Genomic DNA, 56248 nt, shown 5'->3' with positions numbered 1-56248 from the left:
GATCCGGAGCTGATCCCGTTGTGGACGGCCACCGGCGCCGGCGCCCGGCCCGAGGGCTTCGCCACCACGGTCGGCACCACGTTCACGTTCGTCGCGAAGCCCAGGCCCGGCTGGAGCGGCGTCGTGGTGTGCGAGGTGCTGGAGGTCCGCGAGCCTTCGCTGCTGCGGTACTCGTGGCAGGACGAGAGCGGTGGCGAGGTGACCCAGGTCGCCTACCGGCTCGAACCGCACGGCAGCGGAACTCGCTTCAGCTACGACCACACCGGCTTCACCGGCGCCGGAGGCTTCTTCATGGCCAAGATCCTTGGCATCGTCCGCACCACGATGCTCACCAAGGGCCTGCCCGCAGTGTTGAACGACCTCGACGGCCAAGGCGACCTGCGCCCGGAAAGCCCCCTGAGCGCCAAGCGGCCCTAGCCGGCGCGAGACGGCGGGCAGGCGGTGGCCCGGGGGTCAGTTCGCCTTGCCCGTCCGTCCCGTGCGCGGGGGGCGGCTGCCCGCGCGGTAGGGGGCCGGCCACTCCGCGCCCGGGCCCGCGTAGCCCTGCTCGGCCGCCGCGTGCAGCGTCCAGTGCGGGTCCCACAGGTGCGGCCGCCCCAGCGCGACCAGGTCCGCGCGGCCCGCGAGCAGGAGCGAGTTGACGTCGTCCCAGGAGGAGATGTTCCCGGCGGTGATCACCGCCGTGCCCCGCTCCCGCGCGGCGGTGTTGCGGATCCGGTCCGCGAACGGCGCCTGGTAGCTGCGGCCGAAGGCCGGCGCCTCGTCGGAGACCACCTGCCCGGTGGAGACGCTGATGGCGTCCGCGCCCGCCGCGGCGAACGCCGCGGCCAGCTCGACGCCCTCGTCGGAGCCGTTGCCGCCCGGGTGCCAGTCCGTCGCCGAGATGCGCACCGACAGCGGCCCGTCCCACGCCTCCCGCACCGCCGCCAGCACCTCCAGCGGGTACCGCAACCGCTCGCCGTAGACGTCCGAGCGGCGGTTGGTGAGCGGCGAGAGGAACGAGGAGAGCAGATAGCCGTGCGCGCAGTGCAGCTCCAGCAGGTCGACGCCGGCCCGCGCGGCGCGCGCCGCGGCCGCCGCGAACTCGCGCCGGATCGCGGCCAGTTCGGCGCGCGTCGCGGCGTGCGGCAGCCGGCTCGAACCCGGCCGGTAGGGCAGCGCGCTGGGCGCCACCAGCCGCCAGTTCTCCGCCGGGTTCGGCAGCGGCTCGTCCATGCCCTCCCACATCAGCCGGGTGGAGCCCTTCCGCCCGGAGTGGCCCAGCTGGAGGCCCAGACGGGCCGTGGAGGCGCTGTGGACGAGGTCGGCGATCCGCGCCCAGGCGGCCTCCTGCGCGTCGTTCCAGAGGCCCGCGCAGCCCGGCGTGATGCGGCCGGACGGGGAGACGCACACCATCTCCGTCATCACCAGGCCCGCCCCGCCGAGCGCCCGGGCGCCCAGATGGGCGAGGTGGAAGTCGCCGGGCAGGCCGTCGGCGGCCGAGTACATGTCCATGGCCGAGACCAGCACCCGGTTCTTCAGCTCCAGCCCGGCCAGCCGGAAGGGGCGGAACATCGGCGGGACGTCCGCGCCGATGCCGTCCGCGCAGCCGCGGGCGTGCGCGGCCTCGACGCGGGCGGTGAAGCGCGGGTCGCGCAGCCGCAGGTTGGCATGGGTGATCCGGCGGCTGCGGCACAGCAGGTTGAAGGCGAAGCGCAGCGGCGGCTGGTGGACGTAGAGCGGGAGGTCCTCGAACCACTCCTGGCTGGCCCGGGCGGCGCGCTGGGTGGACTCCACCACCGGGCGGCGCTCCGCCTCGTAGTCGCGCAGCGCCTCGGCGAGGGAGCCCGGGGACCAGTCCTGGCCGGGTGCCCGCAGCCGGTCGGCGAGGGCCGCGGCGTCCTCCAGGGCCAGCTTGGTGCCGGAGCCGATGGAGAAGTGCGCGGTGTGCGCGGCGTCCCCGAGCAGCACCGTCCCGCCGTCGCTCCAGGCGGCGCAGCGGACGGTGCCGAAGGCGGCCCAGCGGTCGGTGTCGCCCTCCACCCGGGCCCCGCGCAGCACCGGGGCGAGCAGTTCGCCCAGCACGGCGCGGGACTTGTCGGCGTCGAGGCCGGCGAGGATGCGGCGGTGCACGTCCTCGCGCATCTCCACCACCAGGGTGGCGGCGGGGCGGGGCGCGCGGCGGTAGGGGTAGGCGTGCACCTGGACGATGCCGTGCGGGGTGCGCAGGATGTGGAACTCGAAGGCGTCCAGCGCGAGTTCGGCGCCGAGCCAGAGGTAGACGCAGCGGCCCCGCGCCACCTCGGGGCGCAGCGCCGCGGCGTGCTCGGCGCGCACCGCGGAGCCGACGCCGTCCGCGGCGACCAGCAGGTCGTGGCCGGCGGCGAGCGCGCCGAGGCCGTCCGGGCGGACCTCGCTGCGGAAGCGCAGCTCGGCGCCGAGGTCGGCGGCGCGGCGCTGCAGCAGCCCGAGCAGCTGATGGCGGCCCAGGGCGGCGAAGCCGTGGCCGTGCGAGGTGAGGACCCGGCCGCGGTGGTGGATGTCGATGGCGTCCCAGCGGACGAAGCGGCGGCTCAGCTCGGTGTGCACGGCGGGGTCGGCGGCGGCGATGCCGTCCAGCGTCTCGTCGGAGAAGACCACCCCGAAGCCGAAGGTGCGCTCCGGCGGGTTGCGCTCCTGGACGGTGACGGCGGGACGGGGGGTGGGCCCGGGGCGGCGGAGCAGGGCGGCGAGATAGAGCCCTCCGGGCCCGCCGCCGACGACCGCCACCCGGGGTGCGGCGGTGCGGCGGCGCCCGGACCGGCTCCGAGGGGCGGGTCCGCGCGGTGCGTCCACGCTGTCGAGCGTATGGCGGCGCCGGAACGGTCGTCAACAGGCCGCTATATGCGGTGGGTTGGGGAACGGGGAGAAGAACGGGGTTCGTCATTGGGGTGGTTGGGCGCGGGCCGGTCCGGGGAGACTGGGCATTGCCAGGCATGCCTGCTTCCGCACGGAGGATGGATCGTGTCGCGTTCCCGCTATCCCGTCAGGCGTCCCTCGCGGCCCAGCCGCGGCGGAGGGAGCACCGGCGGGCACCAGCCCGCGATGCCCGGGGCCCCGCGCAAGGCGAAGGGCGGAGCGAAGGGCCGATGGTCCGGGGATCCCGCACTGCAGGCCCCGGTGCCGGTGCCGTCCGCATGGCGGCTGGTGACCGGGCGCGGCGACGGGATAGCGCTGCAGGCCGAGTTGGCGGAGGAGCAGGCGCGCCGGCGCGAGGCGCGGCGGGGCGCCGGCGGGGCCGACGGGGGCGCGGAGGCGGTGGACACGGTGCGTGCGGGGACGGTGGTGAAGGCGCGCGGGGCGCAGTTCGAGCTCTCCCGGGCGGCGTGGTCGCTGGTGCCGGTCGTCAGCTTCGGGCTGGCGACGCCGGTGCCGTTCCTGCGGCGGGCCTGCGCGCTGGGCGAGCGGCGCGGGACGGGCGCGTTCGCGGGCTATCTGATGACGACGCTGCTCTCCTGGTTCACCATCGCGCTGGCGCCGGAGGAGAGCGACGCGCTGGCGATGGGCTCGCTGCTGCTCTTCGTCTCGACGGTGGTGGGGTCCGTCCACACGTTCCTGACGTTCCGGGAGACCTGGGAGGCGCCGGCGCCGGCGCGGGTCCGCGGGGGCGCGGCGGTGCCGGGGACGGCGGCGGGGTCGAGGCCGGTGTCGGTGGAGGACCGGAACCGCGAGGCGGTGGCGGAGGCGCGGGCGCGGCTGCGGCGGCGGCGGCGGGCGCGGCGGCTGGCGCTGCGGAGGCCCGCGCTGGCGCGGGAGCTGCGGATCGGGCGGGGGTCGCCGGCGTACGACGACGGCGGGCTCGTCGATGTGAACCACGCGGACGCGGACATGCTGGTGCGGCGGGCCGAGCTGACGGCCGCGGAGGCGGCCGCGGTGGTGGCGGCGCGGGAGCGGTTGGGCGGGCGGTTCAGCTCGGTCGCGGAGCTGGCCGTCTACGCGGAGCTCTCCGAGGGGCGGCTGGCGGAGGTGGCGGACCGGCTGCTGTGCGTGGGCGGCTGAGTCGCCGCCGGGGTTCTGCTCTGTTCTGACGTCACGGTCCGATTGGGTCACGCGCGCCCACGCGGCGGAGCCGCATATCGATTGAGCCTCGCGCCCCTGATGCGGTTCTTGTCCACGCTCGGCTCGCGGTCTGTCGTGGTCACTCGCGCAGTTCCTCGCGCCCCTGATGTGGTCGTTGTCCGCGCTCGGCTCGCGGTCTGTCGTGGTCACTCGCGCCCACGCGGCGGAGCCGCATATCGATTGAGCCTCGCGTACCTGGCGGGGCGCGTCTCGGCTAGCTCCTGAGGGCCACCTCGCGGTTGCCGAGGAAGGCGGTGTGGGAGGTGATCACGGGGGGAGTGCGGAGGGCGGGGGTGTTGACGAAGAGGCGGCGGGCCGGGTCCAGGGGGGCGTCGTCCGCGCAGGCCGCGGCGGCGCGGTCGAGGACGGCGGCGAGGTCGCCCTCGACCGCCGCGCCGAGCGGCAGCTCGGTCGCGCCCCAGCCGTCCCAGGGCAGCGCCTCGACCTTGTTGAGCGCCGCGAGGTCCTTCACCACGTCGACCGCGATCTCCAGCGGGCCGGTGATGCGCGCGTCCGGGCCCAGGTCGACTCCGAACCGGTTCGGATCCACCTCGCCCGCGCGGTACGCGCGCCAGACGTCGCCGGCCACCCGGAAGCGGTCGCGCGGGACGTCCATCGCGTCGAAGTCGATCTGCCAGCCCTGGATCGCCTGGGCGTCGCCGAGGCGCCAACCGCGGTCGGCCGTCCAGTACTCGGCGACCCAGTGGTCGGCGCCGAAGCCGTCCGGGGAGAAGTAGTCGGCGAAGCCGACCCGCGCCCGGGCCGGGACGCCGGCGTGCCGCAGGAACGCGCAGAAGAGCACCGTGAAGTCGCGGCAGGTGCCGACGAACCGCTCGGAGGGGGTGCGCTCGGCGGCGAGCGGCGCGGGGTCGCGGTCGGCGAGCAGCGCGAGGATCGCGTCGGCGTAGCGGGTCTCGGCGTCGTGGTGGAGGCGGCGCTCGTCGATGGCGTGGTCGAACATCGCGCCCTCCCCCCGGTGGATGACCAACCCGCGGACGATCAGCGCCAGTTGCCGCGGCTCCGCGGGCAGCGCCGCGAAGAGCGGCGCCCGGTCGCCGGGATCGGAGCAGGCGCTGTGGGAGGCGTAGAAGGCGGCCGCCTCGGGGCTGAGGCGCCGCCGCATGTGCGGCGAGGACGGCGGTGTCGCTGCGTCCGGCATGGGACCCCCTGGATCGCGCATATGTTCGAAAGTCTGCCGATGCCCCTACCGTGGCACGATCGCGTCAGCGTGTCCAGGAGACCCGGGCGCCGCACATCTGGTGACGGTGCGTCAGCCCAGCCGCGCGCCCCCGGACGCGCGGTAGAGGTCCCGCATCAGCGACACCTCGGAGAGGTGGTGGATCGCCTCCCGGTTGAGGTGCAGCACCAGGGTGGCCATCGGCGACTCCGCGTACGGCCCCTCCGCGGGCCCGACCGGGCGGGCCAGGCCCTCCTCGTCCAGCGACTCCACGCCCGAACGCCACCGCCCGTACTGCTCCTTGAGGTAGGCGACGCCCTCCTTCGCCGTCAGCGGGCGCTCCGCGCTCTCCTCGGTGAGCGAACCGTCCCCGAAGTGGTTGGACGCGCGGATGCCGAAGACGCCCACCGCGACGTGCGAGAGCCGCCACGCGATCGTCGTCACCGGCGCGGGCTCGGGCGCGGGCCACTGGAACTCGATCCCCGTCGGGCGGATGCTCCAGCACCCGGGGACGGGCTCCCAGAGGTACTCCTCGTCGGTGAGCTCCTCCAGCGCGGGGGCGTGCGCCAGGTTCCAGATGAAGTCGAACTGCTCGATCAGCTCGTGGTTCCAGTCAACGGCCATGCCCCCATCGTCCTCCGCATCACTGACATCTCCCGGCAGCCACCCGCGGCGGTTCCCCGGCGCCCCCGGCGGGCTCAGCGGTACTTGCGGAAGTCCGGCGGCCGCTTCTCGGCGAAGGCGCGGGCGCCCTCCTGCGACTCCTCGGTCTCGACGAAGACCTCCAGCCCGTCGAAGGCCACATGGGAGAGCCCGGAGAGGTGGTCGCTGTCGGCGTTGAAGGAGTGCTTGAGGAAGCGCAGCGCGGTCGGCGAGAGGTCGGCCATCCGGTGGCACCAGTCCGCCGCGGTGGCCAGCAGCTCCTCCGGCGCCACCACCTGGTTGACCAGGCCCCAGCGCTCGGCGGCGGCCGCGTCGTAGCGGTCCAGCAGGAACCAGATCTGCCGGGCGCGCTTCTCCCCGACGATGCGCGCCAGGTAGGCCGTCCCGAAGCCGGCGTCGAACGAGCCCACCCGGGGGCCGTTCTGGCCGAAGACGGCGTTGGTCGAGGCGAGCGTCAGGTCGCAGAGCACATGGAGGACGTGCCCGCCGCCGATCGCCGCCCCGTTGACCGCGGCCACCACCGGCTTGGGGATGTCGCGGATGATCCGGTGCAGCCGCTCCACCTCGAAGGTGCCCCACTCGGTGGGGCCGTAGCTGCCGGTCTCGGCGCGCTCCTTGACGTCGCCGCCGGCGCAGAACGCCCGCTCGCCGGCGCCGGTGAGGACCACCGCGGCCACCCGGCGGTCGGCCCAGGCGTGCTTGAACGCCGAGATCAGCTCGTCGACGGTGCGCCCGCGGAAGGCGTTCATGCGCTCCGGGCGATCGATGGTGACGAGGGCGTAGGTGTCGTCCTCGACGCTGTAGCGGATGTCGGTGAAGTCCTCTGGAACGATGCCGGGCATGACGCCGATGTTGACTCCGCGTCAGGATGTTGGCAAGGTCCCGCGCGTGACCGCTCCGCTCGGCGGGAATGAGGACCACGTGGACATCAACCGCATCAACCCGGAGGAACTGGCCCCGGCGGTCGGCTTCTCGCACGCGGTGGTCGCCTCCGGGACGCCCGGGGCGTGCCCGGTCTTCGTCGCCGGCCAGACGGGGACGGACGCCCGCGGCGTGATCGTCGGCGCGGGCATCGTCGAGCAGTTCGCCCGCGCGCTGGACAACCTGCTGGTCGCGCTGCGCGCGGCCGGCGCCGAGCCGGACGCGCTGACCAGCCTGACGGTCTACCTCACCTCCATCGCCGAGTACCGCGCGCACGCCGCCGAGATCGGCAAGGTGTGGCGCGACCGGTGCGGCCGGGCGTACCCGGCGATGGCGGTGGTCGAGGTGGCCCGCCTGTGGGACCCGGCCGCGAAGGTCGAGCTCCAGGGCGCGGCGGTGCGCTGAACGCCCCTGCGGGGCAGGGGCGCGGGGAGCGGCGCGAGCGTGCGCCACCGGGCCGGCAGCCGCCGAGCGGCCTCAGCCGAGACGGCGGTGCAGCGTCGGCCGCAGCATCACCGGTTCCGCGCGGGTCGCGGTGACGCGCACCCGGAGGCGGTCCGCCGTCACCGGCTCGGCCAGCGGCAGGATGCGGGCGTGGCCGACGGTGGTGGCCGACGCGACCTCCGTCCACGGGGCGTCGTCCCCGCTCCGCGCCTCCACCACGCAGGACTCCACCCGCTGGCCCTCCGCCAGGTCCTCCGCGAGCCGCACCCGGTCGAAGGCGACGGCCTCCGGCAGCCGCAGCTCGGCGCTGTCCCACTGCCCCTCCGCGCCCAGGTCCGTGCCGTAGACGCGGGTCCGCAGCGCGCCGAACGCCGCGCACTCCGCGGCGTCCTCCTCGGCGATCCGGCCGTCCGCCGCGGGCGGGACGTTGAGCAGCAGCAGCGAGTTGCGGCCCACCGACTTCTCGTAGAGGTCCAGCAGCTCGGCGGCCGACTTGGGCTTCTCGGACGGGTGGTGGAACCAGCCCGGCCGGATGGAGACGTCCGACTCGGCGGGGAACCAGCGCAGCCAGCTCACCCGCGGATCGGCGAGCTTCTCGCGGGAGGCGAGGTCGGCCCGGTCGGCGTAGTCGGGCAGCAGCCACTCGCCGTGGAAGGCGTCCGGGCGGTCGGTGGCCGGCACGGTGCTCCACTCGGTCTCCCGGGCGATGCCGTCCTCGTTGCCGACCCAGCGCACGCCGTCCGGACCGCCGAAGATCACCGCGTCCGGGGCGAGCGCGCGGATGACGGTGAACCAGGCGGTGAAGTCGTAGGGCTGCTCGATGCCGTGCTCGCGCCAGGGGTTCGCGCCGTCCAGCCAGAACTCGTCGAACGGCCCGTACTGGGTGAGGATCTCGTAGACCTGGTTGAGGTAGAAGGCGTTGTAGTCGTCCAGCTCGAAGGTGAAGGACGGCAGTTCGCCGCTCGCCACCCGCTCGGCGCGGTCGTCGCCCTCGACGAGGGTGGGGAGGGTGACGGTGCGCTTGGCGCTGCCGTTGCCGTACCGGCCGCGGCCGCCCGGGGCGCGTCCGGCGTCCGCGAGGGTGGACTCCTCGCCGCTGTGCCGGGGGCCCTCGCCGCCCGCGACGCGGGCCTGCAGCGCGGCGCTGTGCGCGGCGTGCCAGGCGTGCGGCAGCTCGGCGCCGTCGGCGGGGGAGAGGTAGACGCCGGCGCGCAGGCCGGCCGCGCGGGCGGTGTCGGTGTAGGCGCGGACCAGGTCGGCGCCGGCCGGGGCGCCGCTGCGGGCGATGGTGTGGTCGGTGTACCGGGACGGCCAGAGGCAGAAGCCGTCGTGGTGCTTGGCGGTGAGCATGGCCTGGGCGGCGCCCATGCTGCGGTGGACGTCCATCCACTGCTCGACGTCGAGGACGGGCGGGGCGAAGGTGGCCGGGTCCTCGCAGCCGGAGCCCCACTCGCGGTCGGTGAGGGTGTTCATGCCGAGGTGGGTGAAGACCGTCACCTCGCGTGCCTGCCAGGCGAGTTGCGCGGGGCTCGGCCGGAGCGTCGCCGCGGCGGCGGCGCGGTCGTCGGCGGATTCGCCGGCAGCGACGGGAAGTTGGGTCGGCATGGGCGGGCCCCCAAGGAAGGTCGGACGTATACCAGTGCGAGCATCCTCGCTTATCGGGCGTTCTCGGGGAAGGCTTTCCCTGGTGCGATGATCCATAGGATGCTTCGGGCCCCTCTGGCTCACTCGCCCAGCCTCACACGCCCCTGCTCACTCGCCCCGGTCGCCGCGCCCCTGGAGGAGCGCCGCCATCGCGTGCGTCCGGGCCGCCGCCTCCCACGCCTGCCGCAGCGCGCGGAAGCGGGCCGCCGCGTGTTCGGCGGGGAAGCCCGCCGGGAGCAGCTCCACCGGGATCCCCGGGTCCAGGTACGGCAGCCGGCGCCACGCCGTCACCAGGCGGGCGTAGCGGACGAAGGCCGCCGCGCCGTCCGCCACGCGGCCCGGCGCCGCCGGGAACTCGGCCAGGAACGCCTGGTACGCCGCGCGCACCGCCGCCAGGTCCCACCAGCGGCCGACCGCCTCCGCCGGGTCGCCGCCCTCCCCCGTCAGCGGCCCCTGCGCCCGGAACAGCTCCACATAGCCGTCCAGCCCGCGCCGCCGCAGCGCCGCGGCCGCCTCCTCGCGCAGCCCGGCCGGCGCCACCCACACCCCCGGCGCCACCGTCCCGAAGCCCAGCCGGCCCAGCAGCGCCCGCAGTTCGTGGCGGCGCCGCCGCTCCCGCTCGGGGACGGAGAAGACCGCCAGCACCCAGCCGTCCGCCACCGCCGAGCGCCGCGGCGCGAAGATCCGCCGGTCCCCCTCGCCGAGCACCTCCCGCGCCTCGCCCGACAGCGCGTAGCCGGCCGCGCCGCCCGCCGTCCGGACGGGTTCCAGCAGGCCCGCCCGCTTCAGCCGGGAGACCGCCGAGCGCACCGCCTGCTCGTCGACGCCCGCGTCCCCGCACAGCGCCACCAGCCCCGCCACCGGAAGGCTGCCCCCCGCATCGCGGGCGTAGAGCCCGCAGATCGTGAGCAGCAGCCGACGCGGTGTCAACGGCCGTATCAGGCCCGCGGATTCCGGATATGTCGCCGTCTTGACTGCGGTCATCCTCGGAGCATACTGACCGAAACCGCACGGGTCGCCACCCCTGACCCCGCGAGCGACCCGGCTCCGAGCCCCGACATCGGCTCCGAGAGATCCGAGAGAGGCGCGGCCATGATCCTGTCCACGTCCGCCCATGTCGACACGTTCTGCCGGGACAGCCTCCCGCTCCAGGAGCAGTGGCCGACCTTCACCTTTCCGCTGCCCGAGCTGCGCTACCCCGCACGGCTGAACTGCGCGGCCGAGCTGCTGGACGGCGCCATCGCGCGCTACGGCCCCTCCCGGGTCTGCCTGCGCGCGCCCGGACGGCGCCCCTGGACGTACGGGGAGCTGCGCCGCCGCACCGACCGCATCGCCCATGTCCTCGTCGACGAGCTGCACCTGGTGCCCGGCAACCGGGTCCTGCTGCGCGGCCCCAACTCGCCCTGGACGGTCGCCTGCTGGCTCGCCGTGCTGCGGGCCGGCTGCGTCGCCGTCACCACCATGCCGCTGCTGCGCGAGCCCGAGCTGACCGAGCTGATCGACCGCACGGCGCCGTCCGTCGCGCTCTGCGACGCCCGGCTGGCCGCGCCGATGATCCGGGCGGCGGAGGGCAGCGGCACCCGGGTCGTCACCTTCGGCGCGGACGACCCCGGCGACCTGACGTCCCGCTGCGCCCGCCGGGCCCGCTACGACCTGCCGTTCCACCCGGTGCAGACGGCCGCCGACGATGTCGCGCTGCTGGCGCCGACGTCCGGCACCACCGGGCGTCCGAAGATCACCATGCACTTCCACCGCGATGTGCTGGCCAACGCCGACACCTTCGCCCGCCATGTGCTGCGGCCGCGCGGCGACGACCTGTTCATCGGCAGCCCGCCGATCGGGTTCACCTTCGGCCTCGGCGGCCTGGTGGTCTTCCCGATGCGGGTCGGGGCGTCGGTGCTGCTGCTGGAGCGCGGCTCCCCGGACGAACTGGCTGACGCGATAGCCGAGTCGGGGGCGACCGTGCTGTTCACCGCCCCCACCGGCTACCGGGCGATGCTCGCCGAGGGCCGCAGCGAGCGGCTGGCCACGCTGCGCCGCGCGGTCTCGGCGGGGGAGCCGCTGCCGGCGGCGGTCTGGCACGCCTTCCACGAGGCCACCGGGGTGCGGATCATCGACGGCATCGGGGCCACCGAGATGCTGCACATCTTCGTCTCGGCCGGCGACGGCGACATCCGGCCGGGCACCACCGGCCGCGCGGTGCCGGGGTACACGGCGGCGGTGCTCGACGAGGAGGGGCGCCGCGCGCCGGACGGCACCCCCGGGCGGCTCGCCGTCATCGGCCCGACCGGCTGCCGCTATCTGCGGGACCCGCGGCAGCGGGAGTACGTCCGCGGCGGCTGGAACGTCACCGGGGACACCTATGTCCGCGACCGGGACGGCTACTTCCACTACCGGGCCCGCAGCGACGACATGATCATCTCGGCGGGCTACAACATCGCCGGCCCCGAGGTCGAGCAGGTCCTGCTCGGTCACCCGGACGTCCTGGACTGCGGCGTCGTCGGCGCGCCCGACCCGCTGCGCGGACGGGTCGTCGCCGCCTACGTCGTGGCCCGCGCCGAGCGGCTCGGCGACGCCGCCTCGGCGGACCTGCTGCGCAAGGAGCTCCAGGAGTTCGTCAAGCAGTCCATCGCCCCCTACAAGTACCCCCGGCGCCTGGAGTTCGTCCCCGCCCTCCCCCGCTCCTCCACGGGCAAGCTGCAGCGCTACCGGCTGCGCGAACAGGCGGAGGAGGCGGACCGGTAGACCGGATCCCGGCGCGCGGCCCCACCGGCAGCGGCTACCGTTCGCGGGGTGATCCCCACTCGCACACTGCAGCGCGCCGGCGAGCTCCTCGGCAGCGCCGTCGCGGACGCCACCGCGCTGTCGACGCCGACCGGACGGGCGCTGGTGGCGCGGCTGGCGCTGGAGGACGGGCGGTCGGCGATCCTCAAGTGCGCGTTCCGGCCCGGGGAGTCCGCGCCCTCCGCGGAGCGCGCGGACTGGTTCCGCCGCGAGACCGCCGCGCTCGCCTTCCTCGACGGGCGGGCGCCGGTCGCCCGCCTGCTCGCCTCGGACGCGGCGCTCGGCCTCGCGCTCATCGAGGACTTCGGCCCGACCCGCAACCTGGCGCACGTCCTGCTCTCCGCGGACCGCGCCGGCGCCGAGCGCGCCCTCGCCGGCTACACCGACGCCCTCGCCGACCTCCACCTGGCCACCTTCGACCGGATCGGCGACTGGAGCGACCCGGTGGAGCCTCTGACGGTCACGCTCGCCGACGGCCCGGCCGGCGACCTGGCGCGCGCCGCGGCCGCCCTGCTCGGCACCGACGAGGCGGCGGCCGCCCCGGACCAGTCCGCCGTCGCCCGGATCGACGAGCGCGCCGTCCGCGACCCCGGCCCGTACCGGGCGTTCAGCCTCGGCGACATGTGCCCGGACAACAACGTGGTGGCCGAGGACGGCACCGTCCGGTTCTTCGACGCCGAGGGCGCCGCCGCCCGCCACGCCCTGCTCGACCTCGCCTACCTGGGCACCACCATGCCCAGCTGCTGGTGCGTCAGGCGGCTGCCGGCGTCCCTCGGCGCCGGGCTGGTCAACCGCTACCGCGCGCGGTTGCACGCGGCCGGCCGCGCCACCCCGGACTTCGACGCGCACTACCGCGCCTGCCGGGCGTTCTGGGCGCTGCTGGCGCTCTCCTGGGACCTTCCGACCGCCCTCGACGCCGAACGCGGCGCCGCCCACCATCCCATGGACGACTACGACTTCGAGCTGCCCTCCCGGCGCGAGCGCGTCCTGCTGCGGCTGACGGAGCTGGCGGACGCCGCCTCCGCGCAGCCCGAGCTGGCCCCGCTCGGCCCCTGGGCGAAGTCCCTGGCGTCCGCCGCCCGCCGCGCCTGGCGCCCCCTGCGCCTGCTCCCCCTCTACCCGGCGTTCGGCTGACCCCGGCGCTACGCCTTGCCGAGCAGCTCGTCGTACGCCTCCGCGGAGCTGTCCCGCAGGAACCCGCTGCAGCGGTCGGCCTCCTCGGCGTCGCCGATCGCCGCCGAGGCGCGCGCCAGCGCGCCCAGCGCGCGCAGGAAGCCGCGGTTCTGCTCGTGGCTCCACGGCACCGGCCCGTGCCCCTTCCAGCCGTTCCGCCGCAGCGCGTCCAGCCCGCGGTGGTAGCCGGTCCGCGCGTACGCGTACGCCGCCACGTCCCGGGAGGGCTCGCCGTCGTCGAGCGCCAGCTCGGCCAGCACGGCCCAGGGCAGCGAGTCCGCGGGGTGGTCGGCCGCCACCCGCGAGGGGTCCGCGCCGGAGGCGAGCGCCTCGCGCGGGGCGGGGTTGTCGGGAAGCAGGGTCGGCGCGGGCTCGCCGAGCAGGTTCTGGTGCGCAGTCATGGAGACCATGATGCCGCCCCGGGGCGCGTCGCCCCGAAGCGGCATCACCTCGGCCGTGCCGGCCGCCGCGGCTCCTACTTCTGCCGGGTGCCCGCCGAGCGCAGGTCCTCGCAGGCCCGCACGACGCGGCTGGACATGTTCTCCTCGGCCTTCTTGCCCCACACCCGCGGGTCGTAGGCCTTCTTGTTGCCGACCTCGCCGTCGACCTTCAGCACGCCGTCGTAGTTCTCGAACATGTGCCCGGCGACGGGGCGGGTGAAGGCGTACTGGGTGTCCGTGTCGAGGTTCATCTTCACCACGCCGTTGTCCAGCGCGGTGCGGATCTCGTCGATCGTCGAGCCGGAGCCGCCGTGGAAGACGAAGTCGAACGGGTTGGCCTTGCCGTACTTCGCGCCGACCGCCTGCTGGAGCTCCTTGAGCAGCTCGGGGCGGAGCACCACGTTGCCCGGCTTGTAGACGCCGTGCACATTGCCGAAGGACGCGGCCAGCAGGTAGCGGCCCTTGTCGCCCAGGCCGACCGCCTCGGCGGTGCGCATCGCGTCGTCGACCGTGGTGTAGAGCGAGTCGTTGATGTCGTGGGAGACGCCGTCCTCCTCGCCGCCGGTCGGCGTGATCTCCATCTCCAGGATGATGTGCGCCTTGACGGCCTCGGCGAGCAGCTCCTGGGCGATCGCCAGATTGTCGGCGAGCGTCTCGGCGGAGCCGTCCCACATGTGGGACTGGAACAGCGGGTTCTGCCCCTTGGAGACGCGCTCCTGAGAGATCTTCAGCAGCGGGCGGACGTAGGCGTCCAGCTTCGGCTTCGGGCAGTGGTCGGTGTGCAGCGCGACGGTGACGTCGTACTTCGCGGCCACCACGTGGGCGAACTCGGCGAGCGCCACCGCACCGGTGACCATGTCCTTCACGCCCTGGCCGGACGCGTACTCGGCGCCGCCGGTGGAGATCTGGATGATGCCGTCGCTCTCGGCCTCCTGGAAGCCCCGCAGCACGGCATTGAGCGTCTGGGAGGACGTCACGTTGATCGCCGGGTAGGCGAACTTGCCGGCCTTCGCCCGGTCCAGCATCTCGGCGTAGACCTCGGGGGTTGCGATGGGCATTGCGACTCGCTCCTCTGTGCGGCGATGGAGGTGTAGGGAGCAGAGCGGGGGTCTGCTTCGGGTGCATTCTCCCAGACGGCCGAATCCCCGCCTATCCGGCCGAGGCCCCGAGAGGTACGGGGCCCGCGGCCGCCCGGCCGTCAGCCCAGACCGAGGTCCGCGGCCGAGTACGCCTGGTAGTAGGGCAGTCCGGCCTTCTCGATCGCGGGCGCGGCGCCGCGCTCGACGATCACCGCGACGCCGACCACCTCGGCGCCGGCCTCGCGCAGCGCCTCCACGGCGGTGAGCACCGAGCCGCCGGTGGTGGAGGTGTCCTCGACGGCCAGCACCCGCCGGCCGGCGACGTCCGGGCCCTCGATGCGGCGCTGCAGGCCGTGCGCCTTGCCGGCCTTGCGGACGACGAAGGCGTCCAGGGCGCGGCCGCGCCGGGCGGCGGCGTGCAGCATCGCGGCGGCCACCGGGTCGGCGCCCAGCGTCAGGCCGCCGACGGCGTCGTAGTCCAGGTCGGCGGTGAGGTCCAGCATGACCTCGCCGACCAGCGGGGCGGCCTCCCCGTCCAGGGTGATGCGGCGCAGGTCGACGTAGTAGTCGGCCTCGATGCCCGACGAGAGGGTGACCTTGCCGTGCACCACGGCCTTGCTGGTGATCTGCGCAAGCAGCGCGTCCCGGGGTGAAGTGCTCATGGCTGACGAGACTACGCGAGAGCGCGCGGGGGCTAGGAAAGGGACGTCCACGCCCAGGTCATCGTCGCCTCCAGCGGATCCACCGGGGTGACGGTGCGCGGCTCAGTGTTGATGCCGTTCGGCGGGCCGGTCTGCGGCTCGACGGCGAGGGCGTCCTCCTGCTCGTCGTAGACGACGACGGAGTCGCACTCCGGGCTGGTGATCCGCAGCTTCAGCGCGCCGGGCCAGGTGAGCAGCGCGTCCACGCCGCCGGGCATCCCGAAGCAGTCGTCCCAGGGGCCGGGGAGCGGCGCGATCCGCTTGCCGGTGGGCAGGTGGTCCTCGCCGCGCTCCCACTGGAACTCGGGGCTGAAGTCGAGCCGGGCGGGCTCGCCGATCGGGGTGCCGTCCGGGCGGTGAAGCTGCCTCAGGAACCAGGGGTGCCAGCCGAGCTGGGCGGGGAAGGACTCGCCGGTGGCCTCCAGCATCAGGTTGACGCGCAGCGCCTCCTCGCTGAGCTCGAACTCCTGGCTGACGACGCCGGGGAAGGGCCACGGGTCGGTGAGGCGCATGCCGAAGGAGGTGGGGCCGGTGCGGTACCACGGGTGGTCGGTGGCGGTGCCGTGGATGGCGTTGGGGCCGCTGGTGCGGGGCAGCTGGTAGGTGTCGCCGCCGCTGCGGAAGACGCCGTCGCGGACCCGTCCCACCCAGGGGACCATCGGGAACGCGCCGTACTGGTGGAGGCTGCGGCCGGTGGTGCGGACGATGTCAACGCCTCCGACGGTGAGGCCGCCGATGCGGCAGCCGTCCCCGGGAAGGACCGTCAGCACGGCGTCACCTGCGGTGAAGGTGACAGGCGCCCCCGACGGCGCAGGATTCGACGTCATGCGCCTCACCCTACGACCCGTCACCCACCTGCGGCGACCGCACCAACCGCGCCGGACCGCCGCGGCGACCCCTACGGACGCCGGGCCCGGATGAGCTTGTACACCAGCACGCCCGCCGCCCCCGCGGCCACCGCCGCGCCCGCGACCAACCGCCAGTCCCGCCGGGGCGCCAGCGGAACCGGCACCGGAACCGGCGCGTAGCGCCCCCGCGGGGGTGCGTGGTCGACCTCCTCCGCGCTCCGCCCCACCATCGTGCGTCGCCGCGCCGGCCCGCCCCAGCTGTCCCCGACCCCCGGGGCGCCGGAGGAGTCGTGCCCGAACTCCGCGCCGCGCGCGTCCGCCTCGCCGGTGCGGAAGAACTCCTCGGACGGGAACGGCAGATCGAGGTCGTCGTCCTCCGGGACGCCCAGCCCCTCGCCGTCCACCCCGTCCAGACCGTCCACCCCGTCCACGCCCCCCACCTCGTCCGCGTCCTCCAGCGACGCGTCCTCGTCGTCCTCGCCCTCGTCGAACGGCGAGAACCCGAACTCCGCCTCCAGGCCCGCCGGGCTGTCCGGGACCTCGATGAACGGCGGCCCCTCCTCGTCCAGCGCGTCCGCGAAGCCCTCCAGCTCGTCGGCCATCTGCCCGTCCGGGACGCCCTCGCCGGCGCCGCCCCCGGAGCCGGTGCCCGCGTCGCCGCGGGCCCGCTCCGCCTCGGACTCCTCCTCGGCCAGATCCTCGACCAGCGCCCGGACGAAACGGTCCAGCAGCCGGTGGCCCGCGGCCGCCAGCGCCTCCCGCCCGTTCTCCGCCAGCCGGCCGCGCGCCTTCACCGAGCCGAGCACGGTGACGCCCGTCGCCCAGCCGGCGTCCTCCGCCGGGGCGAGCCTGACCTGGAGCGTCAGCTTCGCGGAGCCGTCCCCGCGGGCCTCGGTGGCCTCGCCGACGACGGCCAGCGTCTCCTCCTCGACGTCGCCGGCGCCGCCCCGCTCGGGGCTGACCCGGAGCGCGCCGCGGTAGGTGATCGAGGTGCCGCCGATCCGCAGCCGCAGCCGTCCGCGCAGCTCGGCCGGGGCGCCGGCGCGGTGCGCGGGCGCCGTCGAGGGCACGGAACCGGCGGGCTCGGCGGCGTCCGCCGCGTCGGCATCCGGAAGGTAGCCCGGGACGCAGCGGGCCAGCCGGTCCGCGTCCAGCAGCGCGGACCACACCCGCCGCACCGGGAACGGCACGATCACCTGGTGCTCCATTCTGGCGAGCCTACTCGCCGCCGGGCGTTGATCCGAGGGCTTCGTGCCGATCGGGGAACGGCACGGCCACCGGTTTTGCCCGGGTTTCGTCCATGAGTGGACAAGCCCCCGCGGCATCCCCCTTAATGTGCCGACCGCACCGAGACGGTCGGACGCCCCGAGCGCTCCGGCGGTCGACGGTGCGGACCACTGGAGCGCGGGGCGCCTCCACCCCCTCAATCCCCTCCATGGGGGCGCCTCGCTCCGGGGGCCTACCCCGCCCCCGAACCCCGCCGCCCGCCGACCTCCCCCGTGTCGGCGGGCGGCGTTCGCATGCCCGCGGATATGCGGCAGGATGTTCCTCGAACCAAGGGAGAGGACACACGGTGAGCATTGACCCGGCGGGCCTGCCGAACTTCGGGGCTGAGCCGTCCCCGAACGACGGGGGGCCCGAGACCGAGATCCAGATGGTGCGGCCCGACCAGGACCTCATCAAGCAGCTGCTCGACCAGCTGGAGCTGAAGTACGGCGTCGACGAGGACGGCGACCTCGTCGCCCCCTACGAGGGCTTCCGCGTCGTCTACATGTTCCGGGGCGAGCAGGGCGAGCTGTTCATGCTGCGCACCTACTACGACCGGGAGTTCCCGATCGAGGAGCGCCCCACGGTGCTGGACGCGCTGGACCAGTGGAACCGCGACACCCTCTGGCCCAAGGCGTACACGCACACCCGCGAGGACGGGAAGGTCTTCCTGGCGACGGAGTACCAGCTGGTCACCGTCAACCAGGTCAACCTCGACTTCTTCGTCTCCAACCTGGCCAGCTGGATGGACGCCTCCATCCGGTTCGACGGCTGGATCGCCGAGCGCCTCGGCCTGGAGCAGCAGGCCTCGGAGGGCGAGGGCGGCAAGGGCGGCGACGACGCCGAGGGCGACGCGCCTCAGGGCGCGTAGGGCCACACCAGCACGAGGTGCCCGCCGAACCAGGCGGAGCCCAGCACCAGGGGGACGAGCATCGCCGCGGCGGTGCTCGTCCGCATGCGGGCCAGCGCCCGCGCCACCGGCAGCAGCAGCGGGAACGCCGGGATCAGGAAGCGGGCCTTGGACGTGTAGAACCCGGCACCGCCGTAGGTGATCAGCAGCAGCACCCCGCTGTAGACGAGCAGCGGCAGCGGCTGGCGGCGCAGCACGCAGACCACGAAGAGCGCGGCGGCGGCCACCAGCACCAGCGTCACCACGTAGTACATCAGCGGCTTCGAGGTGATCAGCACCATCTTGGCGGCGTGCAGCGCGCCCCGGCCGCCGTCCCAGGTGGAGCCGTAGGCCCGCTGGACGGCGAAGTACCCGCCCGGCGAGCCGAGCCTGACGCCCACCCAGGCGAGGTAGCCGAGCCAGCCGAGCGGGGCGAGGGCGGCCGCGGCGACGATCCGCCAGGTGCGGGCCGCGCGGCGGCCGTTCGACCCCGGCCGCTCCCCGTCCGGGCCCTGCCCCCGCGGCCGTCCGCGGTCCCGTCCCCGCTCCCGGACCAGCGCCGTTCCGGCCGCGACGACCACGGCGGCGGCGATGGCCGCGCCGGTCGGCCGCGTCAGCCCGGCGAGCAGCGACAGCGCCCCGGCGGTGAGCCGGCGGCCGCGCAGCACGGCGTAGAGCGACCAGGCGGCCAGCGCGGTGAACGGCGCCTCGGTGTACGCCATGTTCTCCACCACCGCCATCGGCAGCGAGGCCCAGAGCACCACCAGCACCAGACCGGTTCGCGGGCCGTGCAGCAGGCGGCCGATCAGGTAGAGCGCCCAGGCGGCGACGAGTCCGCCGAGCATCGCCAGGACCACCCCGGAGACACCGAGCGGCAGACCGGTGAGCCCGGTCAGCAGCTTCATGCCGAGCGGCAGCAGCGGAAAGAAGGCGAGGTTGCAGTCGCGCCGGCCGTGGTGGTCGGGCGGCGGGATGGCGTGGGCGTAGCCGTGCGCGGCGATGCCGCGGTACCAGACCGAGTCCCAGTCGCCGCCGAGCAGTTGGCCGGCGGCGGGGGCGCCCTTGAGGTGGGCCCAGGCGGCGAGGACGGCGATGCCGAAGAACCGCAGCGCCAGATAGGTGGTCAGCGCGGGTGCGGCGACCAGGAGTTCGGCGCGGAGGCGGTCGCGCAGCCGCGCGGCCCTTCCGAGGACGGGGGCGGGTCCGCCGGTCGGCCGGCGGTCGGGCCGCGCCGGGCCGGGGGCGGCGGCGCGGGCGGGATCTGCGACGGGCACGCTGACGATTATTCACAGAGATGTCCTGATATCAGCCATCTTTCCCCCTTTCGAAGGACCCTGGCCCCCCGTTCGATTGCCGCACCCGCCCTACTGCTCCCGGCCCGCACGCATGGACAGGGAGCGCATTTGGGTAAAACCCCCTCGGAAGCGGCACCGCCGTGCTTTTCTCTTTCAGGCGCCACCATCCCCCGACCACACCTTTTACCTCTCGGGCGCGCGTCCGCACACGGGCGCGCTCCCGCTCACAGCCATGCCCGCTCACAGCCATGCCCGCACGCACGACCCACGGGGAGCACCTGCCGATGATGGCGACGCTGACCACCGCCTACAGCGACACCCGCGCCGAGGACCTGACCTGGTGCCTCGGCCAGGACCCGCTTCCGGCCCTGGCCGTCCTCGACCTCGACCTCGCCGACACCACCGTCCAGCTCCGCCTGCTCGGCGCGTCCCACCAGGTGCTGGTGGACGGCCCGGCGGGGCGCTGCTCGGAGACGGTCGCCTGCCTGCCCGGCGCCAAGTCGCCGCTCCCCGCGCTGGTCGCGGAGCGCGCGGACGGCTGGGAGTACGAGTTCTCCGCGCTGGTGGAGCGGCCGACGGAGGCGGGGTTCGCGGCCCGCGCCCAGGAGCTGGTGGCGCTCGCCCGCGAGCATCCCAGCGCCCTGGTGGGGACGTTCCCCGGCCATCCGCACGCCTTCACCGCGCTGCTGGTGGAGGCCGAACCGGGCACCGCGGCGCTCCGCTGGCGCACCTGGCACGCCTACCCGCAGGAGGCCCGCCTGGTCTGCACCCGCACCCGGATGTTCCCCGCCCTCGTCATGGCGGCCTGACGTGGCCGCGGCCCGGCACCGGGGTTCGGGGCGGCACCGCCCGCACCGACAGGCGCAGAAACGTCACTCCGGCGCGGGCCCCGTCGAGCCCCGCACGATGAGCCGCATCGGCGCCGCCTCGACATCGCCCACGTCCGCCCCGTCCACCCGGTCCAGCAGCAGCCGCGCCGCCAGCCCCCCGTAGGCGGCGACATCGCGGCCCAGCGCGGTGAGCGGCGGATGCACCAGCCCGCAGAGCGTGGAGTCGTCCCAGGCCACCAGCGACACCCGGCCCGGCACCGGGACCCGCATCTCCTGCGTCACGGCCGCGCCCGCCACCGCCATCACGTCGTTGTCGTAGACGATCGCCGTCGGCGCCGCGCGGCGGATCAGCAGCGCGCGCGTCGCCCGGGCGCCCTCCTCGCCGGAGTAGTCGGCGTGCAGCACCGCCGGCCCCTCCGCGGCGTCGCCCTCCAGCCCATCCAGCCCCAACTCCGCGCTGCGGCGCCGGAACTCGGCGACCCGGGTGGCGGTGTGCGCCAGCTCCGGCAGCCCGGCGACGTAGGCGATCCGCCGGTGGCCGAGCGAGTACAGGTAGTCCAGGCACTCCCGCACCGGCGCGGTGTTGTCCGACCACGCCGCGGTGACGCCGCCGGTGCCCTCGGGGCCGCCGACCACCACCGCGGGCAGGTCCAGCGACTCGACCAGCGCGATCCGGCTGTCGTCCTCGCGCAGGTCGCACAGGAAGACGCCGTCCACCCGGCGCGCCGCCCACCAGGCGCGCAGCGTCCGCTGCTCGGCGTCCTCGCCCTCCACCACCTGGAGCAGCAGCCCGGTGCCGCGGTCGGCGAGCGCCGCCTCGATGCCGGAGATCAGCTGCATGTAGAACGGCTCCGCGCCGAGCGTGCGGGCGGGCCGGTCGAGCAGCAGGCCGAGGGTGTCGGTGCGGGTGCCGGAGAGCGCGCGGGCGGCCGAACTCGGCTGCCAGCCCGCCGACTCGGCGGCGTTCAGCACCCGGGCGCGGGTGGCGGCGGCGACTCCGGAGCGGCCGTTGAGGGCCGCCGAGGCGGTGGCCTTGGACACGCCCGCGGCGCGGGCGATGTCGTCGATGGTGGTGCGACGTGCCGGGCTCATACGCCAAGTCAACCCATGAACCGGTTCGGAAGCAACTACCGGCCCGCACCTCCCTCGCTTGAAGCCATGCCACAGCACCGCACCAACAGCGGTTTCCGTACGGCCTCTTGACGTCCGAACCGGTTCGGATATTCACTTCGGTCGTCCCGCCGCACCGCTGCCGAGGGGGCCGCATCGTCATGTCCGCACCACCGGGTCGCCATCGGACCCCGCTCCACCGCCGCATCTGGCGGGAGCGCTGGATGTACGCCCTGATCCTCCCGGGGCTGCTGTACTTCGTCGTCTTCCGCTACGTCCCGCTGCTGGGCAACATCGCCGCATTCCAGCAGTACTCGCCCTACTTGGGCTTCGGCGGAAGCCCCTGGTCGGGGCTGTCGAACTTCACGGCGATGCTGCACGACCCCGAGGTGCTGACCGCCACCAGGAACACCGTGGTGATCAGCTTCCTGCAGATCGCCTTCGCCTTCCCGGCGCCGGTGGCACTCGCGCTGCTGCTCAACAGCGTGATGAGCGGGCGTGTGAAGCGGTTCGTACAGAGCGTCGTCTATCTGCCGCACTTCATCAGCTGGGTGATCGTGGTCGCCGTCTGGCAGCAGGTGCTCGGCGGGGACGGGCTGCTCTCGCACGTGATCGGCGACCCCGGCTTCAACCTGATGGGCGATCCGTCCTGGTTCAAGGCCCTGATCACCCTCCAGGTGATCTGGAAGGACACGGGCTGGAACACCATCATCTTCCTGGCCGTGATCACCCGGATCGACGCCTCGCTCTACGAGTCGGCGGCGATGGACGGGGCCGGCCCCTGGCGCCGCACCTGGCACGTCACCCTGCCCGCGATGCGCGGCATCTTCGTGCTGCTGCTGATCCTCCGGCTGGGCAGCGTGCTGACCGTCGGGTTCGAGCAGATCCTCCTCCAGCAGAACGCGGTCGGCTCCGACACCGCCGAGGTGCTGGACACCTTCACCTACTTCCGGGGCGTGGTCGCCGGCGACTGGGGCATCGCCACCGCCGCCGGCCTGATCAAGGGCGTCATCGGAACGCTGCTGGTGGTCGGCGCCAACAAGCTGTCCAAGCGGATGGGAAGCGAGGGAGCGTTCTGATGGCCCGCACGCATGCCGAGACCCGGCCGCCGTGGATGGAGAAGCCCCGGAGGACCACCACCGGGCTGAAGGCCCTGCTGCTGGTGCTCGTGGTCGTGATGGTGGCCTACCCGCTGGTCTACATCCTGGCCGTGAGCCTGTCGGCCAGCGGCGCCCCGGTCGGAGACGGGCTGGTGCTCTGGCCCGGCAGGATCTCCTTCGACGCCTACCGCACCGTGCTCAACGGCGGGATCGTCACCCGGGCCCTGCTGATCTCCATCGGCGTCACTGTGGTCGGCACCCTCATCGCGATGGTGTTCACCGTGGCGATGGCCTACGGGCTCACCCGCACCAAGGACGTGCCCGGCTCCCGCTTCATCCTCTACCTGGTCCTCGGCACCATGCTCTTCGGCGCCGGCATCATCCCCAACTTCCTGCTGGTCAAGTCGCTGGGGATGGTCAACACCTACTGGTCGCTGATGATCCCGGGCGCCATCAGCGCCTTCAACCTGGTGGTCGTCCGCAACTTCTTCATGGAGATCCCCAAGGAGCTGTACGACGCGGCGCGCATCGACGGCGCCGGCGAGCTGCAGATCCTCTGGCGCGTGGTGCTGCCGCTCTCCAAGGCCGTGCTCGCGGTGATCTCGCTCTTCTACGCGGTCGCGCTGTGGAGCGACTTCTTCAACGCCCTGCTGTACCTGAACGACACCAGCAAGTGGCCGATCCAGCTGGTGATGCGCCAGTACGTGCTGGAGGGGACGTCGCTAGGGGGCCTGTCCCACAACCCCAACGCCCCGCAGCCGCCGAGCCACTCCGTCCAGATGGCCGTCACCGTGCTGGCCACCATTCCGATCCTGATCGTCTACCCGTTCCTGCAGCGCTACTTCACCCGAGGTGTGCTGGTCGGAGCGGTGAAGGGATGAGAGCGATGCAGAACAGACGCACCTTCCTGCGCGGCTCGGCGGCGGTCGCCGCGGCCGCCGGCGCCGCCCCGCTCCTCTCCGCCTGCGGCAGCGGTACCGGCGGCGGCGGGGCCAAGGACGCCGCGAACCGCACCTTCAGGGCGCCGGCCAGGACGGCCGCCCCGCGGGTCGCCGGCGCCGAGCCGGGCAACGCCCCCGGCGTGCCGACGGTGATGACGGCCTACCCCGACCAGCCCTTCAGGTCCGTGGCGAACAAGCCCGGCAAGGGCGGCGACGTCGGCATCTTCCAGCTGGTGTGGGGCGCCCCGCCGTCCGGCAAGGGCAACCTGTGGCTGGAGCAGCTCAACCAGCGGCTGGGGGTGACGCTCAAGCAGACCCTCGTCCCGTCCGACTCGTTCGGCGACAAGACCCAGACCACCGTCGCGGCCGGCAGCCTGCCCGACCTCTTCTACATCAACAACGATGTGTCGATGGCCCCGGCGGTGCTGCGCTCGGTCGCCCAGGGGGCGTTCACCGAGCTCAGCGAGTTCCTCGGCGGCGACGCCGTCAAGGAGTTCCCCAACCTGGCCCGCCTGGAGACCTACACCTGGAAGAACTCCTCGGTGCAGAACGGGATCTACGGCGTCCCGCGCGGCACCCCGCTGATCAACAAGATCCGCTACTACCGCAGCGACTGGCTCAAGGCGGCGGGCATGTCCGAGCCCAGGACGCTGGACGAGCTGTTCGCCATGCTCACCGGCTTCACCAGGGCGAGCCTGCCGAACCACAAGGGCGGCAGCCCCTACGCCATGGTCGACTGGTGCGACGACGTCTTCCAGTCCGTCTTCGGGGTGCCCAACAAGTGGCGGGAGAGCGGCGGCAAGCTCACCCACTACATCGAGACGGACGCGTTCGAGGCGTGCCTCGCCTTCCAGCGCAAGCTGTGGAAGGCCGGCGCGTACCACCCCAACACCCCGACGCTCAGCGTCACCCAGCAGGGCGACCTGTTCAACCAGGGCCGGGTCGGGCTCTACGGCAACGGCATCATGAGCGTGGTGTCCCCGCAGGGCAGCATCGACCAGCTGGTGAAGGCCTTCCCCAAGGCCGGGATGGCCCCGCTGATCCCGCCGGGCCACAGCGGCGGCAACCCGCAGATCCAGCAGGAGCCCGGGTTCTTCGGGATGTTCGGCATCCCCTCCTCGGTGAGCCGGAACGGCAGGAACAAGGCCAGGGTCAAGGAGCTGCTGGGCATCCTCGACTACATGGCCGCGCCGTTCGGCAGCGAGGAGTACCTCTTCATGGAGTACGGGATTGAGGGCAAGAACTACACCATGAAGGGCGGGCAGATCACGCCGAACGCGACCCCGCCGGCGAACGTCACGATGATCAACTACCTGGACCAGCCGGAGAACGCCACCGCGTACTTCCCCGGCGAGGTGGAGCGGGCCCGGGAGGTGCAGAAGGTGATCGAGAAGGCCACCCCGATCTCCATCGCCAACCCGACGACGGGGCTCTACTCCGGCCTGGCGATCTCCAAGATGCCGTCGCTGGACCAGATGGCGACGGACGCCAAGATCGGCATGATCACCGGCCGCGAGCCGATGTCGAAGCTGAAGGAGCTGCGCGCGAACTGGAAGTCCCAGGGCGGCGAGCAGGTCCGCGCCGAGTACGAGAGGGCTCTCGCCAAGACGAAGTAGCCCCACCCCGGCACCCCGCCCGCCCAGGCTTTGCCTGGGCGGGCGGGGTGCCGGGGCGAAGGGGCGGCGACACGTCACCGCACCGGCCGGACGGTCAACTCCCTCGCAAGGTCGTCCTCGTCAAGACCGTCGTCGCTGGACGGCAGGTACTCCATGACGTCCACCTCCACGGCGTCGCCGTCCCGCACCTCGCCCGAGAGGATCTCGCGGGCCAACCGGTCCCCGATCTCCTTCTGCACCAGCCTCCGCAGCGGCCGCGCCCCGTACGCCGCGTCCGCGCCCCCCGTCTCCGCGAGGAACGCCCGCGCGCCGTCCGACAGCCGCAGCGTCAGCCGCCGCTCCTTCAGCCGCTGCTGGAGGGCCGCCACCTGGATGTCGACGATCTTCCGCAGCGCCTCGCCGCCCAGCGGCTCGAAGACGATCACCTCGTCGAGCCGGTTGTAGAACTCCGGCTTGAGGCTGCCGCGGACCACCTCCATGATCTTCTTCCGGGCGACCGCCATGTCCTCGGTCGCCTTCCCGGTGGTGGAGTCGATCAGATACTGCGATCCCAGGTTCGACGTCAGGATCAGGATGGTGTTCCGGAAGTCGACGGTGCGGCCCTGGCCGTCCGTCAGCCGGCCGTCGTCCAGCACCTGCAGCAGCACGTCGAAGACCTCGGGGTGCGCCTTCTCCACCTCGTCCAGCAGCACCACGCTGTACGGGCGGCGGCGGACCGCCTCCGTCAGCTGGCCGCCCTGGTCGTAGCCGACGTAGCCGGGGGGCGCGCCCACCAGCCGGGCCACCGAGTGCTTCTCGCCGTACTCGCTCATGTCGATGCGGACCATGGCGTGCTCGTCGTCGAAAAGGAAGTCGGCGAGCGTCTTGGCCAGCTCGGTCTTGCCGACGCCCGTCGGGCCCAGGAAGAGGAACGAACCGATCGGCCGGTCGGGGTCGTTGATGCCCGCCCGGGAGCGCCGCACCGCGTCGGAGACCGCGGAGACCGCCGCGTCCTGGCCGATCAGCCGGGTGCCGATGGCCTCCTCCATGCGCAGCAGCTTCGCCGACTCGCCCTCCAGCAGCCGGCCGGCCGGGATGCCCGTCCAGGCGGAGACCACATCGGCCACATCGTCCGGGCCGACCTGCTCCTTGACCATGGACGGCGTCGCGGTCCCCGACTCCGAGGCCTTCTCGCTCTCCGCGGTGGCGTCCGCGAGCTCCTTCTCGGCCCGCGGGATCTCGCCGTACTGCAGCCGGGACGCCGCCTCGAAGTCGCCGTCCCGCTGCGCGCGCTCGGCCTCGCCGCGCAACTCGTCCAGCTTCTCCTTGAGCTCACCGACCCGGTTCAGGCCGGCCTTCTCCTGCTGCCAGCGCGCCTTGAGGCCGTTCAGCTCCTCCTGGCGGTTGGCCAGGTCGCGCCGGATCTTCTCCAGCCGCAGCGCGTCGGCCTCGTTGGACTCCGCGTCGCGCTCGACGGCCAGCTCCTCCATGTGGAGGCGGTCGACCTGGCGCTGCAGCTCGTCGATCTCGACGGGGCTGGAGTCGATCTCCATCCGCAGCCGGGAGGCGGACTCGTCGATCAGGTCGATCGCCTTGTCCGGGAGGAAGCGCGAGGTGATGTAGCGGTTGGACAGCGTTGCCGCCGCGACCAGCGCGGAGTCCGCGATCTGCACCTTGTGGTGCGCCTCGTAGCGGCCCTTGAGCCCGCGCAGGATGCCCACCGTGTCCTCGACCGACGGCTCGCCGACGAAGACCTGCTGGAAGCGGCGCTCCAGCGCGGCGTCCTTCTCGATGCGCTCGCGGTACTCGTCGAGCGTGGTGGCGCCGACCATCCGCAGCTCGCCGCGGGCCAGCATCGGCTTGAGCATGTTGCCCGCGTCCATCGACGAGTCGCCGCCGGCGCCCGCGCCGACAACGGTGTGCAGCTCGTCGATGAAGGTGATGACCTGGCCGTCGGAGTCCTTGATGTCGGAGAGCACGGCCTTCAGCCGCTCCTCGAACTCGCCGCGGTACTTCGCCCCGGCGACCATCGCGCCCAGGTCGAGGGCGACCAGCCGCTTGTCGCGCAGCGACTCGGGGACGTCGCCGGCGACGATGCGCCGGGCGAGGCCCTCGACCACGGCGGTCTTGCCGACACCGGGCTCGCCGATCAGCACCGGGTTGTTCTTGGTGCGTCGGGAGAGCACCTGGACGACGCGCCGGATCTCGGCGTCCCGCCCGATGACCGGGTCGAGCCGGCCGGCGCGGGCCGCCTCGGTGAGGTCGGTGCCGTACTTCTCCAGCGCCTTGAAGGTCGACTCGGGCTCCGGCGAGGTGACCCGGGAGCTGCCGCGCACCTGGGCGAAGGCGTCGAGCAGCGCCTTGGGCGTGGCACCCTGCTTCTTCAGCAGGTCGGCGGCCGCGCCGCCCTTGTCGGCGAGCGCGACCAGCAGGTGCTCGGTGGAGACGTACTCGTCCTTCAGCGCCGCCGCGCGCTTGCCGGCCTCGGCCAGCACGTCCATGGTGTCGCGGCCCAACTGGGGCGCGGCGACGGTGGAACCCTGCGCGCTGGGCAGCGAGGCGAGCAGCCGGTCCGCCTGGTTGCGGAGCTCTCCGGTGTCGGCGCCGACGGCCTCCAGCAGCGGGCCGACCGTGCTCTCCGGCTGCTCCAGCAGGGCGAGCAGCATGTGGACGGGCCGCACGTCCGGGTGGCCGGCGCCCGAGGCGCGCCGGATCGCCGAGGACAGGGCTTCTTGGGACTTGGTGGTGAGCTTGTTCGCGTCCACGGGTGTGGGCTGCCTCCCCTTCTGGATACCGGCTGACTAAGTTGAGTCTAACGCGCTCAACTTTGCTGCGGTAGTACCTTCGGGCAGCCTCCGGGGCAGCGCCGCGTCCCTTAGGGGCGGCCCCGTGTTGATCCCTTGTTGCCGTGTCACGCCGGGGCCCCGGCCCTAGACTTGGCACCGCCCGGGGCCGCACGCACGGGCCGGAACCGACCGACGAATCACAGCACTCAAGGGGGATCCGCGTGGCACGCGCAGTCGGCATCGATCTGGGCACCACCTACTCGGCGGTGGCGGTCACCGACCGCCTCGGCACACCCGAGATCCTCCGCAACCGCGAGGGCGAGAACATCACCCCCAGTGTGGTGCTCTTCCAGGGCGGCAGCGTGGTGGTCGGCACCCAGGCCAAGCGCTCCGCGGCCACCGCGCCCGAGCACGTGGTGCAGTTCGTCAAGCGCCGGATCGGCGAGCCCGGCGTGGTCTACAGCGCCGACGACGGCACCGACTACCGCGCCGAGGAGATCTCCGCGCTCATCCTCAAGCGCCTCAAGGAGGACGCCGAGCTGGTCCTCGGCGAGGAGGTCGACCGCGCGGTCATCACCGTCCCCGCCTACTTCGACGACGCCCGCCGCGTCGCGACCAGGGACGCCGGACGGATCGCCGGCCTCGAGGTGCTCCGCGTCATCAACGAGCCCACCGCCGCCGCCCTCGCCTACGGCCTGGACGCCGAGCCCGGCGAGTCGCCCGGCACCATCCTCGTCTTCGACCTCGGCGGCGGCACCTTCGACGTCACCGTGATGCGCATCGAGGACGGCGAGTTCGAGGTGCTGGCCACCGACGGCGACCGCAACCTCGGCGGCTACGACTGGGACAACGCCCTGATGTCCCACCTCAACACCCAGTTCATGGAGGCCGGCGGCCCCGACCTGCTGGAGGACGACCGGGCCACCGCCGAGCTGCGCGACAAGGCCGAGATCGCCAAGCGCACCCTCTCGCTCGCCCCGCAGGCCGTCGTCGCGCTCTCCGCCGACGGCCACCACGAGCAGCTCCGCATCACCCGCGAGACCTTCGAGCAGATCACCAAGCACCTCCTCGACCAGTGCGAGATCCTCGCCGAGTCGGTGGTGCGGGTCGGCGCCGGCCTCGACTGGTCCGGCATCGACAAGGTGCTGCTGGTCGGCGGCTCCACCCGGATGCCGATGGTCGTCGACCTGGTCGCCCGGCTCTCCGGCAAGGAGTCCGAGCGGGGCGTCGAGCAGGACGAGGTGGTGGCGCTCGGCGCCGCCCTGGTCGCCCTCGACGAGGAGGTGCGCGGCAAGGAGGCCGAGCGCAAGGCCACCGCGCAGGCCGCCCAGGCGGCCCCAGGCGCCGACGACACCCCGACGCTGACGGGCACTCAGGACGTCAGCTCCAACGCCGACGCCTCCGACACCCTCGACCTGCCGCAGACCCCCGTCCCGCTGACCAAGGCCGCACCCGGCAGCGGCCTCGCCCGCCTCACCGGCGGCAAGGTCACCGGCTTCAAGGACGTCACCTCGCAGGCCCTCGGCGTGGTCGCCACCGACGAGGAGGACCACACCCGCGAGTACAACGTGGTCGTCATCCCCAAGAACACCACGCTGCCGGCGAAGAAGAGCGAGACCCTCAACACCCTCTACGACAACCAGACCCGGCTGCGGGTCCAGGTCACCGAGGGCGAGGACGACGACCTGGAGTACGTGGCCATCCTCGGCGAGTCCACCCTGGAGATCCCGCCGCACCCCAAGGGCGCCCCGCTGGACATCACCTACTCCTACGACCTGGACGGCATCGTCCACGTCGAGGTGCGGGACGTCACCGAGGACCGCTTCCTCGGCGAGTTCGAGATCGAGCGGACGGCCAACCTGGCGGACGAGGAGATCGGCGACGCCATCGGCCGCGTCTCCCGCACCGAGGCCCTCTGAGCGCGGATCCGACGGGACGTCACCGGCCATGACCACTCCGGACGGAGACCACTACAGCCTGCTGGGCATCCCGGCCGACGCGGACGAGGCCACCGTCCGCGCCGCCACCGCCCACCAGCTGCGCCGCTGGACCTCCCGCGCCTCCACCAGCCCCGATCTGGAGGCGCGGCAGCGCGCCGAATCCCGCGTGGCCGCGCTCAACCGCGCCAAGCGGGAGCTGCTCGACCCCGACCTGCGCGCCGCCTACGACCGCCGGCTCGCCGCCGGCACCACCGCGGCCCAGACCGGCGAGCGGCGGGCGGCCACCGCCACGCCCCCGCCGCGCAGCCGGCCGCGGCAGCGCTCGGGCCCCGGGCAGCCGGTGCAGTCCGGTCCGTCCGGCGCCAACTCGCCGTGGCTGGAGCGCGCCTGGGCCTCGGTGGAGAAGAAGAGCTTCGACGACGCGATGTACGAGGCGCGCAAGGCCACCTCCGAGACGCCGCGCAGCGCCTCGGCGTGGCTGCTGCTGGGCTGGCTGCGCTGGCAGCGCCGCGACCTGGACGGCGCCGCGGCGGCGTACCGCACCTCGATACGGCTCGCGCCGGGCGACCCGCGCCCGCACATGGAGCTGGGCGACGTGCACCGCTGGCGCGGCGCGCTCGCCGCGGCGCGCGCGGAGTACGCCAAGGCCGCCGAACTGGGCCCGGAGACCGCGCTGTACCGCGAGGCGGTGCACGAGGCCGAGGTGGACATCGACCGCCGGACGCGCTCCGCGGCGCTGGAGGAGCAGGGCCGCCACCAGGAGGCGCTGGACATCTGCTTCGCCCTGATCGACCGCTGCTACGGCGACGGCGAGCTGCACAACCGCATCGGGCGGTGCATGTCGGTGGTGGCCAACGGCTTCCGGCACTACCCGTCGGACGGCTCGCTGCCCTACATCCCCAGCCGGGACGCGGCCGCCGAGGTGAAGCAGTGGGCGAGCGCCGCGCTCTCCTACGAACTGACCGACGAACGCCTCGTCAAGAAGCTCCGCGAGGACATCCACTTCGCGGACATGATCATCGACCGCCGAGCGGAGCCGCGCAGATGACCACAGTGCCCGAGGGCCACCCCGAGCCCCAGCCCGACGCCCAGCCCGAGGCCCACGACCCGTTCGCCGTGGTCGCCGACGCGCTGGACGGCGTCCGCGCCGAGCTGGCCGAGACCAACGACCGGATCGGCCGCCGGCTGCTGGCCGACCGGGAGCGGCGGGCGGGCGTCGACGCGCTGCAGTCCGAGCTCTCCCGCACCCGCGACATGGCCGAGGGCCGCGTGCTCCAGCCGCTCCTGTACGACCTGGTGCTGCTGCTGGACCGGGTGGAGCGGGAGCCGGCGACGCCGTTCACGGAGTCGGTGCGCATCGAGCTGCTCACCCTGCTGGAGAAGTACGGGCTGCGGCGCCTCAGCGAGGAGGACGGGCCGTTCGACCCGTCCCAGCACGAGGCCGTCGCCACGGTCCCCGCGGAGTCGCCGGAGCAGGCGGGCACGGTAGCAGAGACCTTCCGACCTGGGTACGCAATTGACTCCAGGATCATCCGACCGCGTCAAGTAAGCGTCTACACTGCTGAGAAGGCCCCATAACCTCTGGCGGTATGGCAACCACCATGGACGAACTCGAGCGACGCGTCGAACTCATCGAGATCCGGCTCTCGGCGGATCAGCTGCTGCTGCACCGCGCGGTCCGAGCCCTCCAGGACGACACCCGTGTCATCAAGTCGGACGTCGTCGACATTAAGTCGGACGTCGTCGGCATCAAGGCAGTCCAAGCAGAGCACTCCGCAAAACTTGACCACCTCAACACCGCCGTAGGCCAACTCAACACCGCGGTCGGCGCGATCATGCGCCATCTGGGCATCGACGGGGCCGAGCCCCAGCAGTAACCACCGGCCGCGGGGCCGCCGCTCAGCGGCGGCCCTGGCGCCAGACCACGACGGCGCTGGACTGCCGCACCTGACGGACCGGCAGCAGATTGCCGTCGCCCAGCGGGGACGACGTCGGCTGCGGCGCCACGGGACGCGCCCGCATCCCCGCCGCCGCCGCGGCGGCGTCCATCGTCGCCTCCAGCTCCGCGACCCGCGCACGCAGCGCCGCGACCTGGTTCTCCAGCTCGATGATCCGCTTGATGCCGGCGAGGTTGACGCCGTCCTCCTGCGACAGCTGCTGCACCTGCCGCAGCTGCGCGATGTCCCGCGCCGAGTACCGGCGGCCGCGCCCGGCCGCCCGATCCGGCGAGACCAGCCCGAGCCGGTCGTACTGACGCAGCGTCTGCGGATGCAGCCCGCTCAACTGCGCCGCCACCGAGATCACATACACCGGTGCGTCCTCGTCGAGCGGGAAGCCCGCGCCTCCACTGCCCGGTTGCCTGCCCGCCATCGCCGTCACACTCCCTTCACGGCCTCGAACAGCTGTGCCCTGGGGTCTTCGTCGGCGACGGCGCTGCGGTAGTCCTCCAGCGCCTCCCGGGCCTTCTTCGTCAGGTTCGCCGGGACCTGCACCTCCACGGTGACCAGCAGGTCTCCGCGGCTGCCGTCCTTGCGCGTGGCGCCCTTGCCGCGGGCGCGCAGCGTGCGGCCGTTGGCGATGCCCGGCGGCAGCTTCAGCGTCACCGGCGGGCCGCCCAGCGTCGGCACCTTGATCTGCGCCCCGAAGACGGCCTCCGTGAAGGAGACCGGCACCGTCACGGTCAGGTTGTCGCCCTTGCGTCCGAACACCGGATGCTTCCCCACATGGACGGTGACATAGAGATCGCCGGCCGGACCGCCGCGCTCGCCCGGCGCGCCCCGGCCCTTGAGCCGGATGCGCTGCCCGTCGGAGACGCCCGGCGGGATCCGCACCTGCATGCTGCGCGCGCTGGTGGCGCGGCCGGAGCCCTTGCACACCTCGCACGGGTCGTCGACCAGCAGGCCGCGGCCCTTGCACTCGCGGCACGGCTCGGAGAAGGCGAAGCCGCCCTGGCTGCGGGATGTCTGGCCGGTGCCCACGCAGTTGGGGCAGACCCGCGGCGTGGTGCCGGCCTTGGCGCCGGTGCCCGCGCAGGTCTTGCACGCCTCCTGGCTGGTCATCCGGAGCGGGACGGTGGCGCCGTCGACCGACTCGGTGAACTTCAGCGTCACCTCGGTCTCGATGTCGGCACCGCGCCGGGCCTGGGTGCGGTTGCCGGTGCCGCCGCCGCGGCCGAAGAGGCCGCCGAACACATCGCCGAGGCCGCCGCCGAAGCCGCCGCCCGAGCCCTGTGTCCCGCCGCCGCCACCCGTGCCGGTGTTGCCGCCGCCGAAGAGGTCGCCGAGGTCGAAGGAGAAGCCGCCCCCGGGGCTGCCGGCGCCCGCGCCCGTCCGGCCGCGCATGCCGCCGCCGAAGAGCGCCCGCGCCTCGTCGTACTCCTTGCGGCGCTTGGGGTCGGACAGGACGTCGTTCGCCTCGGAGATCTCCTTGAAGCGCTCCTCGGCCTTCGCGTTGCCCTTGTTGGCGTCCGGGTGGAACTCGCGCGCGAGCTTCCGGAAGGCCTTCTTGATCTCCGCGGTGGTGGCGTCCTTCGGCACACCGAGGACCTTGTAGTAGTCCTTCTCCAGGTAATCCTTGGTGCTCACCGTCGGCCCTCCTCCCCGAACCCGTCACTTGCGACAGTACGGCAACGCCGGGCCGAGCGGAGCGGACGCGGCGTCACCGCGTCCTCTCCGCCCGCCCGTCGCCCGCCACCGCCCTTCCAAGGAAGCGCTTCGCGCCCTCTTGACAGTTCGCCGCTGCTCGGCGGACACGCCCTCAAGGCGTCAGTCTCCGTTCTCGTCCGACGGCTTGTCGGCGTCCTTGCCGTTCGCCTTCGTCTCCTCGGCCTCGGCCGGCTCGGCCGCCTCCTCGGACTCCGACTTCTCGGCGCCCGGCTGCGGTTCGGCGACCGCGACCCGGGCCGGGCGCAGCACCCGCTCACCCAGCCGGTAGCCGGGCTGCAGGATCTGCACACAGGTGGTCTCCTCGACGTCGGCCGAGTAGCTGTGCATCAGCGCCTCGTGGATCGTCGGGTCGAAGGGCTCGCCCTCCTCGCCGAACTTCTCCAGGCCCAGCTTGGCGGCCGTGGCCTCCGTCGACTCGCCCACCGACTTGAAGCCGCCGACGAGCTCGTTGTGCTCGCGGGCGCGGCCGATGTCGTCCAGGATCGGCAGCAGGTCGGAGAGGACCGCGGCGACCGCGACCTCCTTGACCGTCTGGCGGTCCCGCTCCACGCGCTTGCGGTAGTTCTGGTACTCCGCCTGCAGACGCTGCAGGTCGCCGGTGCGCTCGGCCAGCTGCTTGCGCAGCCTCTCGGCCTCCTGCTCCAGCTCCGCCACCCGGCGCTTCGACGCCTTGCCCTTGTCGTCCGCTCCGGGGGCCTCCCCCGCCCCCGCCTTGCCGGCGGAAGCGGAGGAGCCGTTGCCGGTGCCGTCCTTCGGGGCGTCCGGCTCGGAGGGGACGCCCTGCGTCTCCTCCGTCACCGGGCCTCACCGTCCTTCTTGTCCTCGTCGACGATCTCGGCGTCCACGACGTCGTCCTCGGCGGCGGAGGACTTGGCGTCCGCGTCGGCGGCACCCTCGGCACCGGCCGCGCCGTCCTCCGAGGAGGCCTGCGACGACTGGGCGTTGGCGTAGAGCGCGGAGCCCAGCTTCTGGCTGGCGGCGGCGAGCTTCTCGGAGGACTCGCGGATGGCCGCGGTGTCCTCGGCCTTCAGCTTCTCCTTCAGCTCGGCGACGGCCTCGTCCACCTCGGACTTGGCGTCGGCCGGGACCTTGTCCTCGTTGTCCTTGATGAACTTCTCGGTCGTGTAGACGAGCTGCTCGGCCTGGTTGCGGACCTCGGCGGCCTCGCGGCGCTTGTGGTCCTCCTCCGCGTACTGCTCGGCCTCGCGCATCATCCGCTCGATGTCGTCCTTCGGCAGCGCGGAGCCGCCGGTGACGGTCATCCGCTGCTCCTTGCCGGTGCCGAGGTCCTTGGCGGAGACGTGCATGATGCCGTTGGCGTCGATGTCGAAGGTGACCTCGATCTGCGGGACGCCGCGGGGCGCCGGCGGCAGACCGGTCAGCTCGAACATGCCGAGCTTCTTGTTGTAGGCCGCGATCTCGCGCTCGCCCTGGAAGACCTGGATCTGCACGGACGGCTGGTTGTCGTCGGCCGTGGTGAAGATCTCCGAACGCTTGGTCGGGATCGTGGTGTTGCGCTCGATCAGCTTCGTCATGATGCCGCCCTTGGTCTCGATGCCCAGGGACAGCGGGGTGACGTCGAGCAGCAGGACGTCCTTGACCTCGCCCTTGAGGACGCCGGCCTGGAGGGCGGCGCCGACGGCGACGACCTCGTCCGGGTTGACGCCCTTGTTGGGCTCCTTGCCGCCGGTGAGCTCGCGGACCAGCTCGCCCACGGCCGGCATCCGGGTGGAGCCGCCGACCAGCACGATGTGGTTGATGTCGCCGAGCTGGATGCCGGCGTCCTTGATCACATTGTGGAACGGCGTCTTGCAGCGCTCCAGCAGGTCGTTGGTGAGCTGCTGGAACTGGGCCCGCGTCAGCTTCTCGTCGAGGTGCAGGGGGCCCTCGGCGGAGGCGGTGATGTAGGGCAGGTTGATCGAGGTCTCGGAGGACGAGGACAGCTCGATCTTGGCCTTCTCGGCGGCCTCGCGGAGCCGCTGGAGCGCCATCTTGTCCTTGGACAGGTCGACGCCGTGGCCGTTCTGGAACTGCTTGACCAGGTGGTCGACGACCCGCTGGTCCCAGTCGTCGCCGCCGAGGTGGTTGTCGCCGGAGGTCGCCTTGACCTCGACCACGCCGTCGCCGATCTCCAGCAGGGACACGTCGAACGTGCCGCCGCCGAGGTCGAACACCAGGATGGTCTGGTCCTCCTTGTCCATGCCGTAGGCAAGGGCGGCGGAGGTGGGCTCGTTGACGATGCGCAGCACGTTGAGGCCCGCGATCTCGCCGGCCTCCTTGGTGGCCTGGCGCTCCGAGTCGTTGAAGTAGGCGGGGACGGTGATGACCGCGTCCGTCACCTTCTCGCCGAGGAAGGACTCGGCGTCCCTCTTCAGCTTCTGCAGGATGAACGCGGAGATCTGCTGCGGCGAGAACTTCTTGCCGTCGATCTCGATGTTCCAGTCCGTGCCCATGTGCCGCTTGACGGAGCGGATCGTCCGCTCGACGTTCGTCACGGCCTGCCGCTTGGCCACCTCGCCGACGAGGACCTCGGCGTTCTTGGCGAAGGCGACGACGGACGGGGTCGTCCTGGCGCCCTCGGCGTTGGCGATGACGGTGGGCTCGCCACCCTCGAGCACACTGACGACGGAGTTCGTCGTCCCCAGGTCGATGCCGACCGCACGTGCCATCGTGATTCCTCCGGAACAGTCATTGAGAAGTTGAGCAGTACGGACTCAAGGATGCGTCCCGCTGGAGCCGGAGTCAAGAGACCTGAGTCGGTGCGGCTCAACCTCGGGGTCGCCTCCGGGTCGACCCGGGGTCACCGCGGCGTCGCTCTCCGGGTTCGGCCACCCGGTCGAACCCGGGCCTTCACGGCTAAGTTACCGACCGGTATGCTTCAGCCGACCGGCACGTCCCCGTAGGTTGCGTACCCGAACCTCCGCGCACCCCCTTGGAGCCACCCCGATGCAGCTCGCCGCCATCGTCGTGAGCATCGTCGTCACGGTCGTGGGCATCGCCCTCGCCCTGCGCGCGGTCGCCCACATCGTCCGGTACACCCTGACCGGCCGCCGGGATCCCACCCGGCTGGGCGACTGGAAGGACCGCGGCATCACCCTGGCCCGCGAGTTCCTGGGGCACACCCGGATGCTCAAGTGGAACGTGATGGGCGTCGCGCACTGGTTCGTGGCGGTCGGCTTCTTCACCCTCTTCCTCACCATCGTCAACGCCTTCGGCCAGCTGTTCGTCGCCGACTGGGCGCTGCCGATCATCGGGCACTGGATCGTCTACAACCTCTACGTCGAGGTCATCGGGCTGCTCACCACGCTCGGCATCCTGGTGCTGATGGCGATCCGGCTGATGGACCTGCCGTCCCGGCCCGGCCGCAAGTCGCGCTTCGCGGGGTCGGTGGCCTGGCAGGCCTTCTACGTCGAGTACACGATCCTCGGCATCGGGATCTGCATCCTGCTGCTGCGCGGGCTGGAGGGCGCCCTCGCCGGGCTGCACCACTACGACGCCGACTACCTGATCACCTACCCGCTGGTCGCGGCGTTCCGCGGGCTGTCGGTGGGCACCCTGCAGAACCTCGTCTACCTGGTCGCCGCGCTGAAGATCTGCATCTCCTTCGCCTGGGCGATCACCATCGGCCTCAACCCCAACATGGGCGTGGCCTGGCACCGCTTCTCGGCGTTCTTCAACATCTTCTTCAAGCGCAACCCGCGCGGCGAGGTGGCGCTGGGGGCGCTGCAGCCGATCCGCGGCGAGGACGGCGCGCCGATCGACTTCGAGACGGTCTTCGACGACAGCGACGACGAGGACGCGGCCGAGCCGGTGCTTGGCGTCTCCAAGGTCGAGGAGTTCTCCTGGAAGGGCCTGCTGGACTTCGCGACCTGCACCGAGTGCGGCCGATGCCAGTCGCAGTGCCCGGCGTGGAACACCGGCAAGCCGCTCTCCCCGAAGCTGATGGTGATGACGCTGCGGGACCACGCGTTCGCCAAGGCGCCCTATCTGATGGCGGGTGAGGACAAGAGCGGGGTCGCGGCGGGCGCGGTCGCGGAGGCCGAGCGGCCGCTGATCGGCACGGCGGAGGAGAACGGGGTGCTCGACCCCGACCTGCTGTGGTCCTGCACCACCTGCGGCGCCTGCGTCGAGCAGTGCCCCGTCGACATCGAGCACGTCGACCACATCATCGACATGCGCCGCTACCAGGTGATGATCGAGACCTCGTTCCCGTCCGAGGCGGGCACGATGCTCAAGAACCTGGAGAACAAGGGCAACCCGTGGGGCCTGGCGAAGAAGGCCCGCGTCGCCTGGACCAAGGAGGTCGACTTCGAGGTCCCGGTGCTGGGCGAGACCGCCGACCCCGCGGAGACCGAGTACCTGTACTGGGTGGGCTGCGCCGGCGCCCTGGAGGACCGGGCGAAGAAGACCACCAAGGCCTTCGCCGAGCTGCTGGACATGGCCGGCGTGAAGTGGGCGATCCTCGGCAAGGAGGAGTCCTGCACCGGCGACTCGGCGCGCCGGCTGGGCAACGAGTTCCTCTTCCAGATGCTGGGCCAGCAGAACGTCGAGGCGCTCAACGCGGCGATGGAGGACATGCCCAAGAAGAAGATCGTGGCGACCTGCCCGCACTGCTTCAACACCATCGCCAACGAGTACCCGCAGCTCGGCGGGAACTACGAGGTCGTCCACCACACCCAGCTGCTGCAGCACCTGGTGGACGAGGGGCGGCTGACGCCGGTCACCCCGGTGGAGGGCCTGATCACCTATCACGACCCCTGCTACCTGGGCCGGCACAACAAGGTCTACACCCCGCCGCGCGAGATCATCGCCAAGGTCCCGGGGCTGCGCAGCGAGGAGATGCACCGCCACAAGGAGCGGGGCTTCTGCTGCGGCGCGGGCGGCGCGCGGATGTGGATGGAGGAGCGGATCGGCAAGCGCATCAACCACGAGCGGGTCGACGAGGCGCTCTCCCTCAACCCGGACATCGTCTCCACCGCCTGCCCGTTCTGCCTGGTGATGCTCTCGGACTCGGTGAACTCCCGGCCGGAGGGCGAGGTCAAGCCGGACCTGAAGGTGGTGGACGTGGCCCAGCTGCTGCTGGACTCGGTCAGGGCCGACGAGCCGGAGCCCGAGCCGGAGCCGGCCGACGCCTGACGCCGACGCCTGGCGCCTGAGGCCCGACGCCTTCTAGTGCCCCGCGCCGCTGCCGGGCGGGTCGACGGCGGTGCGGGCGGGGGAGTCGCGGTGCAGGGCCTCGGGCCAGGCGGCGCCTTCCCCGCCGGTGAGCACCGCCGGATCGCGGTAGCTGTCGCGCACCTCGGCGGGGCTGTTGTCCTCGGAGAGCGCCTGGCCCCACACCGACCAGAGCACCCAGGGGCTGCGGTCGAGGGCGGCGACGGCGGACGTCACCGGAAGGTGAAACGATTCCGCCAGCATCCGGGGCTTCCGGTACCGGCCCAGGGCGTCGTACTGGACGCTCGTGTAGGGGGCGCCGTCCAGCGGGCGGCCCGGCGTCTCCAGGTAGTCGTCCACCGCGACCAGGTCGACGTAGCGCGAACCCGGGTAGTAGGGGCGGGGGTCGACGGCGTGGCCGGAGCCCCAGGCGATCGGGGACCAGACGAAGATCAGGTTGTGCAGGCCCCGGGTGCCGACCAGGTAGTCGTACATGATCGTCCACAGCTCGCGGTACTGCGCCGGGGTCGCCGAGGACCACCAGAAGGCATGGCAGCCCGGCTGGTTCATCTCGTGGTACGGCCGCAGCAGCACCGGCACGTCGTAGGCCGCGTAGTACTGCAGGTGGTCGGCGAGGTAGCGAAGGTCCGTCAGCAGCGCCCGGTACTCGGGGGTGTTGCCGCGCCAGTCGACCACCCGACCCATCCAGGACGGGTCGGTGCGGGCCGGGGAGTCGGTGCAGTGGGTGGTGGCGTAGGACTTCACCGGGGCGCCCGGGTAGGGCTCGTGGAAGGACATCCCGACCAGGCCGGCGGGCCGGCCGCCGTTGGCGAAGTCGGAGCGGTCCGCGGCGGGCGCGGCGGCCGGGGCGCCGGGGCAGGTCGGGTCCGCGGCGGCGGGGCCGGACGCGTAGGAGCCGTCCGGCTTGCGCGGGTAGCCCTTCCAGACGGCCATCAGCAGATCGGTGGCGTCGTCGGTGTAGCCCCAGTGGTCCCGGCAGGACGGCCAGGCCGCGTCGTACCAGCGGCCGCCGCCCGCCCCCCAGCCGGTGTCGCCGTAGCCGGGGCCGAGGTCGGTCTCGACGAAGCCGGGCAGCCGTCCGCCGCTCAACTCGGCGGCGCGGCGGTAGTAGTGGCCGGGCCGGCGGTCGCCCTTGGCGGCGTCCCCGTACTCCGGGTTGTAGCGCTCGTTCTGCGCCTCGACGTGCTGGCCGAGGACGGTGCGCGAGGCGCGGCCGGCGCGGGCGGCGTTCTCCTCTCCGGCCAGCATCCGGTAGACGGCGCGGGCGTTGGGGGTGGCCCGCGGGTCGCGGGCGGCCAGGTCGGTGGCGACGGCCGGCAGCTTCGGGCGGCCGCGGCCGCCGCCGTAGGGGTCGGCGAGGCCGACCGCGGAGACCACGAACGCCAGTGCGGCGACGAGGCCGAGGACGGAGAGCACGAGACCGCGCAGCGGCCCGCGCAACCACGGGAGCGGGCCCCCGCCGCCCGCCGTGGACCACCCCGTCGGAAGGTGCAGCATCCCCCGTCGCATCCGTCGCTCCCCTGGTTATCGCCGCACCGGCACCGGATTGTTAGCTTCCGACCCCTTCATCGGGGCGACCCGTCCCCTAAGACCGCATACAGTAGTGCGAGTCGCATGACGGGCGGGCATTGCTGAGAGTGCCGTGACACGACAGGGGGTTGGCAATGAGCGGGGGCTTCCGGACGGCGGCGCGCTCCGAGGCCGAGGAGGGCGGCGGCCGGCTCTGGACCGTCATCGCCGTCCTGGCACTGGTGTTCGGGGCGGTGAACCTCGCCTGGGCCGTGCACAGCGCGTTCTGGTCCGTCGGCTCGATCGGCGACTACCTCAAGGCGATCTTCTACTACGGCGGTCCCACCAAGGACGACGCGGACACCGGCAGCCTCATCTCCGGCGTGCTCTACGCCGTGCTGGGCGTCCTGACGCTCCGTCGCAACGCGGCCGGGATGATGCGCGGCGCGCTCCTCGCGCTCTCCGTCTTCCTCGGCTACAACATGGTGCGCAGCCTGACGGGCGCGCTCTTCGACCCCGCCCAGAAGACGTACTTCACCGGCACCACCGAGGGCGAGCTGAAGCTCACCACCACGGTGCTGGGGGTGCTGATCTCGCTGGCGCTGATCGTGCTGCTCGGCTTCCTGATGCGCGGCGTCGGCCGCAGCGCGGACGCCGGCACCGGCGCCGCGGCGCCGGCCGCGCCCTGGGGCGGGGTGCCGAACGCCGGGTTCCCGGGCCAGGGTTCGCCCGCGCAGCCCCCGGCGACGGCGATGACGCAGCCCGGCGCGCCCGAGCTGACGACCGTGCCGCAGCCGCAGCAGCCCCCGTTCGGCGCGCCCGCGGCGGCGCCGGCCGCCGCCGACCCGTACGCGGCGCAGCCCTCGCTGGGCGGCGGCTCGCTGGGGGCCCCGGCCACCGAGCGCGTCCAGCCGTCCCAGCCCTCGCAGCCCTCGCACCTGCCCGCGGCGCCGGCGCAGCCCGTTCCGCCGGCGACGCCCCAGCAGCCCCAGCAGCCGGTCGCCCCGGCCGCGTTCGGCGCCGAGGCCCCGGTGCAGTCGGCCGCGTCCGCGCCGCAGGCTCCGGTGGCGCCGGGGCCGCAGACCGGGCCGGAGTTCAACTGGGGCCCGCCCACCGAGTCGGTCTCCGGCTCCGGCGCCGACGGCACCCTCGGCTCGATGGAGCTGCCCGTCCCCGCGCAGGCCGCGCCGCAGGTGAGCGCCTCCCGACCGGTCGAGCGCCAGCCCGGTGACGACCCGCGCGCCGCGCTGCTGCAGCCCGGCGACCGCCGTCCGGACGCCGCCGCGGCGGCCGCCGCCCAGCGGTCCAGCGGGGGCGCCTCCGACACCAGCACGTTCATGTTCCCGCGGCCGAACGACGCCGAGCCGGCCGCTCCCGGGCAGCCCCCGGCCGCCGCTCCGGCTCCGGCCCCTGCCCCTGCCCCTGCTCCGGCCGCATCGCCGGTCCCGGAGCAGGCCCCGGCCCCCGAGGCCGAGCGCTCCGGCCCGACGCCGCCCGAGATCCGCGCGCTGCTCGCCCCCTTCGGCGCCACGGACAACGCCCCGCAGGCGCCGCCCGAGGACACCCCGCGCGGTGCCGGCGACGCCGGCTCGGCCGAGTCGTCCGCCTCCTCCGCCTCCTCCGGCGGCACCACCGCCTGGAACATCGCCGCCCCGGCCACGGCCTCCGCGCCGGCCGCGCCGCAGGTGGAGCGCCAGGACACCACCACCAGCTACCGGTTGGCCGCCCCGGAGGAGCCCCCGGCGGACGAGCCGCGGGACACCCCGCCGGCCGGCTGGGCGGAGCGGTCCGGCGAGGCGCCCGCCGCCTCCGAAGCACCCGCCGCACCCGCCGCGCCCGCCGCGCCGCAGGTCGAGCGGCAGGACACCACCACCAGCTACCGGCTCGCGGCGCCCGAGGACGCGCGCCCCGCCGACGCCGCAGGAGCCCCCGGGCGGTCCCCGGAGGACTCCGAGGAGAAGCCCAACTAACCGCCAGCGAACCGGACCCGACCGCTGATGCCCGCAGTCCCCTCCGGGGTCGCCGACCAGTCGCCCTCACCGCGCCGCCCCGATGCGGCCGGCCAGGGCGGCCGGGGGCGCCACGCCCGAGACGCCGACACCCTCGCCGAACCGCAGCCCCCGATACCCGGGCCGCGCCCGGTGGCCGGAGGGTCCCTCGCCCATCCGCTGGGCTCGGCGCACCGCGCGCCATGGCGCCCCAGGGTCTTCCCCTTCCTCCTCTTCTACGCGCTGATCGTCGCCGTCTGCGGCTACGTCTACCGCCCCGACGAGACCGTGCAGGGCTGGATCCTGACGATCGTGTGGTCGATGCCCGCCGTCGGCATCGCCGTCGGGGTGCAGGGCATCTTCCTCTCCCGGCTGCGGGCCCGGCAGCTCGACCGGCTGCCGCTGCCCGAGCCCGCCACCGCGGAGACCCTGCTGGTCGTGGTGCCGACCATCGGCCGCGACGACACCTACCCGGCGCTCGCCCGCTCCGTCCGCTCCTATGTGGCGCACCTGCCCGAGTGGTTCCGCGGCGGCTTCCGGGTGGACATCGTTACCGAGGAGGGCTGCTCGGCCGGCGCGAAGATCGACGAACTCGCCGCCGAGGACCCGCGGATCCGCGTCGTCACCGTCCCCAAGCGGTACGTCACCCCGCGCGGCACCCGCTTCAAGGCGCGCGCCAACCACTACGCCCATGAGCTGCGCCGCGCCGAGGGCGAGGCCCGCGACGACGTGTGGGTGCTGCACATGGACGACGACACCGGCGTCGGCCGCGACACCGCGATCGCCCTCGCCCAGTTCCTTCAGGCCCAGCGGAGCGCCAAGTCGTTCCGTCAGAAGCACCTCGCCCAGGGCATCCTGTGCTACCCGCGGGAGTACGCGCACAGCCGCTTCACCTGGTTCGCGGACGCGGTGCGCCCCGCCGACGACATCTCCCGCTTCCGGGCGCTCACCGGGCTCGGCACTCCGCTCGCCGGGCTGCACGGCGAGCTGCTGGTGATCCGCGCCTCCGTGGAGGCCGAGATCGGCTGGGACTTCGGGCCGCGCTGCATCGTCGAGGACGCCCAGCTCGCCCTGCACTTCTGCCGCCGCTACCCGGGCCGCTCCGACTGGTTCGCGGGCCGCTCGTACGGCGCCTCCCCCGCCACCGTCCCGGACTTCGTGCGGCAGCGCGCCCGCTGGGCGCAGGGCCTGCTGCGGCTCTCGCTGACCCGCTCGGTGCCGCTCAAGCAGCGCGCCTTCCTCGCCGTCAACGTGCTGGCCTGGGTGCTCAGCCCGTTCCAGCACATCAGCATCGTGCTGCTGGTCGCCTGGCTCACCGGCCACATGAACACCGCGCCGGTGACCGCCTCGGTGATCCTGGTGTGGGGCCTGAACTTCGCCTACACCCTGTGGATGTACTGGGAGGGCCTGCGGATCAACGCCCAGGCCAGCGTCCGGGGCTGGGGGATGCGGCGCTGGTGGGAGCCGCCGCTGGTGCTGCTGGGCATACCGGTGTTCGCGATGCTGGAGGGCTGGGGGACGGCCCTCGGCCTCTTCCGCTTCGTCTTCCTCGGCCGCCGCCGCACCGAGTTCACCGTGATCGCGAAGCCGGCGTGAGGGGCGGTATTTCCGGATGAAGCGCCTGCTGCTGGTGCCCCTGGTGCTGCTGCTGATCATCGTCGGGGTGCCGCTGGCCTTCGGCAACGATCCGCTGGCGAGCGTCCTGCCGAACCGGATCGCGGAGAAGAAGGCCGCCGCGGCGGCCGCCCTGGAGGCGCGCGACCCGTCCGCCGCCCCCATCAAGGTGACCAAGCCGCCGGCGAAGGCCCCGGAGCGCTGGAAGCCGGGCGAGCCGCAGTGGGGCGTCCACATCTACTGGGCGGCGCAGCGCGGCGAGACCGACGAGATCGTCCGGGCCCGGGCCCGCCGCCTCTTCCGCTACATCATCGGCCTCGGCGCCAACTCGGTCGCCGTCTCCTTCCCCTTCTACTCGGTGGACGGCCGGTTCGGCGACACGGTGGGCACGAGGTCGACGCGCACCCCGTCGCTGAAGCACCTGGAGATCATGATCGACGAGGCGCGGCGCAGCCGGCTGCGCGTCACCCTCCGCCCGCTGATGGACGAGAAGAACCTGGGCCAGGGCAACTGGCGCGGCAACATCCAGCCGTCCGACCGCGACGCCTGGTTCGCCTCCTACAAGAAGCTGCTCGGCCCCTACCTGGACATGGCCCAGTCCAACGGCGTCCAGACGTTCGTGATCGGCACCGAGCTGAACTCGCTGGAGGGCAACCGCAACTGGAAGCCGCTGATCGCCTGGGCGCGCACCCACTTCCGGCGCGAGATGGCGTACGCCGCCAACTGGGACAACTTCGTCTACTCGAAGATGTCCGCCCCGGTCGGCGAGGTGAACCGGCTCGGCGTGGACGCCTACTTCCCGCTGAAGAACCTGGGGGACGACGCCACCGTCCAGCAGATCGCGGACGGCTGGGAGACCTGGCTGCGCAAGGAGAAGGGCCGCAACGGCGACCTGAGCCGGATCCTGCTCTACGAGGCGGGCATCGTCGCGCAGCACAACGCCTACCACGCGCCCGGCGACTTCTACACGCGCCGGTTCTACGACGAGATGGTGCAGGCCAAGTGGTACGCCGGCGTCTGCCGGGCGGTGAAGGCGGAGAACCTGGCCGGGGTCTACTGGTGGGGCATCGAGTTCCGCTCCGACCCGTCGGCGGTGGTACCGCGGCAGGACACCCGGTTCGGGATCATCAACCGGAAGCACACCGAGGCGGCGATCCGCTCCTGCTTCGGGGCGCCGACGCCCACGGCGACGCCCAGGCCGACGCCGTCGCCGACCGCGTCGCCCTCGGTGAAGCCGTCGCCGTCGCCGACGCCCTCCGCCACTCCCGCCCCGTCGATGTCGATCACCCCTACGGCTGTCTCCAAGGGTTTCCCCTGATCTCTCGTCACAGAACTGCCGCAAAGGGACGTTGCGGACACTGAAGTCCTTCCGGCGCCCGCCGCTCCGGGTACCGTCGGAGAGTGGGAGGACCGATGCGAGACCGGAGTGGGCGCCGCGGGCGCCGAGCGCAGCAGGTGCAGCAGGTGCCCGGCATGGAGTCGGGCCGCACCGTGCCGTACGAGCCCGGCTACGACGGGCCCGCCGGCTACGGGGCGCCGCACCAGCAGCCGCAGCCGCAGCAGTACGCGCAGTACCCGCAGGGCTACGACCCCGGGTACCAGGGCCCTGGCGGTCAGCAGCACCAGCAGGGTTACCCCCAGGAGTACGACCGGCAGTACCCGCAGGGCTACGACAGCGGCTACGACCAGGGCTACCCGCAGCAGGGCTACGACCAGGACCATCCGCAGCAGGACTACCCGCAGCAGGGCGGCGAGCGCCTCGGCGACACCAACGTCGCCACCTACCGCGCCGGCCAGTCGCATGCCCCCGCCGGCCCCCGGCTGCACTGGAAGGAGCTGCTCACCGGCATCTTCCTCCGCCCCTCCGAGACCTTCGACCGGATGCGCGACCACCGGGTGTGGGGCCCGGCGCTGATCGTCTCCGCGCTCTACGGCATGCTCGCGGTGATCGGCTTCGGCGATTCCCGCGACCAGATCTTCAGCTCCACCTTCGGCACCATCGTGTCGCTGCTGCTCTCTGGCGCCGTCGCCTTCGTCATCGGCGGGCTGATGCTGGGCGGAGTGACGCACGGGCTCGCCCGCCAGATGGGCGGCGACGGCCTGCTCGCCCCCACCATGGGCATGTCGATGCTGGTCGGCTGGCTGACGGACGCGCCGCGCCTGATCCTGGCGCTCTTCCTCTCGGCCTCCAACGGGGTCGCCCAGGTGGTCGGCTGGGCGACCTGGCTGCTCTGCGCGGTGCTGCTCACCAAGATGCTCAGCAAGTCGCACGACCTGCCGTGGGGCAAGGCGCTCGGCGCCGCGTCCATCCAACTGCTGGTGCTGCTCGTGCTGGTGAAGCTGCCGACGCTGTCCTGAGCCGAGCCGGCGGGGCGGCGGCTGTTACCGTCGCCCCATGTCCATGCTCGAGGTCGCGCGGTCCACTCAGGTCACCTTCCCCTCCGGAGCCGTCGAAGGGCGCTCGGTGCTGCTGGGCACCGCCGCGGCGCCGGGCCTGCCGGACGGCGCGGTCGGCGCGCTGGTCGCCGAGACCCCCTTCCACCCCCTCGACCACACCTGGCCCGACCAGCCGGGCGACGCGGGAACCCTGGCCGGGCTGCCCGTCGACGACTGCCTGACCGGCGCCGTCGGAGTCGACGGCGCGCTGCTGGTGGGCGCCGGGATCCCGGCCAAGCGCGGCGAGGAGGGCTGGCACTGGGTCGCCGTGCACGTCCTGGCGGAGGCCGACGCGGCCCGCCTTCCGGCCCCCGGCACCGAGGTCGAGCTGCGCGTGGACGGCGCCCGCCGGGCCGCCCTCTCCGCCGCGCACACCGGCTGCCACCTGCTCGCCTTCGCCCTCAACGGGGTGCTCGCGGAGGCCGGCCGCTGGCGCAAGGAGGCCCGCCCCGACGCGCTGGGCAACCCCGACTTCGACGGCTTGGCGATGCAGTCCTCGCGGATGGACGAGCAGGCCAGCACGGACGTCTACCGCCTCGGCAAGTCGCTGCGGAAGAAGGGCTTCAGCACGGACGGCCTCGCCGAGGCGCTGCCGGAGCTGGAGGCCGCGGTCAACACCCGCCTCGCCGCGTGGCTGGCGACCGGCGCCCCCGTCGCCGTCGAGACCGACGGCCCGGACCTCACCGCCCTCCGCCGCTGGACGTGCCCGCTCCCGGGCGGCACCGCGTCCGTCCTGTGCGGGGGGACCCACCTCGCGTCGCTCACCGAGCTGGCGGGCCTGGCGACCCGCCTCACCCTCTCCGACGACGCCACCGAACTCACCGCGGTCACCACCCCGACCGCCGCGCCTACTCCCGCTCCCGCTCCCCCTCCCACCCGCGCCTGACGCTCAGCAGGCCGCGTCCGCCCCGTCGATCCGGCCGGCGCCGCCGTCCACCAGGGCGGCGAGGGCGACGAGCGTCTGCTCGGGTGTCAGCGCGGAGTTGTCCAACCGCGCCGAGCCGGGGTGCGGCCGCCCCTCCAGCCGCCGCACCTCGGCCGCCAGCGCGTCCGCCTGGCGGTCGGGCTGCCCCGCGCACCGCGCGACGACGGCCTCCGCCGTCGGGGCCAGCGACACATGGTGCACGGCCGCGACCGGGCTCATCCGGGCGACGAACGGCGCGGTGTCGACGGGGTCGAAGAGGCTGTTGCCGCAGATGAGGACGGTCGGCCAGCCGTGCGCGAAGAGCGAGGCGGCGAGCTGCGCGGCCTGCTCCAGCACCATCGCGTTACGATCGTCGTCGTAGGTCAACTCCCAGCGGGCGTCGACGTTGAAGTACAGCTGATCGGTGTCGATCGCCGCCGCGGGATGCCCCCAGGCGGCCGCCATCGCCGAGTGCCCGAGCCGGCACACCGTCGTCTTCCCGGCCCCCGCCGGCCCGGACAGCAGCACCACCCGCCACGGCACCCGCCCGGCGTCACCCGCGCCTCCTGCGCCTCCTGCGCCTCCCGCGTCACCCATGCGAACCATGCGCGCCATGATCGCCCCCCGGGCCACCCCGGATCCAGCCTCAGGCGTCGAGGACCTGGCCCTCGCGCTTGGTGACAGGAGGCAAAGTAGACCAAGGGAAGTTGATCCACTTGTCGGTGCGCTTCCAGACGTACTCGCACTTGACGAGGGAGTTCGGCTTCTCGTAGATCACCGCGGTGCGGACGTCCGCGACATGGTCCTTGACGAAGTCCTTGACCAGTTCGAGCGTCTTGCCGGTGTCGGCGACGTCGTCGGCGATGAGGATCTTCTTCTCGGAGAAGTCGATCGCGTTGGGCACCGGCGGGAGCATCACCGGCATGTCGAGCGTGGAGCCGATGCCGTCGTAGAACTCCACGTTCATGGTGTGCAGGTTCTTCACGTCCAGCGCGTAGCCCAGCGCGCCGGCGACGAAGAGGCCGCCGCGGACGATGGAGAGGATGATGTCCGGCTCGTAGCCGTCCTCGTGGATGGCCTGGGCGAGGCTGCGGGACGCCTCACCGAAGATCTGCCAGGTGAGGGTCTCGCGCTCGTCGGGGGTGGTCATCCTCGGTCGTCCTTCGCGGTGGTGCCGGGGTGCCGGTTGCGCTCGTACTGGGAGGCGACCGGGCCGCGCTGGTTGGTGTACTTGGAGTTCAGCCCGGGGTGCCCGTACGGGCGTTCGGCGGGCTGGTCGAGCATCTGGAAGGAGAGCTGGCCGATCCGCATGCCCGGCCACAGCTTGATGGGCAGGGTGGCGACGTTGGACAGCTCCAGCGTGATCTGGCCGCGCGGCCACCCCGGGTCGACGAACCCGGCGGTGGCGTGGATCAGCAGGCCGAGGCGGCCGAGCGAGCTCTTGCCCTCGACGCGGGCCACCATGTCGTCCGGCAGCCCGATCTCCTCGAGCGTGGTGCCCAGGACGAACTCGCCCGGGTGCAGCACGAACGCCTGACCCTCGCCGTCGACCTGGACCATCTCCATCAGGTCGCGGGGGCGGTCGTAGGGGTCGATGACGGAGGTCGCGTGGTTCCGGAAGACCAGGAACTGCGCGCCCAGCCGGACGTCGACGCTGGCGGGCTGGATCTGCTCGTCGTTGAGCGGGTCGATGACGAGCCGGCCTTCGGCGAGCATCTTGCGGATCGTGCCGTCGGAGAGGATCACCTGCACGAGGTTACGGCCACCCGGTGGCCGCGTCCCAATCCGGGGCGCATGCCACGGGGTGGCGTCGCACTTCGGTCGTGCTTCCGCTGTGCCTCTGACGCGCGTCGGTCGCGCGTCAGTCGCGTTTGTCGCGCGTCAGCTGACGTCGTCCTCGACGTGCCGGCGTTCGGCGAGCCGCCGCTCGGCGCGGCTGAGGACAGACGGGTCCTGCGGTACGGAGCTGCGCAGCCGTCCGCAGCAGGGACATCGCACGAGCCGTCCGGGGCCCAGCCGTCCCCCGCTGCCGAGACTCTGCAGCGGGAACGATCCGACGCTGAACAGGTGCCCTGCGGCACATCGGACGATGGTGCGCTCCTCCATCGATCCCCTTCCCCGAATACGCGCCGTCCGAGCCCGGGGGCTGCCGAATCGCCCCTTACCTTCGGGAGGTTGACCCTCCCGCGGAGGACGGCAGATCCACACAATACGGGATCATTCGGGCGCGATACAGCGCGCCGCACCGGGTTTTTGCCAAGCCTGTGAAGAGCCGGCGCACCGGTCGCATGGGGATCGCCAGGAACCCTACGCCCGCCCCCGCACCCCCCGCCACAGCCCTCGCCGCGCACACCCGCGGGACCCTTCTCACACCCCCGGACGCGCGAACGGCCGTGCACGCGGCACGGCCGATGGGGTAGAGTGAGCAACGACCGGGCACACCTGACGCCCCGTCATGCGGATGTAGTTTAATGGTAGAACATGAGCTTCCCAAGCTCAGAGCGCGGGTTCGATTCCCGTCATCCGCTCCACCGAGAAGCCCCGGGCCGGCGGCCTGGGGCTTCTTCGCGGTCCAGACCAATCCAAGGACCGCGCACCAGATCCGCACCGGATCGCGAGCCGCCGCGCCAGTGGACTCGCGGAACTGATCGACATCCGCGAGGAACTGGAGCGCGGTGACCTGCCCTCGCTTGCCATCGCCCGCCTCTCCGACGATGGCGCCGGTACGCGCGAGGACACCGCCGGCACCGGCGCGGTCCCACGTCCCGGCTTCCCCGCCGATCTCACCAGGGCCCAGCAGGCGCTCGCAGCCTTCCTTCGAGTCATGGTGTGTCGTCGGAGGCGGCTTGGCCCCCGCAACCGACTGCGTCGGACGTCGCCGCGTCCGACGGTTGCTCACCGGCACCGCAGTCGGCCGCGCTCTCCGGTCAGGGCCAGGCTCGCAGCAGATCGTCGGGGGTGAGGACGGGCAGGGCGTCGAGGGAGGAGCCGTTGCGGGAGACGGCGAGCAGCGGGGTGTCGCCGGAGGCGCCCGGCAGCTGGTCGCGGTGGGTGCGCAGGCGGGAGAGATCGCGCGCGTCGAACGGCTTGTTCTCCAGCCACTTGATGGAGCCGACCGCGGTGATCTGTTTGGCGATCGGCGCGCGATCGGCGCCGACGATGTCGATCTCGGGGTCGTTGGTGCGGGTCCAGTAGCCGCCGACGGCACGGGTGCCCTCGGGAAGGCGGTCGTCAGCCAAGCGCCACAGGGCCTCGCGAATCACCGGCTCGATGGCGCGGCCCCGCCAAGTGGCCCACTGGGTGCGGATATCGGCCAGGACCCGGTCGCCGCGCCCGCGTTCGACAGCGGAAATGCCGGGACCGATGAAGGAGAGCCAGAACCGCAGATACGGGTCCTCGACTCGGTAGCGGGTCTCCCGGCTGGGCCGGGTGGACAACGGCAGCTCGGCGGCCACCATCCGGCGGGCGGTCAGCAGTTCCAGGGAACGCTTGAGCGAGCCGGGGTTGAGGTCTCCGGCGGCGCGGCCGATCAGCGTGAAGGTGCGCTCGCCATGACCGATCGCGGACAACACGGTGCGGGCCTGGGCATCGGTGGGGAACTCGGCCGCCAGCGCCCGTTCCCCACTGACCAGCAGGGCGGAGGTGGGTCGCCGCAGCGCGGTTGCCAGGTAGTCCCACAGCCCGGTCCCGGTCGGCCATTCCTCCAGGATCAGCGGCAGCCCGCCGGTGACCAGGTAGGCATCGAAGGCATCGGCGGCCGGCAGATCCAGCATGGCCGCGACGTCGGCGGGGCTGAGCGGCGGGATGCTCATCTCGGTGCCGCGCTGGTAAAAGGGGCGGCCGTAGGTGTTGAGCTGCTCCATCATCGCCAGGTCGGATCCGACCAGGATCAGCAGTACGGGCAGCTTGGACAGGCGTCGGTCGAACGCCTTCTGCAGGGCCCCCTCAAAGCTGGGGTCCTCGCGCACGAGGTAGGGCATCTCGTCCAGGACCACCACGCTGGGCCGGTCGGCAGGGAGGGCGGTCGCCAGCATGGACAAGGCGGCGTCCCAGGTCTGGGGGACGGCGAAGCCGGCGAACCGCGACGCGTCGGGAAGGCTGGACGCCGCCAGCTCCTGGGCGAAGCTCGCAAGGTCCGCCTCACGGGATCCGCCGACGGCGGTGAAGAACAGGTGCGGCAACTCGGCTCGCTCCAGGAACTCTTCGACGAGGCGGGACTTGCCGACCCGGCGGCGCCCGCGCACCAGCAGCGCCCGACCGGGCCGACCGCTGCGGCCGCCGGAGGGTACCTGCCCGGCGATGGCGTCGAGCTCCGCGAGCTCTGCCTTACGCCCGATGAATCCGTCCATGCCGACCCCTCCGATACGCGGACCTGACTTGCATCAATGATAGTTTCTCCAATGCAAGTCTCTCGGGGGATCGTGGGTCGATTCACCCGGATGGGGACGTGCCACGTCACCGCCGACAAGCACGGGCAGGGGTGTCGGCAGGAAGGACTCGGGGGAAGAAGAAGCGCAGGGCTTTCACGGGGACGGTGGGCCAGGGAGCGGCCTGGGCGCCCCAAGCTCAGAGCGCGGGTTCGATTCCCGTCATCTGCTCCGCGACAGACCAGACCCCACGCCGGATCCACCCGCCCGCGACTCATCGAGCTGGCCGCCGAGAACGACGCTGGGTTCGACCTGCGGATGTTCGCCGACGCTCTCGCGCGCATCCAGCGCTGCACCGACAAGCAGTTCGCGGCCTACGGCATCGATCCGGCGCGGGCCAACGCGATCCGGACACGCTTCGCGGGCTGGCGGGAGGAGCTGGAGACGGCCGCGGGCGGGGCTCGTCGGCGACTTCCCGAGCGGAGTGTGCAACAAACTCACCACAAGCCCTGGTACGTGACGCTCAGTCACGGCGACGTGCGGGTGGCCCGTCGTGGATCCTGCCCAGCACGGCCCTGGAGAAGCCGCTGTGCCGGTCGGTACGGGCAACTGGCGTGGTGGTGCGCCCCCTTGATCACGTGGACGCGGCCAGGGGCAGACGGGCGGCTGGGGCGGCTTCGGGGTGACGGTAAGCACCTGCCGCGACGGCTGCGCGCAGCTCCGCCGCGGGTGTCAGGGCGCGAGGGCGGTGCGGAGGTAGTCGAGGATCTCGGCGCGGGCCGGGACGGCCTGCGGGACGAGGCCGGGGAGGGTGAGGAAGGCGTGCGGGGCGTCGGGGTACTCGGTGAGGCGGACGGGGGTGCCGGCGGCGCGGAGGCGCTCGGCGTAGCGACGGCCGTGGTCGGCGAGGGCGTCGCGGGTCGGGACGACGAGCAGCGCGGGGGCGAGTCCGCCGAGGTCGTCGGCGTGCAGCGGGGAGTACGCGCGGGCGTCGACGCCCGGCGGGACGGCGAGCCGCAGCAAGAGTCGGAGCACGGGCAGCGCGGGGCTGGGCTGGTAGGCGTACTCGGCGACTGACGGGTGGTCGGTCATCGCCTCGGTGAGGTCGACGGCCGGGTTGACGAGCACCTGCGCCCGCAGGCGCACCCCGGCGTCCCGGGCGCGGAGCGCGGAGATCGCGCTGAGCAGCCCGCCGAAGCTCTCGCCGACGACGGCGACCCGCTCGGGGTCGATGTCCCAGTCGTCGGCGTGGTCCAGCAGGTGGCGGAGCGTGTCCCAGGCGTCGTCGGCGGCGTCGCCGACGGGGTGGTCGGGGGCGGCGAGGCGGTGCTCGACGGAGACCACGACCGCGGGGAGCTGCGCGGCGAGGTGGCTGTTGGGCCAGTCGCACTGCGCGGCGGTGCCGACGAACCCGCCGCCGTGGACATGGACGACCAGGGGGAGGCGGGCCCGCCGGTCGTCGGCGTCGCCTCCGCCATCGGCTCCGTCATCGGCCGGACGGTAGACGCGGACCGGGAGGTCGCGTCCGGGGAGGGCGAGGTGCTGCCACGCGATCGCGGCGCCCGGATCGGGCTCGCCGAGGACCTCGCGGGCGCCGGCGGAGGCCCGGAAGCGGTTCTCCGCCTCGCGGTAGGTGGCGAGCTCCTCGTCGGTGATCGTCTCGAAGTCGGGTGCGGTGGGCCTCAGTTGGATGTCTGCGTTCATGCGTCCTCATTATGCACGCACTGCGTGCAACAGCAAGTGCAATGCCGTGGGCGTCGGGTAGGCTGAGCGCGACGAGAGGGGCGAGATGGCAGGCCGAAGGCGCTGGTCGAGCGAGGAGATCCTGGACACGGCGGCCGAGTTGCTGCGCACGGACGACGCCGAGTCGTTCAGCGTCCGCAAGCTCGCCGCGGCACTGGGAACGGACTCCTCCAGCCTCTACCGCCACTTCCGCAACAAGACGGAGCTGCTGCGCGCCGTCGCCGACCGGATCCTGCTGGCGGCGATGGACGGCTACCGCCCCGAGGGCGACTGGCGGCAGCGCCTCACCGCCACCGCGCGGCGGGTGCGCGAGGCGTTCGGCCAGCACCCGCAGCTCGCCGCGGTCTGGGGGCGGTACGCCTCGGGCGGCGCGGGCTCACGGATCGTCATGGAGGAGGTGCTGCAGGCGCTCTCCGCCTCGGGGCTGCCCGAGGAGGAGGTCCCGGAGCGCTACCACCGGCTGGTCGTGCTGCTCGCCGCGCTGATCGCCGCGGACGCCGGCATCGGGACGCTCACCGGCGAGGAGTACGAGCAGGGCATGGAGCAGTTCCGCGTCGCCGTGCTGGGCGCCGACCCCGAGCGCTTTCCCGCCCTCGCCCGCCACGCCCGCGCCGTCCGCCCGCTCGGCGTGGACCGCGCCGCCGCCTTCGAGGACATCCTCGCCGCCCACCTCGCCCGCATCGAGGCCGACCTCCCGGCGCGGTGACGCCCATGACGCTCCGGAGGCCGGTCGTCGAGCGGATCGCCGCGGCCACCCTGAGGGACGGCGGCGTCACCGCCGACCTCCGCACCGGCGCGCTGCTGCCGCCGGTGGACGCCTGGTACCTGCCGCGCCGCCCCGACCGGACGCGGATCGTCCCGGGGGACGACTTCTTGGCCGGGGCCGTCGCGGACTTCCTCGCCGCGGAGGCTCCGCTGCTCGGGGAGGAGGCAGCGGCGTGCGGCGAAGAGCCGGCGGCGTTCGGTGAGGAGCCAGGGGCGTGCGGCGGGGAGCCGGCGCCGCACGGCGGGGCTCGGCTCTGGCTGGGGACCTGGCTCAACCCGGCGACCGGCCGCTGCTACCTGGACATCGTCACGCGCGCCGCGACCGCTGCGGAGGCGGTGGCGCTCGCCCGCCGGTACGGGGCCGTCCACGGCCGCCCGATCGTCGCCGTCTGCAATCCGGCGCGCGGGCTGACCGTGGCGGTGGCGGACGGCGCGCCCATCGGCGTCAGCGGGCCTCGGCGGCCGCCTTCTCCAGGGCGTTGAGGGCGGCCCGGATGGAGGGGCGGCGGTCGCCGTCCTCGCGCCAGACGGCGTAGACATGACGGCGCATCACGGGCCGGACGGGAAGCACCGCGACGCCCTCCGGCATCGGATCGCGCCCCAGCCGCGGCGCGACGGCGACGCCGAGCCCGGCTGCCACCAGCACGAACTGCGTGTGGTGCTCCTCGGCGGCGTGCGACAGCTTGGGCTCGACGCCCTGGCCGCGGAGCGTGAAGAGCAGCCAGTCGCGGCAGAAGCCGCCCTCCGTCCAGCAGATCCACTCCTCGTCGGCGAGGTCGCCCAGGCCGATCGCCTCCGTCCGCTCGGGATCGGCGAGCCGGTGGCCGACCGGGACGAGCGCGTCGACCGGGTCGTCCAGCAGCGGCTTCTTGGCGAGGCCGGCCGGGATCGGCAGCGGGCGGTTGTACCAGTCGAGGACGACCGCCAGGTCGGTGTCGCCGCGGGCGACGTGCCGCACCGCGGCCTCCGGCTCGACCTCGCTCAGCCGCGGGCGCAGCCCGGGGTGCTCGGCGCGCAGTGCGACGAGCGCGGCGGGCATCAGCCCGCGCGCGGCGGTGGGGAAAGCGCTGATGTGCAGGTCGCCGACGGCGGCGCCGCGGTGCGCCTCCAGGTCGGCATAGGCGAGCTCCAGCTGGGACAGGACGCGGGAGGCGTGCCCGGCGAGCAGCCGTCCCGCGTCGGTGAGGCGGATGCCGCGGCCCTGGCGGACGACCAGCCGCTGGCCGCACTCCCGCTCCAGCTTGGCCATCTGCTGCGAGACGGCGGAGGTGGTGACGTGCAGTCCGGCGGCGGCGCCGCTGACCGAGCCGTGGCGCTCGACGGCGGCGAGGATGCGGAGGCGCTCCACATTGAACATGTAAGAGATGCTACAGAGTTCCTTGCATGAGATCTCGGTTGTCCTAAAGCATGGTCGGCCCTCACAGTTGAGGGCATGACACGCCTGCCGAACTCCTCCCCGTCCCCGCGACGACTGCAGCTGCTGGACTGGCGGGTGCGGTTCGCGGTCCTCTGCCTCGTCTGGGGCTGCAGCTTCCTCTTCATCAAGCTCGGCACCGATGCCTTCGCCCCGCTGCAGGTCACGCTGGGCCGGATGCTCTTCGGCACGGCCGTGCTGCTGGTGGTGCTGGCGGTGAAGCGCGACCGGCTGCCGCGCGACGCCAAGGCCTGGGGCCACCTCGCGGTGGCGGCGTTCTTCCTCAACGCGCTGCCGTTCTCGCTCTTCGCCTACGCCGAGCAGTCCATCCCGTCGGCGCTGGCGGGGATCTGCAACGCCACCACGCCGCTCTTCGGGATGCTGCTGTCGCTGGTGGCGCTCCGCGAGGACCGTCCGGACCGGCGCCGGGTCGTCGGCCTGGGGCTGGGCTTCGCCGGGGTGCTGGTGGTGCTGGGCGTGTGGGACGGGCTGGCGGGACGGGGCCTGGGCGCGGGCGTCGGGATGGCTCTCGCGGCGGCCGCCAGCTACGCGGTGGGATGGGCGTACGTGCGGCGGACGCTGGGCGGGCGGAGCGAGTCGGACCTGTCCATGACGAGCGCTCAGCTGCTGCTGGGCACCGTCCAGGTGGCGGTCGCGGCGGCGCTGGTGACGCAGGCGCCGACGTCCTTCCCGGCGGTGCCGCTGCTGGCGATCGCGGCGCTGGGGGCGCTGGGCACGGGGACGGCGTTCCTGATCCAGTACGGGCTGGTGGCGGAGGTCGGGCCGACCACGGCGACGATGGTGACCTACTTCGTGCCGATCATCTCGACGGCGGCCGGGGTGCTGGTGCTGGGCGAGCGGATCGGCTGGAACACCCCGGTGGGGGCGGCGGTCATCCTGGTCGGCGCGGCGCTGACCCGGCCGCGGTCGGCGAAGAAGAACGCGACGCGGGTGGTCGCCTCGTC

The 56248-nt window shown here is 73.1% G+C and carries 48 protein-coding genes and 1 tRNA gene (1 of these 49 cut by a window edge); 24 read left to right on the top strand and 25 right to left on the bottom strand.

Annotated elements, in window-relative coordinates; genetic code table 11:
- Positions 1 to 417: the 3' portion of an SRPBCC family protein gene (locus BIV57_RS15960; RefSeq protein WP_336446560.1), read on the top strand. The gene continues 114 nt to the left of window position 1, outside the view; the window shows 417 of its 531 coding nt (coding positions 115-531); the start codon falls outside the window, past its left edge; the stop codon is at positions 415 to 417.
- 36 nt (positions 418 to 453) lie between these two features.
- Here BIV57_RS15960 and BIV57_RS15955 read toward each other — a convergent pair whose 3' ends face one another.
- A complete protein-coding gene (locus BIV57_RS15955) occupies positions 454 to 2814 on the bottom strand; it encodes an oxidoreductase (protein ID WP_079170371.1) in 2361 nt (786 codons plus the stop codon).
- Positions 2815 to 3063: 249 nt separating this feature from the next.
- Here BIV57_RS15955 and BIV57_RS24630 point away from each other — a divergent pair, with 249 nt between their 5' ends.
- Positions 3064 to 4017: a helix-hairpin-helix domain-containing protein gene (locus BIV57_RS24630; protein WP_071657482.1), complete on the top strand. Its 954-nt coding sequence runs from the start codon at positions 3064 to 3066 to the stop codon at positions 4015 to 4017.
- A 274-nt stretch (positions 4018 to 4291) separates the two neighbouring features.
- Here the strand turns inward: BIV57_RS24630 and BIV57_RS15945 are convergent, their stop codons facing one another.
- The 3 genes from BIV57_RS15945 to BIV57_RS15935 form a co-directional block, all read right to left on the bottom strand.
- On the bottom strand, positions 4292 to 5236 hold the full coding sequence (locus BIV57_RS15945; protein ID WP_245797717.1) for a transglutaminase-like domain-containing protein: 945 nt from the start codon (positions 5234 to 5236) through the stop codon (positions 4292 to 4294).
- Between the two features lie 111 nt (positions 5237 to 5347).
- On the bottom strand, positions 5348 to 5878 hold the full coding sequence (locus BIV57_RS15940; protein ID WP_071657480.1) for a DinB family protein: 531 nt from the start codon (positions 5876 to 5878) through the stop codon (positions 5348 to 5350).
- Positions 5879 to 5952: 74 nt separating this feature from the next.
- Positions 5953 to 6759: an enoyl-CoA hydratase-related protein gene (locus BIV57_RS15935; protein WP_071657479.1), complete on the bottom strand. Its 807-nt coding sequence runs from the start codon at positions 6757 to 6759 to the stop codon at positions 5953 to 5955.
- A 79-nt stretch (positions 6760 to 6838) separates the two neighbouring features.
- Here BIV57_RS15935 and BIV57_RS15930 point away from each other — a divergent pair, with 79 nt between their 5' ends.
- Positions 6839 to 7243 (top strand): RidA family protein, encoded by a 405-nt coding sequence (locus BIV57_RS15930; protein ID WP_071657499.1) that lies wholly within the window; start codon positions 6839 to 6841, stop codon positions 7241 to 7243.
- Between the two features lie 72 nt (positions 7244 to 7315).
- On the opposite strand, the gene BIV57_RS15925 is transcribed toward BIV57_RS15930, so the two are convergent.
- The gene (locus tag BIV57_RS15925) at positions 7316 to 8887 is read right to left on the bottom strand and encodes an alpha-L-fucosidase (protein ID WP_071657478.1); all 1572 of its coding nucleotides are present in this window, start codon (positions 8885 to 8887) and stop codon (positions 7316 to 7318) included.
- Between the two features lie 147 nt (positions 8888 to 9034).
- Positions 9035 to 9910 (bottom strand): PaaX family transcriptional regulator, encoded by an 876-nt coding sequence (locus BIV57_RS15920; protein ID WP_079170369.1) that lies wholly within the window; start codon positions 9908 to 9910, stop codon positions 9035 to 9037.
- A gap of 108 nt (positions 9911 to 10018) precedes the next feature.
- Between BIV57_RS15920 and BIV57_RS15915 the strand changes: the two genes are divergently transcribed.
- Both BIV57_RS15915 and BIV57_RS15910 read left to right on the top strand, forming a co-directional pair.
- Positions 10019 to 11671, top strand: a complete 1653-nt coding sequence (locus tag BIV57_RS15915) for an AMP-binding protein (RefSeq protein ID WP_071657476.1) — start codon at positions 10019 to 10021, stop codon at positions 11669 to 11671.
- 48 nt (positions 11672 to 11719) lie between these two features.
- The gene (locus tag BIV57_RS15910; protein WP_071657475.1) at positions 11720 to 12844 is read left to right on the top strand and encodes a hypothetical protein; all 1125 of its coding nucleotides are present in this window, start codon (positions 11720 to 11722) and stop codon (positions 12842 to 12844) included.
- Between the two features lie 8 nt (positions 12845 to 12852).
- Here the strand turns inward: BIV57_RS15910 and BIV57_RS15905 are convergent, their stop codons facing one another.
- The 5 genes from BIV57_RS15905 to BIV57_RS15885 all read right to left on the bottom strand — a co-directional run bounded on the left by BIV57_RS15905 (position 12853) and on the right by BIV57_RS15885 (position 17159).
- Positions 12853 to 13284, bottom strand: a complete 432-nt coding sequence (locus BIV57_RS15905; RefSeq protein ID WP_071657498.1) for a DUF3151 domain-containing protein — start codon at positions 13282 to 13284, stop codon at positions 12853 to 12855.
- Positions 13285 to 13358: 74 nt separating this feature from the next.
- Positions 13359 to 14381: a class II fructose-bisphosphate aldolase gene (gene fbaA / locus BIV57_RS15900; RefSeq protein WP_071657474.1), complete on the bottom strand. Its 1023-nt coding sequence runs from the start codon at positions 14379 to 14381 to the stop codon at positions 13359 to 13361.
- Positions 14382 to 14521: 140 nt separating this feature from the next.
- Positions 14522 to 15064 carry an orotate phosphoribosyltransferase gene (gene pyrE, locus BIV57_RS15895; protein ID WP_071657473.1) on the bottom strand — a complete coding sequence of 181 codons (543 nt, stop codon included), beginning with the start codon at positions 15062 to 15064 and terminating at the stop codon, positions 14522 to 14524.
- Between the two features lie 32 nt (positions 15065 to 15096).
- Positions 15097 to 15930 carry an aldose epimerase family protein gene (locus BIV57_RS15890; protein ID WP_071657472.1) on the bottom strand — a complete coding sequence of 278 codons (834 nt, stop codon included), beginning with the start codon at positions 15928 to 15930 and terminating at the stop codon, positions 15097 to 15099.
- A 71-nt stretch (positions 15931 to 16001) separates the two neighbouring features.
- Positions 16002 to 17159, bottom strand: a complete 1158-nt coding sequence (locus tag BIV57_RS15885) for an SRPBCC family protein (RefSeq protein ID WP_071657471.1) — start codon at positions 17157 to 17159, stop codon at positions 16002 to 16004.
- 365 nt (positions 17160 to 17524) lie between these two features.
- On the opposite strand from BIV57_RS15885, the gene BIV57_RS15880 reads away from it, so the two are divergent.
- A complete protein-coding gene (locus BIV57_RS15880; RefSeq protein WP_071657470.1) occupies positions 17525 to 18088 on the top strand; it encodes a type III secretion system chaperone family protein in 564 nt (187 codons plus the stop codon).
- Here BIV57_RS15880 and BIV57_RS15875 read toward each other — a convergent pair.
- Entirely contained in the window at positions 18076 to 19380 is a 1305-nt protein-coding gene (locus tag BIV57_RS15875) for a glycosyltransferase 87 family protein (protein WP_071657469.1), read from the bottom strand. The two genes, BIV57_RS15880 and BIV57_RS15875, sit on opposite strands and share 13 nt — an antisense overlap.
- Before the next feature lie 305 nt (positions 19381 to 19685).
- Here BIV57_RS15875 and BIV57_RS15870 point away from each other — a divergent pair, with 305 nt between their 5' ends.
- Positions 19686 to 20210 carry a DUF2617 family protein gene (locus BIV57_RS15870; protein ID WP_071657468.1) on the top strand — a complete coding sequence of 175 codons (525 nt, stop codon included), beginning with the start codon at positions 19686 to 19688 and terminating at the stop codon, positions 20208 to 20210.
- Positions 20211 to 20273: 63 nt separating this feature from the next.
- On the opposite strand, the gene BIV57_RS15865 is transcribed toward BIV57_RS15870, so the two are convergent.
- Positions 20274 to 21323: a LacI family DNA-binding transcriptional regulator gene (locus BIV57_RS15865; RefSeq protein ID WP_071657467.1), complete on the bottom strand. Its 1050-nt coding sequence runs from the start codon at positions 21321 to 21323 to the stop codon at positions 20274 to 20276.
- Positions 21324 to 21502: 179 nt separating this feature from the next.
- On the opposite strand from BIV57_RS15865, the gene BIV57_RS15860 reads away from it, so the two are divergent.
- Genes BIV57_RS15860 through BIV57_RS15850 form a run of 3 tightly spaced genes read left to right on the top strand, consistent with a single transcriptional unit; the run spans position 21503 to position 24998 of the window.
- On the top strand, positions 21503 to 22420 hold the full coding sequence (locus BIV57_RS15860; RefSeq protein WP_245797715.1) for an ABC transporter permease: 918 nt from the start codon (positions 21503 to 21505) through the stop codon (positions 22418 to 22420).
- Positions 22420 to 23322, top strand: coding sequence for a carbohydrate ABC transporter permease (locus BIV57_RS15855; protein WP_245797713.1), 903 nt, complete (start codon positions 22420 to 22422; stop codon positions 23320 to 23322). The genes BIV57_RS15860 and BIV57_RS15855 overlap by 1 nt, the downstream gene beginning before the upstream one ends.
- Positions 23323 to 23327: 5 nt before the next feature.
- Positions 23328 to 24998: an extracellular solute-binding protein gene (locus tag BIV57_RS15850; RefSeq protein WP_175548773.1), complete on the top strand. Its 1671-nt coding sequence runs from the start codon at positions 23328 to 23330 to the stop codon at positions 24996 to 24998.
- Between the two features lie 74 nt (positions 24999 to 25072).
- On the opposite strand, the gene clpB is transcribed toward BIV57_RS15850, so the two are convergent.
- Positions 25073 to 27742, bottom strand: coding sequence for an ATP-dependent chaperone ClpB (gene clpB, locus BIV57_RS15845; protein ID WP_071657464.1), 2670 nt, complete (start codon positions 27740 to 27742; stop codon positions 25073 to 25075).
- 242 nt (positions 27743 to 27984) lie between these two features.
- On the opposite strand from clpB, the gene BIV57_RS15840 reads away from it, so the two are divergent.
- The 4 genes from BIV57_RS15840 to BIV57_RS15825 are packed head-to-tail and all read left to right on the top strand — an operon-like array spanning position 27985 to position 31580.
- Complete coding sequence (locus BIV57_RS15840) at positions 27985 to 29682, top strand: Hsp70 family protein (protein ID WP_071657463.1); 1698 nt, start codon at positions 27985 to 27987, stop codon at positions 29680 to 29682.
- A 28-nt stretch (positions 29683 to 29710) separates the two neighbouring features.
- On the top strand, positions 29711 to 30751 hold the full coding sequence (locus tag BIV57_RS15835; protein WP_071657462.1) for a J domain-containing protein: 1041 nt from the start codon (positions 29711 to 29713) through the stop codon (positions 30749 to 30751).
- Positions 30748 to 31281 carry a nucleotide exchange factor GrpE gene (gene grpE / locus BIV57_RS25240; protein ID WP_071657461.1) on the top strand — a complete coding sequence of 178 codons (534 nt, stop codon included), beginning with the start codon at positions 30748 to 30750 and terminating at the stop codon, positions 31279 to 31281. Before BIV57_RS15835 ends, grpE (BIV57_RS25240) begins: the two co-directional genes overlap by 4 nt.
- Positions 31282 to 31292: 11 nt before the next feature.
- The gene (locus BIV57_RS15825) at positions 31293 to 31580 is read left to right on the top strand and encodes a hypothetical protein (protein WP_071657460.1); all 288 of its coding nucleotides are present in this window, start codon (positions 31293 to 31295) and stop codon (positions 31578 to 31580) included.
- Positions 31581 to 31602: 22 nt separating this feature from the next.
- Here BIV57_RS15825 and BIV57_RS15820 read toward each other — a convergent pair whose 3' ends face one another.
- The 4 genes from BIV57_RS15820 to dnaK all read right to left on the bottom strand — a co-directional run bounded on the left by BIV57_RS15820 (position 31603) and on the right by dnaK (position 36037).
- Positions 31603 to 32073: a heat shock protein transcriptional repressor HspR gene (locus BIV57_RS15820; protein ID WP_071657459.1), complete on the bottom strand. Its 471-nt coding sequence runs from the start codon at positions 32071 to 32073 to the stop codon at positions 31603 to 31605.
- 5 nt (positions 32074 to 32078) lie between these two features.
- On the bottom strand, positions 32079 to 33287 hold the full coding sequence (gene dnaJ, locus BIV57_RS15815) for a molecular chaperone DnaJ (protein WP_071657458.1): 1209 nt from the start codon (positions 33285 to 33287) through the stop codon (positions 32079 to 32081).
- Between the two features lie 180 nt (positions 33288 to 33467).
- A complete protein-coding gene (grpE, locus tag BIV57_RS15810; protein ID WP_071657457.1) occupies positions 33468 to 34166 on the bottom strand; it encodes a nucleotide exchange factor GrpE in 699 nt (232 codons plus the stop codon).
- Positions 34163 to 36037: a molecular chaperone DnaK gene (dnaK, locus tag BIV57_RS15805; RefSeq protein WP_071657456.1), complete on the bottom strand. Its 1875-nt coding sequence runs from the start codon at positions 36035 to 36037 to the stop codon at positions 34163 to 34165. The genes grpE (BIV57_RS15810) and dnaK overlap by 4 nt, the downstream gene beginning before the upstream one ends.
- Before the next feature lie 277 nt (positions 36038 to 36314).
- Here dnaK and BIV57_RS15800 point away from each other — a divergent pair, with 277 nt between their 5' ends.
- Positions 36315 to 38504, top strand: coding sequence for a (Fe-S)-binding protein (locus BIV57_RS15800; RefSeq protein ID WP_071657455.1), 2190 nt, complete (start codon positions 36315 to 36317; stop codon positions 38502 to 38504).
- A 33-nt stretch (positions 38505 to 38537) separates the two neighbouring features.
- On the opposite strand, the gene BIV57_RS15795 is transcribed toward BIV57_RS15800, so the two are convergent.
- Positions 38538 to 40052 (bottom strand): glycoside hydrolase family 26 protein, encoded by a 1515-nt coding sequence (locus BIV57_RS15795; protein ID WP_175548772.1) that lies wholly within the window; start codon positions 40050 to 40052, stop codon positions 38538 to 38540.
- A gap of 155 nt (positions 40053 to 40207) precedes the next feature.
- On the opposite strand from BIV57_RS15795, the gene BIV57_RS15790 reads away from it, so the two are divergent.
- The 5 genes from BIV57_RS15790 to BIV57_RS15770 all read left to right on the top strand — a co-directional run bounded on the left by BIV57_RS15790 (position 40208) and on the right by BIV57_RS15770 (position 46976).
- Positions 40208 to 42022 (top strand): DUF308 domain-containing protein, encoded by a 1815-nt coding sequence (locus tag BIV57_RS15790; RefSeq protein ID WP_071657453.1) that lies wholly within the window; start codon positions 40208 to 40210, stop codon positions 42020 to 42022.
- Between the two features lie 27 nt (positions 42023 to 42049).
- Entirely contained in the window at positions 42050 to 43636 is a 1587-nt protein-coding gene (locus BIV57_RS15785) for a glycosyltransferase family 2 protein (RefSeq protein WP_079170368.1), read from the top strand.
- 16 nt (positions 43637 to 43652) lie between these two features.
- Complete coding sequence (locus BIV57_RS15780; RefSeq protein ID WP_071657452.1) at positions 43653 to 44972, top strand: glycoside hydrolase family 113; 1320 nt, start codon at positions 43653 to 43655, stop codon at positions 44970 to 44972.
- 95 nt (positions 44973 to 45067) lie between these two features.
- Entirely contained in the window at positions 45068 to 46012 is a 945-nt protein-coding gene (locus BIV57_RS26475; protein ID WP_071657451.1) for a Yip1 family protein, read from the top strand.
- Between the two features lie 37 nt (positions 46013 to 46049).
- Positions 46050 to 46976, top strand: a complete 927-nt coding sequence (locus tag BIV57_RS15770) for an alanyl-tRNA editing protein (protein WP_071657450.1) — start codon at positions 46050 to 46052, stop codon at positions 46974 to 46976.
- A gap of 3 nt (positions 46977 to 46979) precedes the next feature.
- On the opposite strand, the gene BIV57_RS15765 is transcribed toward BIV57_RS15770, so the two are convergent.
- From BIV57_RS15765 to dcd, 3 genes are read right to left on the bottom strand one after another with little or no spacing between them, the layout of a single operon-like run.
- Positions 46980 to 47600 (bottom strand): hypothetical protein, encoded by a 621-nt coding sequence (locus BIV57_RS15765; RefSeq protein ID WP_139275690.1) that lies wholly within the window; start codon positions 47598 to 47600, stop codon positions 46980 to 46982.
- A gap of 40 nt (positions 47601 to 47640) precedes the next feature.
- On the bottom strand, positions 47641 to 48144 hold the full coding sequence (locus tag BIV57_RS15760; protein WP_071657448.1) for a phosphoribosyltransferase: 504 nt from the start codon (positions 48142 to 48144) through the stop codon (positions 47641 to 47643).
- Positions 48141 to 48740, bottom strand: a complete 600-nt coding sequence (gene dcd / locus BIV57_RS15755) for a dCTP deaminase (RefSeq protein ID WP_071657495.1) — start codon at positions 48738 to 48740, stop codon at positions 48141 to 48143. Before dcd ends, BIV57_RS15760 begins: the two co-directional genes overlap by 4 nt.
- Positions 48741 to 49451: 711 nt before the next feature.
- On the opposite strand from dcd, the gene BIV57_RS15745 reads away from it, so the two are divergent.
- Positions 49452 to 49525: transfer RNA gene (locus BIV57_RS15745), tRNA-Gly, on the top strand.
- 396 nt (positions 49526 to 49921) lie between these two features.
- On the opposite strand, the gene BIV57_RS15740 is transcribed toward BIV57_RS15745, so the two are convergent.
- Both BIV57_RS15740 and BIV57_RS15735 read right to left on the bottom strand, forming a co-directional pair.
- Positions 49922 to 51343 carry an ATP-binding protein gene (locus BIV57_RS15740; protein WP_071657446.1) on the bottom strand — a complete coding sequence of 474 codons (1422 nt, stop codon included), beginning with the start codon at positions 51341 to 51343 and terminating at the stop codon, positions 49922 to 49924.
- Between the two features lie 750 nt (positions 51344 to 52093).
- The gene (locus tag BIV57_RS15735; RefSeq protein WP_071657445.1) at positions 52094 to 53065 is read right to left on the bottom strand and encodes an alpha/beta hydrolase; all 972 of its coding nucleotides are present in this window, start codon (positions 53063 to 53065) and stop codon (positions 52094 to 52096) included.
- Positions 53066 to 53150: 85 nt separating this feature from the next.
- On the opposite strand from BIV57_RS15735, the gene BIV57_RS15730 reads away from it, so the two are divergent.
- Both BIV57_RS15730 and BIV57_RS15725 read left to right on the top strand, forming a co-directional pair.
- Positions 53151 to 53810: a TetR/AcrR family transcriptional regulator gene (locus BIV57_RS15730; protein ID WP_071657444.1), complete on the top strand. Its 660-nt coding sequence runs from the start codon at positions 53151 to 53153 to the stop codon at positions 53808 to 53810.
- A gap of 5 nt (positions 53811 to 53815) precedes the next feature.
- Positions 53816 to 54352 carry a hypothetical protein gene (locus BIV57_RS15725; protein ID WP_071657443.1) on the top strand — a complete coding sequence of 179 codons (537 nt, stop codon included), beginning with the start codon at positions 53816 to 53818 and terminating at the stop codon, positions 54350 to 54352.
- Here the strand turns inward: BIV57_RS15725 and BIV57_RS15720 are convergent.
- Entirely contained in the window at positions 54315 to 55226 is a 912-nt protein-coding gene (locus tag BIV57_RS15720; protein WP_071657442.1) for a LysR family transcriptional regulator, read from the bottom strand. The genes BIV57_RS15725 and BIV57_RS15720 overlap by 38 nt on opposite strands.
- Before the next feature lie 75 nt (positions 55227 to 55301).
- On the opposite strand from BIV57_RS15720, the gene BIV57_RS15715 reads away from it, so the two are divergent.
- Positions 55302 to 56248: DMT family transporter (locus BIV57_RS15715; protein WP_071657441.1), on the top strand; the 947-nt coding region annotated here is incomplete at its 3' end.

It is taken from the genome of Mangrovactinospora gilvigrisea, from assembly GCF_001879105.1.
In the GTDB taxonomy this organism is placed as follows: domain Bacteria; phylum Actinomycetota; class Actinomycetes; order Streptomycetales; family Streptomycetaceae; genus Mangrovactinospora; species Mangrovactinospora gilvigrisea.
The sequence above is the reverse complement of the archived record's forward strand: the minus strand, read 5'-3'. Positions and strand labels throughout refer to the sequence as shown.

Bases quoted from the DNA above. Each gene is read 5' to 3' on its own strand.
- BIV57_RS15915 (WP_071657476.1), top strand. From the start codon at position 10,019: ATGATCCTGTCCACGTCCGCCCATGTCGACACGTTCTGCCGGGACAGC.
- BIV57_RS15835 (WP_071657462.1), top strand. From the start codon at position 29,711: ATGACCACTCCGGACGGAGACCACTACAGCCTGCTGGGCATCCCGGCC.
- BIV57_RS15865 (WP_071657467.1), bottom strand. From the start codon at position 21,323: ATGAGCCCGGCACGTCGCACCACCATCGACGACATCGCCCGCGCCGCG.
- BIV57_RS15885 (WP_071657471.1), bottom strand. From the start codon at position 17,159: ATGGAGCACCAGGTGATCGTGCCGTTCCCGGTGCGGCGGGTGTGGTCC.
- BIV57_RS15925 (WP_071657478.1), bottom strand. From the start codon at position 8,887: ATGCCGACCCAACTTCCCGTCGCTGCCGGCGAATCCGCCGACGACCGC.
- BIV57_RS15820 (WP_071657459.1), bottom strand. From the start codon at position 32,073: ATGGCGGGCAGGCAACCGGGCAGTGGAGGCGCGGGCTTCCCGCTCGAC.
- BIV57_RS15780 (WP_071657452.1), top strand. From the start codon at position 43,653: ATGAAGCGCCTGCTGCTGGTGCCCCTGGTGCTGCTGCTGATCATCGTC.
- BIV57_RS15725 (WP_071657443.1), top strand. From the start codon at position 53,816: ATGACGCTCCGGAGGCCGGTCGTCGAGCGGATCGCCGCGGCCACCCTG.
- BIV57_RS15790 (WP_071657453.1), top strand. From the start codon at position 40,208: ATGAGCGGGGGCTTCCGGACGGCGGCGCGCTCCGAGGCCGAGGAGGGC.
- BIV57_RS15905 (WP_071657498.1), bottom strand. From the start codon at position 13,284: ATGACTGCGCACCAGAACCTGCTCGGCGAGCCCGCGCCGACCCTGCTT.
- BIV57_RS15760 (WP_071657448.1), bottom strand. From the start codon at position 48,144: ATGACCACCCCCGACGAGCGCGAGACCCTCACCTGGCAGATCTTCGGT.
- BIV57_RS15920 (WP_079170369.1), bottom strand. From the start codon at position 9,910: ATGACCGCAGTCAAGACGGCGACATATCCGGAATCCGCGGGCCTGATA.
- BIV57_RS15890 (WP_071657472.1), bottom strand. From the start codon at position 15,930: ATGACGTCGAATCCTGCGCCGTCGGGGGCGCCTGTCACCTTCACCGCA.
- pyrE (WP_071657473.1), bottom strand. From the start codon at position 15,064: ATGAGCACTTCACCCCGGGACGCGCTGCTTGCGCAGATCACCAGCAAG.
- BIV57_RS15850 (WP_175548773.1), top strand. From the start codon at position 23,328: ATGCAGAACAGACGCACCTTCCTGCGCGGCTCGGCGGCGGTCGCCGCG.
- BIV57_RS15720 (WP_071657442.1), bottom strand. From the start codon at position 55,226: ATGTTCAATGTGGAGCGCCTCCGCATCCTCGCCGCCGTCGAGCGCCAC.
- dnaK (WP_071657456.1), bottom strand. From the start codon at position 36,037: ATGGCACGTGCGGTCGGCATCGACCTGGGGACGACGAACTCCGTCGTC.
- BIV57_RS15770 (WP_071657450.1), top strand. From the start codon at position 46,050: ATGTCCATGCTCGAGGTCGCGCGGTCCACTCAGGTCACCTTCCCCTCC.
- BIV57_RS15855 (WP_245797713.1), top strand. From the start codon at position 22,420: ATGGCCCGCACGCATGCCGAGACCCGGCCGCCGTGGATGGAGAAGCCC.
- BIV57_RS15870 (WP_071657468.1), top strand. From the start codon at position 19,686: ATGATGGCGACGCTGACCACCGCCTACAGCGACACCCGCGCCGAGGAC.
- BIV57_RS15935 (WP_071657479.1), bottom strand. From the start codon at position 6,759: ATGCCCGGCATCGTTCCAGAGGACTTCACCGACATCCGCTACAGCGTC.
- BIV57_RS15945 (WP_245797717.1), bottom strand. From the start codon at position 5,236: ATGCCGGACGCAGCGACACCGCCGTCCTCGCCGCACATGCGGCGGCGC.
- BIV57_RS15800 (WP_071657455.1), top strand. From the start codon at position 36,315: ATGCAGCTCGCCGCCATCGTCGTGAGCATCGTCGTCACGGTCGTGGGC.
- BIV57_RS15765 (WP_139275690.1), bottom strand. From the start codon at position 47,600: ATGGTTCGCATGGGTGACGCGGGAGGCGCAGGAGGCGCAGGAGGCGCG.
- BIV57_RS15795 (WP_175548772.1), bottom strand. From the start codon at position 40,052: ATGCGACGGGGGATGCTGCACCTTCCGACGGGGTGGTCCACGGCGGGC.
- BIV57_RS24630 (WP_071657482.1), top strand. From the start codon at position 3,064: ATGCCCGGGGCCCCGCGCAAGGCGAAGGGCGGAGCGAAGGGCCGATGG.
- BIV57_RS26475 (WP_071657451.1), top strand. From the start codon at position 45,068: ATGCGAGACCGGAGTGGGCGCCGCGGGCGCCGAGCGCAGCAGGTGCAG.
- BIV57_RS15785 (WP_079170368.1), top strand. From the start codon at position 42,050: ATGCCCGCAGTCCCCTCCGGGGTCGCCGACCAGTCGCCCTCACCGCGC.
- grpE (WP_071657461.1), top strand. From the start codon at position 30,748: ATGACCACAGTGCCCGAGGGCCACCCCGAGCCCCAGCCCGACGCCCAG.
- BIV57_RS15825 (WP_071657460.1), top strand. From the start codon at position 31,293: ATGGCAACCACCATGGACGAACTCGAGCGACGCGTCGAACTCATCGAG.
- BIV57_RS15740 (WP_071657446.1), bottom strand. From the start codon at position 51,343: ATGGACGGATTCATCGGGCGTAAGGCAGAGCTCGCGGAGCTCGACGCC.
- BIV57_RS15860 (WP_245797715.1), top strand. From the start codon at position 21,503: ATGTCCGCACCACCGGGTCGCCATCGGACCCCGCTCCACCGCCGCATC.
- fbaA (WP_071657474.1), bottom strand. From the start codon at position 14,381: ATGCCCATCGCAACCCCCGAGGTCTACGCCGAGATGCTGGACCGGGCG.
- BIV57_RS15730 (WP_071657444.1), top strand. From the start codon at position 53,151: ATGGCAGGCCGAAGGCGCTGGTCGAGCGAGGAGATCCTGGACACGGCG.
- BIV57_RS15940 (WP_071657480.1), bottom strand. From the start codon at position 5,878: ATGGCCGTTGACTGGAACCACGAGCTGATCGAGCAGTTCGACTTCATC.
- BIV57_RS15735 (WP_071657445.1), bottom strand. From the start codon at position 53,065: ATGAACGCAGACATCCAACTGAGGCCCACCGCACCCGACTTCGAGACG.